The 47,138-nt window shown below is 67.8% G+C and carries 45 protein-coding genes and 3 pseudogenes; 15 read left to right on the forward strand and 33 right to left on the reverse strand.

The genetic code is table 11. From position 1 onward, the window contains the following. The 6 genes from ACG83_RS40435 to ACG83_RS40460 all read right to left on the reverse strand — a co-directional run. The coding region (locus ACG83_RS40435; protein WP_054571539.1) for a type II secretion system F family protein at nucleotides 1–589 on the reverse strand (589 nt) is incomplete at its 3' end. Then, nucleotides 583–1,911 (reverse strand): CpaF family protein, encoded by a 1,329-nt coding sequence (locus ACG83_RS40440; RefSeq protein ID WP_054571540.1) that lies wholly within the window; start codon nucleotides 1,909–1,911, stop codon nucleotides 583–585. The genes ACG83_RS40440 and ACG83_RS40435, both read right to left, overlap by 7 nt. Then, the gene (locus tag ACG83_RS45100; RefSeq protein ID WP_054571541.1) at nucleotides 1,908–2,831 is read right to left on the reverse strand and encodes a hypothetical protein; all 924 of its coding nucleotides are present in this window, start codon (nucleotides 2,829–2,831) and stop codon (nucleotides 1,908–1,910) included. The genes ACG83_RS40440 and ACG83_RS45100 overlap by 4 nt, the downstream gene beginning before the upstream one ends. After that, nucleotides 2,828–3,460, reverse strand: coding sequence for an SAF domain-containing protein (locus ACG83_RS40450; protein ID WP_063793379.1), 633 nt, complete (start codon nucleotides 3,458–3,460; stop codon nucleotides 2,828–2,830). Before ACG83_RS40450 ends, ACG83_RS45100 begins: the two co-directional genes overlap by 4 nt. Before the next feature lie 68 nt (nucleotides 3,461–3,528). Beyond that, nucleotides 3,529–4,083, reverse strand: a complete 555-nt coding sequence (locus ACG83_RS40455; protein WP_235498513.1) for a hypothetical protein — start codon at nucleotides 4,081–4,083, stop codon at nucleotides 3,529–3,531. 1,808 nt (nucleotides 4,084–5,891) lie between these two features. Further along, nucleotides 5,892–6,821 (reverse strand): endonuclease/exonuclease/phosphatase family protein, encoded by a 930-nt coding sequence (locus ACG83_RS40460; RefSeq protein ID WP_054571542.1) that lies wholly within the window; start codon nucleotides 6,819–6,821, stop codon nucleotides 5,892–5,894. Nucleotides 6,822–7,013: 192 nt separating this feature from the next. Here ACG83_RS40460 and ACG83_RS45690 point away from each other — a divergent pair, with 192 nt between their 5' ends. After that, on the forward strand, nucleotides 7,014–7,262 hold the full coding sequence (locus tag ACG83_RS45690; RefSeq protein WP_161934860.1) for a hypothetical protein: 249 nt from the start codon (nucleotides 7,014–7,016) through the stop codon (nucleotides 7,260–7,262). A gap of 523 nt (nucleotides 7,263–7,785) precedes the next feature. Here the strand turns inward: ACG83_RS45690 and ACG83_RS40470 are convergent. From ACG83_RS40470 to fxlM, 4 genes are all read right to left on the reverse strand, one after another. Next, nucleotides 7,786–8,298, reverse strand: coding sequence for a hypothetical protein (locus tag ACG83_RS40470; protein WP_131799644.1), 513 nt, complete (start codon nucleotides 8,296–8,298; stop codon nucleotides 7,786–7,788). 220 nt (nucleotides 8,299–8,518) lie between these two features. After that, nucleotides 8,519–9,088, reverse strand: coding sequence for a hypothetical protein (locus ACG83_RS40475; RefSeq protein WP_091286518.1), 570 nt, complete (start codon nucleotides 9,086–9,088; stop codon nucleotides 8,519–8,521). Between the two features lie 204 nt (nucleotides 9,089–9,292). After that, nucleotides 9,293–10,180, reverse strand: coding sequence for a methyltransferase domain-containing protein (locus ACG83_RS40480; protein WP_083473985.1), 888 nt, complete (start codon nucleotides 10,178–10,180; stop codon nucleotides 9,293–9,295). A gap of 3 nt (nucleotides 10,181–10,183) precedes the next feature. After that, nucleotides 10,184–11,386: a methyltransferase, FxLD system gene (gene fxlM, locus ACG83_RS40485; RefSeq protein WP_091286515.1), complete on the reverse strand. Its 1,203-nt coding sequence runs from the start codon at nucleotides 11,384–11,386 to the stop codon at nucleotides 10,184–10,186. A 711-nt stretch (nucleotides 11,387–12,097) separates the two neighbouring features. On the opposite strand from fxlM, the gene ACG83_RS40490 reads away from it, so the two are divergent. Beyond that, nucleotides 12,098–13,633 carry a helix-turn-helix transcriptional regulator gene (locus ACG83_RS40490; protein ID WP_083473986.1) on the forward strand — a complete coding sequence of 512 codons (1,536 nt, stop codon included), beginning with the start codon at nucleotides 12,098–12,100 and terminating at the stop codon, nucleotides 13,631–13,633. Nucleotides 13,634–13,676: 43 nt separating this feature from the next. Here the strand turns inward: ACG83_RS40490 and ACG83_RS40495 are convergent, their stop codons facing one another. The 7 genes from ACG83_RS40495 to ACG83_RS46360 form a co-directional block, all read right to left on the reverse strand. Continuing rightward, nucleotides 13,677–14,546: a dimethylarginine dimethylaminohydrolase family protein gene (locus ACG83_RS40495; RefSeq protein ID WP_054571547.1), complete on the reverse strand. Its 870-nt coding sequence runs from the start codon at nucleotides 14,544–14,546 to the stop codon at nucleotides 13,677–13,679. A 155-nt stretch (nucleotides 14,547–14,701) separates the two neighbouring features. After that, nucleotides 14,702–15,115: a GFA family protein gene (locus ACG83_RS40500; RefSeq protein ID WP_054571548.1), complete on the reverse strand. Its 414-nt coding sequence runs from the start codon at nucleotides 15,113–15,115 to the stop codon at nucleotides 14,702–14,704. Beyond that, the gene (locus ACG83_RS40505) at nucleotides 15,112–15,942 is read right to left on the reverse strand and encodes a DUF3865 domain-containing protein (RefSeq protein WP_054571549.1); all 831 of its coding nucleotides are present in this window, start codon (nucleotides 15,940–15,942) and stop codon (nucleotides 15,112–15,114) included. Before ACG83_RS40505 ends, ACG83_RS40500 begins: the two co-directional genes overlap by 4 nt. Continuing rightward, nucleotides 15,939–17,234, reverse strand: coding sequence for a JmjC domain-containing protein (locus ACG83_RS40510; protein WP_054571550.1), 1,296 nt, complete (start codon nucleotides 17,232–17,234; stop codon nucleotides 15,939–15,941). The genes ACG83_RS40505 and ACG83_RS40510 overlap by 4 nt, the downstream gene beginning before the upstream one ends. 93 nt (nucleotides 17,235–17,327) lie before the next feature. Further along, nucleotides 17,328–18,455, reverse strand: a complete 1,128-nt coding sequence (locus ACG83_RS40515) for a hypothetical protein (protein ID WP_054571551.1) — start codon at nucleotides 18,453–18,455, stop codon at nucleotides 17,328–17,330. A 79-nt stretch (nucleotides 18,456–18,534) separates the two neighbouring features. Next, nucleotides 18,535–19,644, reverse strand: coding sequence for a fatty acid desaturase (locus ACG83_RS40520; RefSeq protein WP_083473987.1), 1,110 nt, complete (start codon nucleotides 19,642–19,644; stop codon nucleotides 18,535–18,537). A gap of 138 nt (nucleotides 19,645–19,782) precedes the next feature. Further along, on the reverse strand, nucleotides 19,783–19,956 hold the full coding sequence (locus tag ACG83_RS46360; protein ID WP_165615951.1) for a hypothetical protein: 174 nt from the start codon (nucleotides 19,954–19,956) through the stop codon (nucleotides 19,783–19,785). A 481-nt stretch (nucleotides 19,957–20,437) separates the two neighbouring features. Here ACG83_RS46360 and ACG83_RS40525 point away from each other — a divergent pair, with 481 nt between their 5' ends. The 3 genes from ACG83_RS40525 to ACG83_RS40535 all read left to right on the forward strand — a co-directional run bounded on the left by ACG83_RS40525 (nucleotide 20,438) and on the right by ACG83_RS40535 (nucleotide 23,417). After that, complete coding sequence (locus tag ACG83_RS40525) at nucleotides 20,438–21,325, forward strand: amino acid--tRNA ligase-related protein (protein ID WP_200931474.1); 888 nt, start codon at nucleotides 20,438–20,440, stop codon at nucleotides 21,323–21,325. Nucleotides 21,326–21,364: 39 nt separating this feature from the next. Continuing rightward, the gene (locus ACG83_RS40530) at nucleotides 21,365–22,207 is read left to right on the forward strand and encodes a TauD/TfdA family dioxygenase (RefSeq protein ID WP_054571552.1); all 843 of its coding nucleotides are present in this window, start codon (nucleotides 21,365–21,367) and stop codon (nucleotides 22,205–22,207) included. An 82-nt stretch (nucleotides 22,208–22,289) separates the two neighbouring features. After that, the gene (locus ACG83_RS40535; protein ID WP_054571553.1) at nucleotides 22,290–23,417 is read left to right on the forward strand and encodes a hypothetical protein; all 1,128 of its coding nucleotides are present in this window, start codon (nucleotides 22,290–22,292) and stop codon (nucleotides 23,415–23,417) included. Here ACG83_RS40535 and ACG83_RS40540 read toward each other — a convergent pair. The 3 genes from ACG83_RS40540 to ACG83_RS40555 form a co-directional block, all read right to left on the reverse strand. Beyond that, nucleotides 23,414–24,733: a helix-turn-helix transcriptional regulator gene (locus ACG83_RS40540; RefSeq protein ID WP_200931475.1), complete on the reverse strand. Its 1,320-nt coding sequence runs from the start codon at nucleotides 24,731–24,733 to the stop codon at nucleotides 23,414–23,416. The two genes, ACG83_RS40535 and ACG83_RS40540, sit on opposite strands and share 4 nt — an antisense overlap. Before the next feature lie 1,108 nt (nucleotides 24,734–25,841). Next, nucleotides 25,842–26,177 (reverse strand): hypothetical protein, encoded by a 336-nt coding sequence (locus ACG83_RS40550; RefSeq protein ID WP_054571555.1) that lies wholly within the window; start codon nucleotides 26,175–26,177, stop codon nucleotides 25,842–25,844. Then, nucleotides 26,174–27,244 (reverse strand): anti-sigma regulatory factor, encoded by a 1,071-nt coding sequence (locus ACG83_RS40555; RefSeq protein WP_083473988.1) that lies wholly within the window; start codon nucleotides 27,242–27,244, stop codon nucleotides 26,174–26,176. Before ACG83_RS40555 ends, ACG83_RS40550 begins: the two co-directional genes overlap by 4 nt. A gap of 398 nt (nucleotides 27,245–27,642) precedes the next feature. On the opposite strand from ACG83_RS40555, the gene ACG83_RS40560 reads away from it, so the two are divergent. After that, nucleotides 27,643–28,305: a helix-turn-helix transcriptional regulator gene (locus ACG83_RS40560; protein WP_235498514.1), complete on the forward strand. Its 663-nt coding sequence runs from the start codon at nucleotides 27,643–27,645 to the stop codon at nucleotides 28,303–28,305. Nucleotides 28,306–28,318: 13 nt separating this feature from the next. Here the strand turns inward: ACG83_RS40560 and ACG83_RS40565 are convergent, their stop codons facing one another. Next, on the reverse strand, nucleotides 28,319–28,609 hold the full coding sequence (locus tag ACG83_RS40565) for a hypothetical protein (RefSeq protein ID WP_083473123.1): 291 nt from the start codon (nucleotides 28,607–28,609) through the stop codon (nucleotides 28,319–28,321). Between the two features lie 35 nt (nucleotides 28,610–28,644). Further along, entirely contained in the window at nucleotides 28,645–29,544 is a 900-nt protein-coding gene (locus tag ACG83_RS40570) for an IS5 family transposase (protein ID WP_054565812.1), read from the reverse strand. Nucleotides 29,545–29,608: 64 nt separating this feature from the next. Here ACG83_RS40570 and ACG83_RS46365 point away from each other — a divergent pair. Together ACG83_RS46365 and ACG83_RS40575 are read left to right on the forward strand one after the other, a co-directional pair. Then, nucleotides 29,609–29,824, forward strand: a pseudogene (locus tag ACG83_RS46365) (Scr1 family TA system antitoxin-like transcriptional regulator); the annotation flags it as partial. Next, nucleotides 29,821–30,045, forward strand: coding sequence for a DUF397 domain-containing protein (locus tag ACG83_RS40575; RefSeq protein ID WP_054571557.1), 225 nt, complete (start codon nucleotides 29,821–29,823; stop codon nucleotides 30,043–30,045). The pseudogene ACG83_RS46365 and the gene ACG83_RS40575, both read left to right, overlap by 4 nt. A gap of 72 nt (nucleotides 30,046–30,117) precedes the next feature. Here the strand turns inward: ACG83_RS40575 and ACG83_RS40580 are convergent, their stop codons facing one another. From ACG83_RS40580 to ACG83_RS40595, 4 genes are all read right to left on the reverse strand, one after another. Then, nucleotides 30,118–30,921, reverse strand: a complete 804-nt coding sequence (locus ACG83_RS40580; RefSeq protein WP_054571558.1) for a hypothetical protein — start codon at nucleotides 30,919–30,921, stop codon at nucleotides 30,118–30,120. 489 nt (nucleotides 30,922–31,410) lie between these two features. Beyond that, complete coding sequence (locus ACG83_RS40585) at nucleotides 31,411–31,752, reverse strand: Lsr2 family protein (protein WP_054571559.1); 342 nt, start codon at nucleotides 31,750–31,752, stop codon at nucleotides 31,411–31,413. Nucleotides 31,753–32,175: 423 nt separating this feature from the next. Next, nucleotides 32,176–32,694 (reverse strand): hypothetical protein, encoded by a 519-nt coding sequence (locus ACG83_RS40590; RefSeq protein WP_226931195.1) that lies wholly within the window; start codon nucleotides 32,692–32,694, stop codon nucleotides 32,176–32,178. Between the two features lie 160 nt (nucleotides 32,695–32,854). Then, complete coding sequence (locus ACG83_RS40595; RefSeq protein ID WP_226932687.1) at nucleotides 32,855–33,637, reverse strand: hypothetical protein; 783 nt, start codon at nucleotides 33,635–33,637, stop codon at nucleotides 32,855–32,857. A gap of 421 nt (nucleotides 33,638–34,058) precedes the next feature. Here ACG83_RS40595 and ACG83_RS45900 point away from each other — a divergent pair, with 421 nt between their 5' ends. The 4 genes from ACG83_RS45900 (at nucleotide 34,059) to ACG83_RS40615 (ending at nucleotide 37,710) form a co-directional block, all read left to right on the forward strand. Next, nucleotides 34,059–34,256 (forward strand): hypothetical protein, encoded by a 198-nt coding sequence (locus ACG83_RS45900; protein ID WP_054571562.1) that lies wholly within the window; start codon nucleotides 34,059–34,061, stop codon nucleotides 34,254–34,256. 498 nt (nucleotides 34,257–34,754) lie between these two features. Further along, nucleotides 34,755–36,218: a group II intron reverse transcriptase/maturase gene (gene ltrA / locus ACG83_RS40605; protein WP_054571505.1), complete on the forward strand. Its 1,464-nt coding sequence runs from the start codon at nucleotides 34,755–34,757 to the stop codon at nucleotides 36,216–36,218. Next, nucleotides 36,215–37,087, forward strand: a complete 873-nt coding sequence (locus ACG83_RS40610; RefSeq protein WP_226931196.1) for an SAM-dependent methyltransferase — start codon at nucleotides 36,215–36,217, stop codon at nucleotides 37,085–37,087. The genes ltrA and ACG83_RS40610 overlap by 4 nt, the downstream gene beginning before the upstream one ends. 269 nt (nucleotides 37,088–37,356) lie before the next feature. Beyond that, nucleotides 37,357–37,710, forward strand: a complete 354-nt coding sequence (locus ACG83_RS40615; RefSeq protein WP_369812960.1) for a hypothetical protein — start codon at nucleotides 37,357–37,359, stop codon at nucleotides 37,708–37,710. A gap of 149 nt (nucleotides 37,711–37,859) precedes the next feature. Here the strand turns inward: ACG83_RS40615 and ACG83_RS40620 are convergent, their stop codons facing one another. From ACG83_RS40620 to ACG83_RS45695, 3 genes are all read right to left on the reverse strand, one after another. Further along, on the reverse strand, nucleotides 37,860–38,333 hold the full coding sequence (locus ACG83_RS40620) for a hypothetical protein (RefSeq protein WP_054571564.1): 474 nt from the start codon (nucleotides 38,331–38,333) through the stop codon (nucleotides 37,860–37,862). Nucleotides 38,334–38,540: 207 nt separating this feature from the next. Further along, nucleotides 38,541–38,771, reverse strand: a complete 231-nt coding sequence (locus ACG83_RS40625) for a hypothetical protein (protein WP_152991668.1) — start codon at nucleotides 38,769–38,771, stop codon at nucleotides 38,541–38,543. Nucleotides 38,772–38,932: 161 nt separating this feature from the next. Next, nucleotides 38,933–39,103: a hypothetical protein gene (locus tag ACG83_RS45695; protein ID WP_161934861.1), complete on the reverse strand. Its 171-nt coding sequence runs from the start codon at nucleotides 39,101–39,103 to the stop codon at nucleotides 38,933–38,935. 371 nt (nucleotides 39,104–39,474) lie between these two features. On the opposite strand from ACG83_RS45695, the pseudogene ACG83_RS40630 reads away from it, so the two are divergent. Then, a pseudogene (locus ACG83_RS40630) lies at nucleotides 39,475–39,973 on the forward strand (non-canonical purine NTP pyrophosphatase). A gap of 10 nt (nucleotides 39,974–39,983) precedes the next feature. On the opposite strand, the gene ACG83_RS40635 reads toward ACG83_RS40630, so the two are convergent. Beyond that, on the reverse strand, nucleotides 39,984–41,051 hold the full coding sequence (locus tag ACG83_RS40635) for an IS110 family transposase (RefSeq protein ID WP_054571566.1): 1,068 nt from the start codon (nucleotides 41,049–41,051) through the stop codon (nucleotides 39,984–39,986). Nucleotides 41,052–41,361: 310 nt separating this feature from the next. On the opposite strand from ACG83_RS40635, the pseudogene ACG83_RS43580 reads away from it, so the two are divergent. Continuing rightward, nucleotides 41,362–41,496 (forward strand): annotated as a pseudogene (locus ACG83_RS43580) (DDE-type integrase/transposase/recombinase); the annotation flags it as partial. Nucleotides 41,497–41,752: 256 nt separating this feature from the next. Here the strand turns inward: ACG83_RS43580 and ACG83_RS48325 are convergent. Next, nucleotides 41,753–42,391 (reverse strand): MurR/RpiR family transcriptional regulator, encoded by a 639-nt coding sequence (locus tag ACG83_RS48325; RefSeq protein ID WP_083473990.1) that lies wholly within the window; start codon nucleotides 42,389–42,391, stop codon nucleotides 41,753–41,755. 108 nt (nucleotides 42,392–42,499) lie between these two features. Between ACG83_RS48325 and ACG83_RS40645 the strand changes: the two genes are divergently transcribed. Next, complete coding sequence (locus tag ACG83_RS40645; protein WP_226931200.1) at nucleotides 42,500–44,224, forward strand: IS1182 family transposase; 1,725 nt, start codon at nucleotides 42,500–42,502, stop codon at nucleotides 44,222–44,224. Here ACG83_RS40645 and ACG83_RS43590 read toward each other — a convergent pair. Further along, on the reverse strand, nucleotides 44,208–44,501 hold the full coding sequence (locus tag ACG83_RS43590) for a MurR/RpiR family transcriptional regulator (protein WP_091284043.1): 294 nt from the start codon (nucleotides 44,499–44,501) through the stop codon (nucleotides 44,208–44,210). The two genes, ACG83_RS40645 and ACG83_RS43590, sit on opposite strands and share 17 nt — an antisense overlap. Then, nucleotides 44,498–46,636, reverse strand: a complete 2,139-nt coding sequence (locus ACG83_RS40655; RefSeq protein ID WP_311984673.1) for a PQQ-binding-like beta-propeller repeat protein — start codon at nucleotides 46,634–46,636, stop codon at nucleotides 44,498–44,500. Before ACG83_RS40655 ends, ACG83_RS43590 begins: the two co-directional genes overlap by 4 nt. Nucleotides 46,637–47,138 lie beyond the last annotated feature (502 nt).

The raw sequence follows: 47,138 nt of genomic DNA on the forward strand, positions 1-47,138 counted from the left end.
GGCCCAGCAGGTCCGCGAGCTGGCGGGCCTGGCGGGACGCGGCCATCACCAGCGCGGCCACGACCAGATCCGCGGTCGGGTCGTCGAGCTCGTCCGCGAACACCACCAGCGCGTCCGGCAGCCGTGTCCCGTTGTCCAGGGAGGCGGCGAGGGTGAGGACCTCGACGCGGATCGGCAGCGGCGCGAGGGGGGCGGTGGCACGGATCGCCTGCTCGAGACCCGCGGCGCCGGCGAGGGTGTCGCGCAGCATCTCCGTCCAGACCGCGATCGCGGCGACCCGTGCGGTCTGTGTTTTCTCCGTCCGGCTCGCGGCGAGCAGGCCCGGCGCGAGCAGGACGGTGAGGGCGGCCAGCGAGGCGGCGACCGGCCAGCCGGTCAGCAGACCTACTCCGACCGCGGCGGCGACGGCCCCGGCGGTCCGGGCGTGCCGGGCCTGCGGGGACAACCCGTCGCCGATCCGGCGGGCCGCCGCACGGCGCAGCGCGCTCGCGGCCGGTGCGCTTCCGGTACCGGCCAGCCACAGGCCGACTCCGCAGGCCGCCCCGCACCCGAGGGCCAGGACCAGCCCGGCCGTGGTCGTGTTCACCATGACGGGACCGCCTCCCAACCACCGGTGCTGATCACGCCCGGTAGCGGGCGGTGGTCGTGGGCGGCGAGGAGCGCGGTGTTCTGCGGGCTTAGCGGCGCCCCGGGCACCGCGGCACCGTCCGGGCAGGGGCGCCACACCTCGTTCGTCGCTACCAGCAGCCCGTCGGCCCCGACGACCTCCCGGACGCTGGACACCACCCGGCGCCCGCCGGCGGTGCGGTCCAGGTGGATGACGAAGTGCACCGAAGCGGCGACGAGCAGCGCGGTCGCGTCCAACGGCAGCCGCTCCGCGGACTGCGCCGCGTAGGCGGCGAGTTTGAGGAATACCCCGGCGGAGGAGGAGGCGTGGATGGTGGCCATCGACCCGTCCACACCCATGGACATGGCGTTGAGCATCGGGATGACCTCGGCGCCGCGCACCTCCCCGACGATCACCCGGTCCGGGCTCATCCGTAGCGCCGCCCGTGCGAGGTCGGCCTGGCTGATCGCGCCTTCGCCTTCGATGTTGGGCTGGCGGGCCTGCAACGCGACGACGTCACCGTGCTGGCCGTCGCGGTCCAGACCGAGCTCGTAGGCGTCCTCGATCGTGATGATCCGCTCGGCGTACGGGACGTCGGCGGCCAGCGCCCGCAGGAACGTCGTCTTCCCGATCCCGGTCCCACCCGCGATCAGCACATTGCGTCGGGCCAGGACCAGCAGCTTCAGGAAGTGCCGCAGCTCGGGGCTGAGCATGCCCAGGTCGGTCAGCGCGTCGACCGTGACCCGCTGGTAGCGGTGGCGGCGGATCGACACGGCCGGACGGTGCGCGACCGCCATCAGCGCGTGCAGCCGGGACCCGTCCGGCAGCTGGCAGGACACCTCCGGCGACGCCCGGTCCCAGCGACGTTCCTCCACCCCGGCCCGTGCCACGACCGTGCGGACCAGCTCGACCAGCTCCGCGTCGGAACGCGCCACCGCCGGCATCCGTTCACGCGAGCCGTCGAACCGGCTGACCCACACCACATCGGCACCGTTCACCGAGATGTTCTCAACGGTGGGATCGTCGAGGAGATGCTGCAACCCAGCCAGCCCGAACAGGCCGTCGAGGACCGCCCGGGTGAGCCGCTCCTCGTCGTGGCGAGACGGCAGCTGACCGCCCGCGGCGAGCTGGGCGTGGGCATGCTCCGCGAGGACCTCCGCGATCAGTTCGGAGGCCAACGCCCGCTGATCATCCCGCCCCAGCGGCGGGAGGCCGCGCGCCTCGCGAATCTGCAGCCGCGCGGACAGCGCCGCGCCCACCTGGGCCCGAACCTGCGCCGCGAACGCGTCCAGGTCGCCGGTCATTGCCAGCCCTCCCGGTCAGGGGTCGTGGGAACCCAGCCAGACGCCGCCGCCTGCCCACCCGGCCGAGAGATCGTGAACGTCGCACCCGGCACCACCGGGAGACGACCACCCGCCCGCGGCAACGAGCCCGGCGGGACAGCGGGGAGCGGGGCGGCGGAAGGCAGCGCGGCGAGGGCCCGCGACGATCCGCCGCGCCGGCCGGCGAGGCGACGATCGAGATCGGCAGCGATGTCCGCGGCGGCACGCAGGAGTTGGGAACGGCGGGCGCCACGACCAAAGCGGCCCCCCGCCACCCCGGCCGCCGCCCGCGGATGATGCGGTATCACCCCCACGACCGGAAGACCCACCGCCTCCTCGACCCGCCCGGCCGACCATTCCGGTTCCCCGGCGAGGACCAGCACACAGTCCCGGCGGCCCGCGCCCGTCAGCTCCTCCACCCGGCCCGCGACCCGGGCCAGCTCGGCGGGGACCGGGCGCGCCAGCACGACCAGCACCCCGGCCGCCCCCGCGATCGGGAGCGCGACCGAGCCGGGATCAAGCCGGCCGCAGTCCGCCACGACCAGCCGGCCCGACGCGGCCCACGGCACCGACCCGGTCTGTGCCAGGACCGCGACCGCCCCACGGGCAGAGCCCGCCTCCACCGGCGCCGCGACCAGCCCCACACCCCCGGCGAGCGCCCACACATGCGCGTCCACCGCCGCCGCCCCGCCCCGTGCGGCAGCCGCCCAGGCCAGCAGGCCCGGATAGCCGAGCAGCCCGTACCAGCCAGCCACATCACCACCCGACGGATCCGCCTCCACCAGCAGCGGACCGGCATCCGCCGCGCCAGCCGGCCACACCGCCGCTAGCGCCAGCGCCGCCGTCGTCACCCCCGGCGAGCCCTTCAACGCGCCCACCGCGACCAGACCCACCCCGCTCACCGGGACACCGCCCGAACCACCAGCACGACCCGGCCCGCCGCCGCCGCCTCCGCCACCGGCGCGGCATCCCCGCCGGCCACCTGCAGCGACACGACCACCCCGCCGTCACCGGTCGGATCCGCCAGCCCGGCGCCGACACCCACGACCAGGCCCTCCACCGACCGCGCCCCCGACTCCGTGGACGGTGTGGACGGCGTAGACACGCTCCCGCTGACGGTCCCCGCCTGGGCCGACACCGCGGTGAGCAGGATCGACACCCTGTCGCCCCGCGCCAGCCCCGGAGGGAACTGGCCCGCCCGCAGCGACGCGCCGACCAGCGCCTGCCCCTCCGGCGGCACCCGCGACCCATCACCCACCGCCCCGGCCGGGAGCAGACTGCCCGCCAGCAACGGCACCACCGCCACCCGGCCCAGCACCGCGGCCACGCCGTCCGCGGCCACCACGTCCACCCCGCCAGCCGCTCCCACCGACACAGCGCGTAGATCCTGCGCGGTCAGCACCTGGCCCGCCGGCACGTCTCGCGCCACCAGCAGCAGATCGCGCCGCGCCTGACGCTCGTTCCCGACGGCGACGAACGCCGCGACCGACAGCGCGACCAGCACCACCCCGACCAGCGCCCGCCGTGCCATCCCACCCCGCGCACGGCTCTGCGCCCCCAGACGGGCGTCTTCATTGTGTCGAGGCCGCCTCGTGCCGCTCACCGGCCCGACCCCGACAGCACCAGCGCCTGTGACTCCCCGACGGCAACTGACGCCGTCGTCTGCGACGTCAGGCCGGCGGCCTCACCGGTCTGCCCCCCGCCCACCCAGCCGACCTGCCACGACACCGTGACCGTCAGCGGAAACCGACCCCCGGGCTCGCCCGCGGAGCCCCTCGTGAACCTGATCGCGCACTCCGACATCGCCGCGGGATCATCCACACCAGCCTGGAACGCCCGCCCGGGTCCCGCGCACCGCACCTGTCCGCCCGACCCGAAGTCCCACACCACTGACACCGGACGCGCCGTCGCGGTCACCGACACCCCCGGCACCGAGGCCGTCGCTGATACCGACATCCAGCTCGCCGCGTCGACCCACAGCCACACTGGCACCCCGACCAGCTGCACCGTCTCCACATCCGGGGACAACCCGAAAGCGGGGGCGGGCAACACCAGGCGGTTCACCGCCCGCTGCGCCATCACCTCCGGCGACGGAGGAACGACCGCGCCCATCTGCGCATCGGGCCGCCACACGATTCCGTAGCTGCTACTCACCCCGGGGCATTTGCGCTCATACCAGGAGCCGGGAATTCCCGGAGTGACTTCCGCAGCAAGGATCGCCGGAGGCGTGAAATCGGGCCGAGCCTTGTAATAGCAGCCATCACTGGCGAGTCGTCCCAGTTCTGGATCGACGCACGGCACCTTTCCTAGCACCGGAACATCGCATTCCTCTACGCTTCCTGAAGCGTCCGCTGGAGATAGTACTGGCGCGTGATTCTGATACACGTCGTCGGCGGGAGTTCCTTGGGTTCCGGCCCAGACGTCACAGGCTCGGTCGGCCTGTTGGCATCGAGCTCCGAACAGGACGTCGTCCGCTCGAGCTGCCGTCGCCTGGAGGAGCATCACGAGTGGGACCGCACCGGCGATCAGCGGGGAGAGTTTCAACACGTGCCTTTATTCTGAATGACCAGCTGATCAACTTTCCAGGTGCCGTCATGGAAGAGCACCAGTGCTTGGCTGCTACTTCGACCACCGGGGACATCGTCCTGAAGTACACCATCGGGCGTGTAGTTGAGCCACTTTGTGGTGTCCACACAGTCGGTAACAGTCACCCGATCCGGCCTGCCCGCAGGATCCGCTGCCGTGACGTGTGGGCTGAGCCCCGGCGTTCCCTTAGAAACGACCCCGTTCCGCCAGTTCGTGTAAACCGCACGGTAGGCAAGCGTCAGTGCGCTCCCGCTCGCATGTCGCGCCATCCTGAGACTCGCGTAGTCGGATGTCTCCGCGATGGCAACCCAGTCCTCCCACATCCCCCGATAGGCAGTGAGCGCGTCGCGTTCAGCGATCTCCGCCGGGGTCAACGACGCCGAGGGGCTGACGGCAGATGGAGAAGGCGCCGCCGACGCCGGCGGCGCCGGTGGGTCGCCAGGACTGTCGGCGCAGGCACCGGTCGCGAGCAGGACCAGCAGGGCCGCCGACCATCCGCGCCGCCTCACGTTCCGTTACCCATCTGACCCCTGCCTTATCACGTTGGTGACTCGCCGAAGTGCCAGAGAGTTAGACCACCAGCGGGAATGAATGACAAGGGAGGTGAACGTCACAGACGCATCCGCGGCGGCGCGAACTATTATGCGCGCGAGCAAAGGGAGTGGCTACACTCCGCGATCGCGCCTTCGGTGCTTTGGCGAACAGGAGGGCGCTCGCGACCCATCGGGGAGACATACCCGCTCGGCGCACTCAAGATCACAAAATGGCTGCGCGGGCCCGGAGGAAATCCTCTGGCCAAGGCATCGACACGGGTCGAGGGCTGTGACGCGCATCGTCGACTGTCCCAACGCCGGGATTCGGCCGAGACTCACCCCGGAAGGCCGACAGCTTCACTGCGGAGAGTGATGTCCAGGAGGGTCATCGTGCGGCATCGTGCCGTGCCAATGCAGGTGCATGGCATCTTCGGGACATTTCGCTGCCAGCAAAAAGCGGGGTGCGAGAGAGATCAACATCGGCCCATGTACCGGACAGTAACGACAGCGGCCCTCAGCGGGGCCGGCCGGCCCCGCCGCTGTCATCGGCTGGCGCCTGGTTAGGTCACGGTGAGGTAGGCGATGGAGGTTCCCAGGAGGAAGGGGGCGTCGGCGGGCGGTTGAGCGCCATGCGTCGGCGTAGCGGCGGGCGAAGGCGGTGCCGAGGACGCGGCTGATCGCCTGGTAGGCGGATTCTCCCGCCGGTCCCGTGGCGCGGAGCGCGGCGTCGGCCGCGGCTTCTCCGATGATGGGGGCGGTGACCGTTTCCTCCCCACACACCACTATCGGGGGATCATCTTCGCAGACCGTCCCGCCTCAACCGCTTGCGTTCGGCTGATTTCCTCACGAGGGAAGCTGCGGATTGCTGCGCTGTGCCTGCGTGCCGAGAGCCGTGGTCTCGTAGGTGACCGTGACGGGCAGGTGATCCGAGGCGCTGCGTGCCAGCTCGGTCCGGGTCACCTCGACCGCGCGCAGCGCCGGGGCGATCTCGGCGGTCACGCGGATCGCGTCGATCCGCCGGTCTCCGAAGGTGTTGCCGGGCCAGTGCCCGACGGTGGCCTCCCACGGCCGGTCCAACACGACCGCGGCGTCCGTGAGCCCGCCCGCGTACAGCACCTCACCGGGCTCCCGGTCCGCCCGGTGCCACCGGCGGCCGTGTTCGTCGTACCCCCACACGGTCTGGTAGATCAGGTCCGCGTACCAGTCACTGTCGGCATACGGGTCCGGGTCGTAGAACGTGCCGTCCGGCCGCCGGTCCGCGCTGACACAGTTCCAGTCCGCGCCGACCAGACCGGGCGGGCTGCCCTCGGGCCGGGTCATCACCGCCACGACCCGCTCCATCTGATCGGCCCGCATGTGCCGGCCGAACGGCGTCCCATGGTGGCTCGCGTACTGCACCCGCCGCCCGTCGATCTCCAATGTGATCTTCGCGAGGGCGTGCCAGAAGTCGGCCGCCCCGTACGTGCGGAACGATCCCGGGACCACCGTCAGGCCCGGCCGCCACAGCAGGCCGACGTGGAAACGCTGCCGGCCGGCGGCGATCGCGGGCCGGTCCGGCTCGTAGGCGCACTCCATCCCGGCGTCGTCGGCGAGGGCCCGCAGCCGGGCCGCGGCGACCTCGACGTTCGGGGCGATGATCTCCTGGACCGCGAGGACGTCCGCGTCCAGACCGCGGATGACCTCCACGACCCGCCCGTACCGCTCACGCTCCTCGGCGCTGTCGGACTCGAACAGGTTGAGCATGTTGTACGTCGCGAACCGAACCTCGGCCATCTGACGCCTTTCCTTCCGTGCGGGTCCGCGACGATGCGCCGCGGAAGGTCCGTGAGCGGCAGGACCGGCCGGCCAGCCGCTTTTCGCCGGCCGACAAGTCCCAATATTTGATCATGGCTGCTGTCGCACGGCCGGCGTCGGCGCGCGAGCATGGACAGGAGCGTCCGGAGGCGAGCAGGACGGGTGATGCCGATGAGGACCGAGAAGACACGGCGTCGCCGTGAACTCCGCGACGCCCAGTACCGAGCCGCTCTCGGCCTGCCAGCCGACGGCCCGCTGCCGGCGAGCCTGGGCGCGGTCGGCGGCTCCCGCGGCGGCGGTCACGCCGGCCGGATCAACCAGACGACCACCGGACGACCAGCCGGTTGGCGTCATCCCACCCGGTCGGCACGGAAACACCAGGGCAAGCACGGAGGTGAGCACCATGAGCAAGAGCGGTAGCAGGGCCGGTCGGAGTACGCCGAGCAGCGGAAGGTCGTCACGGTCGACGCCGATGACAGGGAAAGCATCGTCGAGAGTGCAGTCGTCCGCTGCCCGTAACCCCTCGGGCCGGTCGGCCCGGACCGGGTTCGCACCGCGAGCGCAGTCCGCAGCCGCACGGAACCCCGGCCCGGCCAAGCCCCAGTAGCCCACCCGGATCCGGTCGCGATGGCGATTTGATCGAGACTCTGGATCTCGCTCGATCACGCGGGTCCCGTCAGACACGCGTCCGCAACACGCTCACGATCCCGCAGCGTCACGGACTTGTCCGCTACGTGAATCCCCGCGGCGCAGGCATCGACGGCGGCTGCGGTCGGAAAACTGAAGCAGAACCACATCCGGCCGATGTGGGCCGAGACGGGCCCGCCAACGCGGGCCACCGGTCCTGCGGTGTGCCGACTCCGTCACTGAGGCCACCTCGGGGCAGGTTCTGCGTGTTGATCGTCAACATCATCGGAGTGCCCTCCTGCGTCGTGGGTCATGGTCACAGCGATGGCGCCAGCGTGATCGTGGCCGGATGCCGCCGCCCGGCGTAGTCGATGCTCACCGACCGGGCCAGCAGGCCGGAGAGTGGGCGCGACCGCCTGAACCACCACAGCCACGACATCGTCCAGCCCATGACAGCGCTGGCCACGACCGCTGCCGGCAGATCGACCTCGACAAGCAGCGGTTGCGCGCACGGGCCGAGGACCAGGCACTGCCCGACCCCGCCGGACGCCACCAGGCCGCATCCGGGGAAGGTTCGCAGAAGCGTCAGGCACCGCTCGAGGTCATCGCCACCACCCGAGTGGATAAGAACATCGGCAATTGCGAGGTCGTTAGGCCCCCATGTCCACGAGGCCGATTCCCGCCAACCGGGGGGCAGGGTCGCCCGAAAATGATGCCCCTCCAGCACCGAGGAGGGCTTCGCCTTGATCTCCAGGCCGTGCTCCACCACCCACAACACCACCGGACCATCGCTGCTCACATCGGCGAACACCGGCGCATCGCCGCTCACCTCCACGACCTTCGTGACAACGCCCGCAGTCACATGCGTCGCCCCATAGTTGTCAGGCCACCGAAGGCCACGGCCCGCGGCCGAGGTCATCTCCCGCTGACCCGCGTCGCGTCGGACGCCCCGGCCGGGCCGCTCACGCCAGCCCAGCCCCGCTGCAGACTCCTCGTCCGCGCACACCGTGCCTCTCCGCGCCCGCCTTGCCGCCCTGTATGTGCCGTGCTCACAGCGACGGGTCCAGCGTGAGAGTCACCGGGTAGCGCCGCCCCGCGTAGTCGATAACCACCGGCCGGGTCAGCATGTCGGCGAGGGGCCGTCGGCGCCGGGCCCAGTACCACGAGGCGATCCAGCCGTAGACCGCGCTAGCGACAGGTGGCGCTGGCAGATCAACCGCGACCCGTAGCGGCTGCGCGTAACGGGCGACCACCACGTAGTCCTCGACCTCGCCAGCGACGGTCACCTCACAGCCGGGGAAAGCGCGCAGCAGTCCTACGCAATGCGCGACAGCGTCCTCGCCGTCGCCGCCTGGGTAGACGAGAACGTCAGCGGACTGGAGCTCGGCGGGCCCGACCATCGGGTGGCTGAGCCCGGTACCGGGGTGGATGACCCGCAGGTGATGACCCTCCAACTGGAGAAAAGGATCCGCCATGATGTCCACGCTGTGATCGACTACAGCGATGATGACCGGCCCGTCACTGCTGACATCAGCGGTCTCTATGACGACCCCGGTGGTCACGACAGCCACGCCCTCGCCGTCTCCCCGCGCGGCGGTGCTCGCCTCAGGAGCGGTCATCCCCACGTAGCCAGTGCCGGGTCCAGTAGCCCGGCGGTGGCGCTCAGGCCAGCGTCCGCCGGAAGCACCCGCGTCACCCGCGCCCGGCCGCGTCATTCTGCATCACAGAATCCCCCTCCGGTTACCCACCGCATCATAGATCGCCATGTTGGGGGCTGATCCACGTTGGGAGACGAGAGCTGCGGGGCCGACCATGGCGGGCCGTCACGTGGCGGATTCCGGTTTGGTCATGGTGAGGTAGGCGATGGGGGTTTGCAGGAGAAGGGGGCGTCGGCGGGCGGTCGAGCGCCATGCTTCGGCGTAGCGGTGGGCGAAGGCCGCGCCGAGGACGCGGCTGATCGCCTGGTAGGCGGACTCTCCCGCCGGGCCCACGGCGCGCAGCGCCGTGTCGGCCGCGGCGACTCCGATGATGGGGGCGGTGACCGTCTCCTGGGTGTGTTCGACCGGGAGGAGGCCGGCGAGGCGGGCGTTGCCGATCGCGTGTGCCGCGGTGAAGGTGTGGGCGGCGGGGCGGACGCCGGCGAGAACCCGTTCGGCCTGGGCGATCTCGCGGGCGCTGAGACCGTCGAGGGCGATAGGTCCGCTCTGCCCGAGCAGGGGCTCACACAGGGACAGCCATCCTCCCGGTTTGAGGACACGGGCGATGTCGATCAGCATCCGGCGGGGGTACAGGAGCGGGCCGAGGAGACTGCGGCCGATGACCGCGTCCACGCTGGCGTCCGGCAGGGGTACGGGGTTTTCGGTGAGGTCCCAGACCGATCCCCAGGTGTGGCCGTTCTCCGGGGTCGGCCGGATCCGCTGCAGCGCTTCCGCGGTCGGGGTCAGGGTGGTGACGCTGCCGCCGGGGAGAACAGCCCAGAGCGCGGCGCTGGTCAGGGTCGATGCCTGGCTGAGGTCGACCAGGTCCTGCCCGGGACGGACCCGTGCCCCAGCGAGGACCGTGGTCTCGGCCGGTGACAGGCGGCGCCGGACCTCGAGATGCTTCTGGTGACGGTGCACGATCAGAAGATCCGCGTCGGCGGGTCCCGCGGCGGAGCGGCTGATGGGCCGGCCGCCCCGCCCGGTTTTCGACGAGGAACGTGACGAAGCCATGGTTCAGCCCCAGCTGATCAGGACCTGCGCGGACGGCAGGTCGAAGCGCCGGCCGGGTGGCGGGGACTTCTCGACGACGCCGCGGGGGTAGACGTGGATCGTGGGGAGCTCGCCGCGGTGCTCCGTGTTCCAGACACGGACATCGTGAGCGAGCTGGTCCGCGAGCCGGGTCCGGTCCGGCCCGTAGGCGATCACGCCGATTTCCAGTCCGTCCCCGGTGGTGTGTCCGAGGGCGAGGAAGGCGAGCGTGGCGTCGGTCCAGATCGCCGGCGCTCCGGGCGGGATGGTCTCTGTGACCGGGCCCGTCTGATAGGTGGGGGTGTCGGTGTGGAGCCGGCCCAAGGTCGGTTGGGCTGTGGCCAGCCACAGGTCCAGGCTCGACAGCAGCAGGGTGTCGTCGGGAGCGACGATCACACCGGTTCCCACGGTGTGACGTGGCCCGGCGAGCGCGGCGCACAGCGCGTCGACGTCGACGTCCTGGTCAGGGCCGACGTCAAGCCGTGCCCCGCCTGCCAGGGTCACCGTGGTCCGCCGGGGGACACCGAATCCTTGCATCGGTCCGAACGCGAACGGTCGGATCGCGTCGGAGGTCAGGATCCCACCGACCTTGGCGAATGCGACGGTGTGGGTGAGGCCGCGGAGGTGCAGGGGGATGATGATCCTGCCGCCTTCGACAAGCTGGTCGAACCAGTCCTGTGGCACGTCCGGCGTGTCGAACGTGACGACGATCCGGTCATAGGGGGCACGGAGCCCGAACCCGAAGCGCCCATTGGAGACCAGCGCCGTGATCCCGGTGTAGCCGGCCGTGCCCAGGCATTCGTGGGTGCGGCGGACCACGGTCTCCTCGAGGTCGAGGCTCACCACCGAACCTGTCCGCCCTGTCAGCCTCGCCAACAGGGCGGCCTCGTAGCCCCCGGATCCCAGCTCGAGGATCCGCTGGCCGGGTTCGACCCGCAGCGCTTCCAGCATCGCCGCGACCACCGACGGCTGCGACACCGAGCCCACAGGGTTCTTGTAGATGTCACGTTTGGTGACGACGGCCTGGTCCTGGTAGGCCGCCTCGGGCGGCAGGTCCGGCAGGAACAGCTCCCGCGGCACGGTGCGCATCGCCGCCTCGACCGGCGCCGACACCGGCTCGGCGGCCAGGATCCGCTCGACCATCGCCTCCCGCAGTCGCGCGACCGAGACATCCGCGATGGAGGTCACGGCGCCACCGCCGAGAGCGCGCCGTGGCCCTCACCGTTCTCTGTCGCGCGCGTGATGGCGATGGCCTCATGTACCGCGGGAGGGAACTGGAGGAGCTGCCGCCCTCGCGGAATGGCCGGAGCGGCGGGGAATGTGAACACGGCTTCCTCAGACAGGAGACGGCTGGCGATGGAACCCGCCAAGCCCGGACCGCACACCCGATGTCGATCCGAACCCGGCGGGGGACGACGCAGGTCCCCGGGTGCCAGGCGCCCGATCACACGAAGGCATCACGCCCCGGCCAGCCGCGAAACGTTCGTGGCTGGCCGGGCATCGTTTTCCTCGTACGACCGGCGTCCGGCACCGCCTCGGAGCGCTGCTGCTCTGATGGAACCGTGGCGTAGCGCAGGTGCACAGACCGAAACCCTGGCCTTCTACTGGCCTTTCACTGGCCTTGTTCGCGGCCGGTTTGGGCGCCCCGAGCGGCTCACCCCGCCGCTACACCTGGCAGGGCCGCGACCCACCAGGTCGTCCGCATGGAGGAGCTGACGCCCAGGGACCTCTGGAAGAGTCAGACCAGAGCAAGCGGCTTTGACTTCCCGGCCTGATGGGGTCACGGGTAAGCGGCCCGCGCAGGGCACCCTGACTTTTTGTGGTCGCGTTCGGGCCTCGCCGGGCCCCGAGTGTTTACGCTGTAGCCGATCCGAGCTCGCTGTGTGACGGGGAGGTGGAGTGACAGCTCATACGCGCGCGGACCTGCTCACGCAGTACCGCACCTGGTATCAGCTCACCCAGCCCGAACTCGCCGAGAAGATCGCAGAGCGAGGGCAACGCGAGGACCCCAACTCCACTCGGCCAGCGGTGACGGCCAGCCTTGTCTCGCGGTGGGAACGAGGTGCGAGCCAACCCAGCCCCCGCTATCTGCGTCTCCTGTGCGCGGTACTCCAGGCCACCCCGGCCGAGCTCGGGCTACGTCCGCCCATGCCCGGCGAACGCATCACCCACCCCTGGAACCAGTCCAGCCCCGACCAGCCGAAACCGATAACTCCCGCACGCCCATCCCAGCCGCGGACCAGCGAAGACCTGAGCCCGACAGCACGAATCGCCGCGCGTTCCGGAGCGAGCCACGGGATTGGCCACGAGAGGGAGCCCTGGGACGTTCCTGGCTTGGTGTATCGATCCTCGTTGGGGCATACGCTTGTCACCGTTGATGAGATCGGGAGGGCAGACGTGCGCCGTCGGGACCTGCTACTGCGATCATCGTTCGTTCTGGGGGCGCTCGCCGGACCCTCCCGGGACTGGCTCCTCGCCAGCCTGGAGGCCGTCGACGCCGGAGGCCCCCGCCGCGCGGACATGGACACGATCTCCTCGATCCGAACGATGTTCGGGGTCTTCCAGGAGATGGACGTCATCCAGGGCGGTGGAGAAGTCGCCCGCCGCACGGTCGCCCAGTACCTGACCGACCACGTACTCCCGCTCCTCACAGAGTCCCAGCCCTCGCATGTCCGCAAGGCGCTGGCCGAGGTCGCCGCCGAACAGACCTACCTCGCGGGATGGATGGCGTTCGACGCCGGGCAACAAGGCGTCGCCCAGCGTTATCTCATCCAGTCGCTGCGCCTCGCCGAGACATCCGGGAACCGGATGCTCGGAGCCCATGTACTGGCCGGCCTGGCAGACCAGGCAACGATGCTCGGTCACCCCGACGAAGGCCTACGCCTCGCCCGTACCGGCCGTCACGGACTCGGCAACCTCAACGCCCCCGCCGTCCTCACCGACCTCTGGGTGCTGGAGGCACGCGCCCTGGCGGTCATGGGCCGGCGAAGCGAGTCCGCGGTCGCGATCGGTCACGCGGAGAGGAAGTTCGACCTAGTCGACGTCGCAGACGAACCCGAGTGGGCGAGGTTTATCGACGAGCCCTACATCGCAGGAGAGATCGCAAACAGTCTGCGTGACGCGGGGGACCCCGCAGAGGCGCAGCGCTACGCCCACCGATCCGTCGAGGGCGCCCGCCGGCAGAACCGCAGTCGGCGCGCGGCGCTGTCCCAAACCGTGATCGCGGTCGGACACGCCCAACGCAACGACATCGAGGCCGCCGTCGCAGCCACGCACACCGCGATGGACATCGCCATGGGCGTTCCGATCTCCGCCCGGTATGCCACCGCTATCACAGACCTGCGGGACCGCCTCATCCCCCACCAGCGCGAAGCCGCAGCCCACGACGTCATCGCGCGCATCAACCGCACAGCACTGGCCCCCGCCAACATTTAGCAACGGCCCAGAAGGTCCTGTAAAAGCAACAGTTTGACGCTGATTAGATTCGTAGGAGCGGGAGGGTGGTACAGCGCAGTGAACCGGGTATTTGGGTCACGGCCGAGTAGTCGACGGTGAGCACCTCGATGCCCTCGGCTGCCAGCGCGCGGCAAATACGGTCGCTCCCGGTAGCCGCAACAACTACTCCTGGGGAAATCGCGAGCATATTCGCCTGCACCGCACATGCTTCATCATCCGTGACTTCGATGAGGCGGTCAAAGTGCTCCTCGAACCAGAGAATCTGATCTGGGGGGAACACTGCCCGATGAACAAGGGCAATTCTGGGTGCGACGATATTGAAATGATCGTCCAGGTGCACGATGCCGGGAACCGCGAAGCGGATGGGGATCACCTCACGGTCGACGCCGAGAGCATTGAGGATGGCCTGCAGGCCCGCGACACCGGACAGAGATGTCTCTTCGCTGAGGCCTACTAGCACGCATCCGTCGTGGAGCATGACGTCTCCGCCCTCGATTGTGCCACGCGGAAGGTATGCGACCCGCGGCATTCCCGCCGTGAGAGCGGCCAGAGCAGATGCTTCAGGTCTCCGATGTTCGGAGTTCAGGCGGGCCATTACGAAGACGTTGTCGATGACGAAGCCGAGGTCGCGCGGGTAGTGCTGGCACGAGCATCCGGGAGCAGGGTCGAGTATGACGATCTCCGCACCACGGTCCCGCAATAGATCCATAAAAGCATCCTGCTGGGCGCGAACCTTCGTGCTGTCGTAGGGCGACCAATTGCTGGTCGTCATCTGGCGAGCGAGGACAGGGTGGACATCGGGGCCGTCGAGGTCTCGGGTAAAGTCGCCGGCGTAACGCATCGCTACGCGACGTAGATTGTCGAACTCGTTTACTACATGCGGAGGAAGCATGACAGGTGGGCCTCCGATGCAGCGCCAGGGCGAGGGGACTGAATGGCCGCGCACTTCGGAAAGCGCACGGCAAAGAGGCCGGCGCTTGCCATTCCGGCCACCGGGGTGGTGAGTCCTCTACGTCTCCTCACCACCCGAGTCGTTGGCGGTAAGCGTCAGCCGACCACGCTGTGCCGGGTGTCGGACACCTGCGGCAGCCAGGTGACCGCGTCGCCGCGGAAGGACTGGTTGACCGGGATGAGGTCGGTGGCCTCATCCAGCGCACTGAGCGTGATCGCGATGGTGTCGCCGCCGTCGTCGAGAGCACACAGCTGGCTGCCGCAGCTGGGACAAAAGCCGCGCTTGGTCTCACCCTCGAAGGTGTAGTACCAGGATGGTGTGCCGCTCGCGCCGGTCCAGACGAGTCCGACCAAGGGGAAGGACACCCACGACATCATCGGGCCGCCAGAAAGCTTCTGGCAGTGGGGGCAGCTGCAGGTATGCGGGTAATCCGGCTCGCCAACGACCGTGAACTTGATCTTTCCGCACAGGCAGCCGCCAGAGCGAAGCTCAGTGCCTGAGGTGCTCATCCGATTCTCCTTGCTCGGGTAGCCAGTTCGCTCCACCAGTGTGCCATCGCCTCGAAGATCTGCAGGAAGCCGTCCGTTGACTGTGACAGGTCGAGATGGAACAGATCATTCTGCCTAATGAACCGCGCTAGCCCTTCGATGTGGGAAGCTTCGACACTCAAGCCCTCGATCTGCGCGGCATCGTGCTCGTCGTCCAAATGCAGCTCGTAGTAGTGGTGCAGCGCCTTGAGCTCCTTGCCGCTGGCCCGGACCGTCAGCTCGCCGTAGCGGTTCGTGATGTCTCGCAGGAGTGCGGTTTCAGCGATCGCGACGGCCTCCGTTGCGTAGTAGCCTCCCGCTATCAAGCTGGGCATGTGCGAGCCGACCATCACTTGGTGGAGAAGGACCAGTTTGGCCGTCTCGTCGGCCGGGACATGCCCGTTGACGAGAAGACCGAGGTCGCTGAGCAGGGCGTTGGAGTACAGCACGTAGTGCGCGGGGACCTTGCCGCGCTCGCCGCCCTCCTCCAGGTGGTTGCGCCGCAGTTCGTGAGCGAGCTCCGGGCAGAATCCCTCCACGGCGGTGGCAGCAGCCTTGAGGAACTGAGCATTGTAGCGAGCGAACACCGAGAGCTCCTCGATGTACATGCGGGCCTGGGCTGCGGTGAGCGTGTCCGGACCAACCACGTTCCGGATCTCCTCGAACACCCAGGCGACCATCGGTGCAAAGTGCTTGTCGACCAGGTCGTCACCCGAGTCACAGGTTCCCAGAAGGGCAGCGTTGATGTACCTGCGCGTATCGGCGTGAGACTCGCAGTAGGCCTGCACGAGAGAGTTTTCGGGGGTCATGCCGCGATGTCCTTCATGTGGATGGAGCGAGTGGTGACGTGGAGGCCGCCGGTCGCGCCTAGCGCACGGATCGCGGCGAGTACGTTCTCGTCCTCGGGGAGGGTGATGCTGGTCCCAGCGCTGAGGTCTGCGGCCACCTTCGGGGGCAACACGCTGGCGTCGATGGCGATCTCATAGCCGCGCAGGAAGATCCGTTGACCGCTGACGAGCATCCGGTACGGCTCAATGACTGAGACCGACGCGCCGGGCACGACCTCCTCTACGTTGAACGCGGCGGCGGCCTCGGACCGGGCGAGGTCTCCGTCCACCAGTTCCCAGCCGCCGTTACTGAGGATGGTGTTCCATCTCTGGCTTGCATGCTGCTCGACGGCGGCAGCGAGCCCCTCAAGCGCGGTGGCGAGTGTCGGGCGGGCGAGGTCGGTCAGGCGCTGCGCTACCGGGCCACTTCCCGCGGCCAAAGCCGCCATCGGCGAAGGATGGCTGAGCTCGTGGTCGGGTCCGCGATCGGCGAGAAGGGACGCGAACAGTTCGGGGAACAGGACCTCGCGAAGGAGGCCTGCGTCGGGGTAGGTGTACAGCGGCACAGCCACTGAGACGCTGAACTCATCCTGGGTCCCAACGTGGAATACGCGACGGGGCAGGAACAGGATGTCGCCAGCTTCCAGGACGAAATGCTCGCCATGTTCCAGCAGCCACGAGTAGTCGCCATAAAGAGGATTCTTGCTGCCGGTGAGCTTCTCAAACGCCTCAGCGGACCACGTATAGAAGTTCTTCGGATTCGGCCCGAGGTGGACAAGGAAGGCGTCCTCGAATCCCTCGTGGACACCGAACGCCGTGCCCGCGTAGTTCCCGACGAACGCGACCAGCTCAGCGCCACCGAGAGGCACGCCCCATCCGTCAAGGAGGGACGCAAGGAATGCTCCTAGCCCTGCGGCCAGCCGCGGGCTTACGGTCTCCAGATTGTTGATTACCAGGCTAAAGCGCTCGGCGACAGTCAGGGTCTGCAACCATTGGACGAAGCCTCCCTCGTCCCACCCCGGTGCACTCAGCACCCCAGGCAGGAGGTCGTCCCGCCGGTCCTCTCCAACATAGACACGAGCGTGCGCTGCGATATCAGTTCCGGCAACGTGTGTCCTACGGATTGCTGCGAATCCGGCAAGGACGTCGTCAGGTCGCGCCGCGGCCGCTGGAATCACGTTCTTGAACAGGAAGGGCGCCGTCCCGACACTGGTGCGCGAGAGGAACTCGTCGGTCCAGAAACTGCGGTCGAGGGGCCGGGCATAGATAGTCATTCGCTGTCCAGACGATCAGGCGGCCGCTATAGGTGTGCGATCCGCGGCGTCGTGAGATGGAGAGGAAGGGCGACCGGGGGCGCAGCGGGGTCGCTAGCCGAGGTAATCTTCACAACCTCCTGCGCGGACGGTGTCGAGAGTGAAACAATGGAAGCCTCCCCCGAAGAGTCGGCGGTGCCGATGGCGAACCGGAACAACCGTGAAGCCACGCCCCTCGAGCACGCTAATCAGTTCAGGGTAGTGAGAATTGACGACGACGGTCTCCTCGTCGATCGATAGCACATTGATGTCGATGTAGCGGCTGGCGATGGGGATAACGAAGCCGAAGTCGTCATACTTGGGAAAAGTGGACTCGTCCGTCTCCGGGGGGTAGATAACATCCCACGCTTGCATTTCCTTAGGTAGGAACGCCAAATATTTTGGCGAACGCAGAAGCATCAAACCAGGCCGCAGTGGCACCACAACACTGTCGATGTGGTTGTCTGCTATTCCGTCGAGTCGATGGAAGCGCATATGGGGGAAGTTGACGGTGAGCCAGCGCAGCGCCAGCTCATGATTGCGGTTGGCCACGTTCACTAGGACATCGCGACCTAGCCGCATGCACTGTGCGCCGTCGAAAACCAGCTCCAGGCCCAAGCCGTCGATGCCCAGGGCCGTCTCACCTTCGGTGGCACGAGAGACATCGATGCCAAGGCGGCGGAAATAGGCGTCATCCAGGGAATCCCGCCCCAGCGCGGGTCGTGGCATGCTCAGCCAGTTCGACCCGCCCTCGAAGTAGGAATAGAAGAGCGGTTTGAGAAGATCGTTTTCGAAGATTCTCGAGCGCACGTGTGGCGCGGTCTCCACGATCGTGTTCCCGAGAACTATCGTCTGGTCTCTGACATTGAGGGGAGGTGTTGCTCGGGCATTCCAGAGTGGGGAGCATATGTCGACATTCTTGCCCGGAGTCGCGGGCCGTAGAACGCTCACTCCGCACCCGGTCAGGGCGTCGACGAGGCCAGCAATGTCCTCGTTCAGCTCGTCGACCAGTTGCTCAGGGATCGCCAGGAGAGGATCTGCGCCACCCTCATTTCCTAGGGTGGGAGCCACATTGTCGAAGAAGAACAGCCGCCACGAAGTGTCGAGGTCGTGGGCGGTGTAATACTCGGCGCGACCGACGATGACTTGGCTGAGCCGCGTCCATTCGTCAAAGCTGTTCGCACCACTGGCGGGGTCGGTCATGGCGTGCAGTCTCCTTGGCGGGGGAAGCGCAGTTCTCTTCGGATGTACTGGGCGCAGGCGTCCAGCGCATCCGTGACAATCACCAGCCGGTCGGCAACGACTCTGGGTAGTGCAGGGGTAATACGGCCGCTTCACTGATGCCAGTGCCGACCTCAGTAGAGTTCGCACTCAGGCAACGGATGATGTCCTCGATCACGCACGGCTGATCTGGGGTGGATCTGCGGCGGAAGAAGTAGCCCGAGCACCACGGGACTTCGCCCCATCGCTCCAGACTCTGCGCGGCTGAAGCCTTGGCTTCAGGTAGACGCCGCCAGGGTATCTGCGGACACCAGTGGTGGAGCGGGTGGTACATGTCATCGAGATGACCACCGAGGAGATGACGGGTCAGCCAATGGGAAGACCAGCCGCGCGTCTGCCGGAGCGGGTCAGCGTTCTCAATGAGGCCTGCGTGATTACCGAGGTCTGTGATCCACGTGACGACCGGTCTGACAAAAAGGAGCGGGACCAGCCAATATAGGAGGAACGACAGCACTGCGTTGAAGGGCAAGCATGCTACAACGATGCCCGCCCACAGAGCGCTTCGCGCGGCTGGCGCCCGCCAGGACTCATCCGGACTCTTTGTGACCAGTGTTAGGGCGGCGGTCTTGGGTAGCCGCCAGAGGGCGCCTCGCACGATGATCCGAATGACGAAGGTGCGTCGGCTAGGTGTCACACCGGCGACATTAATGTTGCCTGCCCGGTAGGATCGGAACATCGGATCGTCATCCGAACCGAGCCTAGCGTGGTGCATGAGATGGCTGCTGCGGTATGGCTGGAAACCCTCCCCGAGCAGACCGGTCAGCAGGTACCCGATGATGCGGTTCTCCCGCCGCGTTGCCATCAACTTGGAGTGGACGCACTCATGAGCAAGGTTCGACAGGTGCCGCTGCCGGACGCCGATGTAGCACACGGCTAGCAGGGGTCCGACGAGGTGGCCGATGAGGTGGCCGACAGCCGCGGCGACAGCGATCGACGCGACGTCCAGGCAGACATCGGACCGCCCGATGGTCGGTGGGCCGCAGAGCCGCTCGAGCGAGGCGACGAGATCCGCTCCGAGTGCCTTACGGACAGGCCCCGACGCGCCGGTCCCGTTGCGAGTCCTGCCTCGTGGCGCCGGCTTCCGCACCATGCTTCTGGCAGGACTACCCATCAGATCCTCCTGACGTCGCGGCATTCGGGTCGCGTTTCATGAACAAGCACGGCCCGCTCGCCGCCCCGGCGCACCAACCGCCGGATGACGCCGGTGCTGGCATGGGTGGCGCGCCGGAGCGCAACGAGCGGCGAAGCTTCAGGCTGCGACGGCGTCGGGACGCATCCCGACCTTCAATGCACTCGCATCGGGACGCATCCCGATCTTGAGGCCGGCGTCAGGACGCATCCCGAGCTTGAGACTGGCGTCGGGACGCATCCCGACCTTCAGCGCACTCGCATCGGGACGCATCCCGGTCGTTGGAGCGGACACTGTGAGCTCTCCCTTCGGTCGCCTGGATCCCGCGAATCCGCGGTGATCAGGGTGTGCTTTTCTTCGAGCCGCAGCGGATAGACGAGTCGAATCCGACAACTCGGCCAGCGGCCAGGCGTGCGCGCGCCACGAGAATGCAACACTTGGAAGGACCTTCCCCAAGCAGAACACCACGGTAGCGGACGCCTAGCGCGTGCCCCCACACGTTATGACTCCCCCCATGGTGGGCACAATGCCTGCGAACTTGCGTCCGATGCACGGACCGTTGCACATCCTTTGCACGCCAGCGCCCTCTGAGCTGCTGGTATGTGCCACAGGGCCCGCTGAAGCGACCATAGTCGGCCACGAACTGCTCCTCGATGCGCGACGGCGGGTTCCCACTTGGGACAGATGCGACTAGTTTTGTGAGTCAGCCAATGACTTGGCGCGCTCGCGGTCGTGCCCAGCCGGCCTGGCAGGAGGCCCAAATGAGGAGAGCCACATGACTGCGGTGTTCGACCCGATCGGTCTGAAGTCCGAGATCCTATTTAGTCTGCGCGACACCTTGCGCGCTGAATCCTTTGTCGAACTGATCACTCCAGTCGCTCGACGCACCGATCTCGGCCCGCGGCGACGGGCTCGAATCGATCTCGATGGTGGCCGGTTCCTGCGGACGATGATCGGTCCAGCCCTGCGCATAAATCTCGAATACCATCCACGAGTCTTCGAGATCGGCCCGTGCTTCCGCCACGAACCATCGGACGAGCTCCACTCGAGCGAGTTCACCATGCTCGACCTCTACGCAACTGGGGAGAGCTTCGACTGGCTCTACGACATGGCTGTGCGTCTGGTCGCCCCGCACATCGCCTACAAGCCGGTGCGGATCTCAGTCGCGGACTACATCTTCGATCTGTTCGGCGTCAACCTGCGGCGCGAGCCTCTCGGCGATCTACCCATGCGGATCGCCGATCGCATGCGTCTGAGCGCAACGACACCGTTCAGGACCGTGCTCGGGCAATTTGTGGAGCACGAGCTTGAGACGAAGAGCAGGGCCGCGGCGGTGTTCCTGACCGACTACCCGCTGGGCGGCGACGAGCCATGCGCCCGCCTCACCCCGGGTACACCCGCCGTGATCAACAGATTCGAGCTCGTCATCGACGGCATCGAGGTAGTCCATGGCTATGAGGACGAGGTCGACGGCGTCGCATTCGCCCAGCGGGCCCGCGAGGCGGACCTGTACGACGACGAGCAGGGTCTGGTCTGGCGCGCGATCGACGCGGGTCAGGTGCCGGGCAGCAGCGTCGGCCTTGGTATCGGCGTCGAGCGCCTGTGCATGGCAGCGTCGGGGGTCAAGGATATAAGCCACTTTCGGCAGTCCCCTCAGTACTGAGCGCGGCCGATGTTCACCCCATTCGCCAGGAGGATTCGCATGGCCCTATCGTCGCATCCGATGGCGGGAGGCTTCGGCGCAGTCGTCGACTTCGACCTCAGCCAGCATGCACGCCTGAGGCATTCTGCGGATTTGGCTGAGGCCCTTCAGCAGCACAGGCTCCTCATCTTCCCCGACCAGCACCTTAACCACGCTGACATCCTCGCTGTCAGTGAACACTTCGGCACCGTGGACACCGACGTCGACTCCCAGTATGCCGTCAGCGGATTCCCCGGCATCACGGTCATCAGCAATCTAGTCGAGAACGGTGTCCGCGTCGGGATCTACGATGGGGATAACGAGGAGGAGTGGCACGCCGACAACAGTTTCAAGCCTCTCCTGAGCCGGGCGACAGTGCTCTATTCGGTGATCACTCCCGAACAGGGCGGACAGACCCGATTCTCCGACACGACCCAAGCCTACGCTGACCTGCCCGCGGAGCTGAAGGAGCGCCTCGAAGGTCTGCGCGCGGTCCACTCGGTCCAGCGGCTGTGCGCGCTCCAAGGCCAGGCCAACGGCGGCCACTCATCGGCAGCGGTGGGCAGCCTCGCCACCCACCCCGAGGTCGAACACCCGCTCGTCCTAGAACACCCGGTTACCGGTGCACGGTCACTCCTGCTCGGCTCGATGGTCATCAGCAGGATCGACGGCCTGGACAACCAGAACTGCAGGAGCCTCCTCGCTGACCTGCTGGGGCGGGCGACCAGCGGCCAGTACGTCTACACCCACCGATGGCGTCAGGGCGACTTCGTCGTCTGGGACAATTTCGCCGTCCTCCACACCGCGTCCCCGTGCGACAGCTCGCGGCACCACCGCCTGCTTTATCGCACCTCGGTGCGATAGCCTGCTCGCGCCGACTCGGCACTCCGCATTGCGCACAGTAGGCTCCCCTCGGCCGGTGCCCCGTCGTCGCTAGGGTTTACACATGACGACCGCGAAGGTTCCCCTCAAAGAGCAGGCGTTGCATGCTGATCGCGTCGCCCGGATCGGCAGGGAGGTGCAGGCTGTCCTCCCCGGCTTCGATGCGGAAGGGTTCGTCCGCGAGGTGGTTGCTGACCTGCCTAGATTGGAACTGAAAGCCCGCATTGCCCGAATCAGTCAAGCTCTGCGGGACTACCTCCCAGTAACCGGCCGCCAGGCGCTCGACGTGCTTCTGCAGTCTTTGCCACCCACCCCGGAGGCCGCTGGGGCAACCTCGGATTTCGGCCTGCATATCTACTCTCCCCACTCCGACTTCATTGCCCGCTTTTGCCGCACCAGCGAAGACCTGCGCTTCGCCCTCGAAGCGCTCCGGCGCCTGACCCCCTATTTCTCTGCCGAGGACGCCGTTCGTTACTTCCTCAACGACTTTCCCAGCGAGACCATGGCGGCGATCGGCAAGTGGGCGAAAGATTCCGACCATCGAGTGCGCCGATTGGCCAGCGAGTCCACACGCCCCAAGCTCCCGTGGTCCCCCCGCATCGCCCTGCCCATTGATGCCGCGCTGCCCGTGCTCGACCAGTTGTACACCGACTCCAGTCGGTACGTGACCCGCTCCGTGGCGAATCATCTGCATGACATCGCTTCCGAGAATCCTGACCTCGTCCTCGGCGTCCTCCAGCGCTGGAAAAGTTCCGGGGCGACCCAGAGCAAGGAGTTCGACTTCATCGCACGCGAGGCGCTTCGCACTCGGCTCAAGTCGGGCTGGCTAGCAGCATACGAGTTCTTCGGCTACGCGATCGACGCGCCGGTCGAACTCTCTCCGGTCCATCTTGAACATGCTGAACTCAAGGACGGCGATACCCTCCTATTCGCTGCGGAAATATCAACCAGGGCTCCGGTTCCACTGCACGTGACATACGTGATCTCCTCAACCACGCAGCGAGGGGCGCGTCGCGAGAAAGTCTATTTTCTCGCGAGAGCCATGGCCAAACCCGGCCATCCTCTTACGCTCACCAAAAGGCACACTCTACGCACGACGGCAAATACGAAGATCACGCCGGGAGCGTACGCAGTCGAAATCCAGGTCAACGGACGGCGCTTTCCCGCGGTAGGATTCCAGGTCATCGACTAGAAGTCATCGAGCGGCTGACCGGAGACGAGCAGTTTGACTCGAGCCGCCAGGCGGCGACTCATCAGCGGTCGCGATGCATCCTCAGCGCGCTTTGCTAGTGAAGCGTGCTCGGCAAGGTCACCTCGAAGGCGCGCCAGTTCGGCGGCAGTGATGAGCAACTCCACATTGGCGCGTCTATGGTCGCTCGGCACGTTCAGAGCCTCATGCAGCGCATCCATTCCCGGCACGGACAAGCCGGCAACTGCCAGCGCCCATGCCGCTTGCCGCTCGAGCTCAGACCGGTCGAGCCACGAAAGCCAGCCCGGGTCCGTGGAACCCGCACGGTTGAGGGCATCTCGGGCTCGGGCCACTGCGGCAGAAGTCTGGCTGGGCTGCCCGTTGAACGCCCATGCGCGGGCCTCGGTGACAGCGGCATAAGCCTTGACGAGCGGTGGCGCCCCGGCCGACGCAAGAACCGCACTTCGGGCGTGGGTTAGCGCACACTTGCGCTCACCGTGAGCTGCGGCCAGCCGGGCATGATGGATGTGTGCGCGTGTGATGCGGGAGCGGTCGCCGATCGCCTGGGCCAGTCTCATCGCTTGCAGGTCGTACCGCTGAGCAAGACCGGGCAGCTGATCGTCGTAGGCCATGCTCGCCATCGTGAGTACCGCGTCCGCCACGCTGCCGTATAGTTTCCGCCCTAGCTGCGTAGAGAATGACCCATGGAGGAGCTCAGTGGTGTGAGCATCCATGAAACCTGCGAACACGCTACGGAATTTCCCGCTGCCGTGCAGCGCATCCAATTTTCCGTACAGGTGGGTGTGGTGTTTCAAGAGCTCTACGTCAGCAGTCGAGACCTTGCGGTGGCCATGTCCCGAAAGGTCCAGATCGGGAGGCATGACGAGCGCTTCACGGGAGGCGGAGTCAAAGGTAACAGCGAAGAACATCCTCTGGATATTGTTGTGCTTGCATAGAAAGTCAAGCTCCCAGAGCTTGCCCAGAATCCGCACGGCGTGAGCTAGTCCACTGTATTCCAGGGATTCGGCCGCAATATCTTCTGAGGCCGCCGACCAGCCTAAGCTCTCCGGCGTCACAATTTGGTGCAGGGCGGATGAAAGAACGTGACAGGCTGCAGCACATAGCTCGGGGCCGGGCACCGTCTTCCCCCTGCACCACCGCGAAACAGTACTCGGGCTGACGGTATTCGATAGCCCTATCACCTGGCAGCGCTGATGCACCCGTCGCGCGAAGCCGCTGATCGACCAATTTAGCTGCTTTAAATATATCTGCAACGCATTACTTTGGCTGCCATTCAAATTCGGCGCGACTTCCAGCATTACACCTCCTTCCCTACTGGGGGTGACGGTGCGGCCGGGGGGCATCGAAATCAGCCGACACCGAGAAGGAAGCCGTCATTCGGCACTGAGGCCCCCGTAGATGCCCATTCCACCTGATGTAGCCATCCTGGTCGAATCGGTAGGCGAGAAGGAACGATGCCTGCACGGGTCGCGGACGGAGTGTGTCGAGCGAGAGCGATGCAGGGCGCTGCGCCGTGGGCATCGGCGCGCACTCGAGCGCCCGGCTCCGGCGCACCCTCACAGGCATGGCGGTCGCCCCGCAGAGCGGGTCGACGACCACCCTCACAACCTCCGGGCCGGCGAGCACTTGGTCTTCGGCGAGGTGCGCCGTCACCAGCTCTTCCGTAGTGGCGACCACCGAGTGCCCGCTGGTCATCCGACGGTCCATAGTCATCGGCCGAGCCCCCCCGAGCGGCACCGATTCCCTGGCAGGCCAGGATCTGTGCTCCATTATGGCAGAAGCAGAGTGAAGAAGATGGACGCGATCCGTCCGCCAAGCGCTGATGTGCTTTTCGACCTGCACGCGAAGGGACCGTTAGCTGGACGGCGGAGGGTCGCGATCTCAGGAAATGCGACCGCAACGATTGCTTCGGTGCTATGGTGGCCGAGGCTGCATGGTTCGGGCTGGCGGTGTCCGGGGTTTCTTGGCTCCACCGCTGGCGAGGGAATCCATCGGCCATCGTTCTGTCAGGTTCTTCGCCTACCGTGGATCGGGTCCAGGCGGGCTGGATACCGTCCCAGATGGGGCCAGGGTCTGCGTCGGGAGGGGCAGGGGCGGGGCCTCGGCGCGCTAGACGAGGTGGAGCGCGCATCCCCACGGTGGAGGGATTCCTCGTCGGTCGTGAAGATGCTGCGAATGGCCTGTCCTTGTCCACGACGATAACTTGATCGTCGCGCTGTAGGTTCCGCAGGGCACGGCGCCTTTCAGGGTGGAGATGTCCTGGTGTGACATGGCGACCGCCGAGGGGCGAGTCGGGTGATGAATCATTCAAGGAATTCCGGGGATGCCATGGGCGACTCAAAGGCGACCTGATGAGTTCCGGCGCCGGGCCGTCGCCCGTGCCAGCCGTCGGGTCGCTGCCGGTCGTCATACGCGGCGTTCCGTGGGCGGTGTCCGCTGGGTCGGTGTGCGGCACGATCCGGCAGTGCCGGGGTCTGTCGGGTAGGCGAGCAGGGTCTCCGCGGCAATGATGATCTGCTGGCGGGCGGCGTCCAAGCGGACTGGGTCCTGCGCGTCGTCGTAGTGGTCGAGGGCGGCGCGCAGCGCGGCCCATTCCGGTGAGGTCGGGTCGATGGGTGGGGTGAACATGGCGAGCATCCGTGCGATGTCCGCGGGCGGTGTGACCTCGGGCAGGGCTGCCATGCGCGCGATGAGGACGACCGGGCGCAGGATCACGGGAACGGGAGAAACGCGGGAGTTCATGCGGTCTGCTCGGCCAGCAGCGTCCAGCAGACTTCGGTGCGGAGGTTGGTGGTGATCGACGCGGGCAGGACTATCCGGTCCTCCGCGGCCAGCGGGGGCTTCCCAGAGCGGGCTGCCTCAGTGCCGGGTAGGTACCAGTCGTCAAGAGCCCGCAGTCCGTCGGCAACCCGGCGCAGGAGCGCCGGATCGTGCTCGAAGGCAACTGGCCTCACAGGATCCGGCACCGGTCCGGCCGTACGCTGTATCAGCTGCACGGCCGACCCGTCGTCCTGCAGATCCATCGTATCTGCCGGCATTTCTGCCCAGACGACCTTTCCGCCGGATTTCGCCCGACGCCAGGACCATCGGCGGCTCAACGCGTTGACGAGGAACAGGCCGCGCCCGTCCTCTCCGTCGTAAGCCGGATCCCGCAGGACGGGTGGGGCGACGGTGCTGTCCCAGACCTCGATGAGAAGGCTGCTGCCACTGGCCGTGAGCCGCACCGCGACGATGCCATCGGCCGGACTTGCTTTCGCGGCATTCGCGGTGAGCTCGGAGACGATCAACTCGGCAGTGTTCAGCGTTTCGGCGGTCAGCCGCCATCCCTGCAGTGTACGGAGGGCGGCAGCGCGGGCAGCGGGAACGGAGCTGAGGAGGGCGGGGAACCGTTCGACTGTCACACGGATGGTCGGTGACGCTGTCGGGTTCCGGCCGACCCCTCGGGATCCTGGCTGATGTTGCTGGTCTGTTGGGGCGGCCTGTGTGGGGACCCGGGACGGCGATGCGAGGGGAACGATCGCGCTGCCGAGCGCGGTCACCTCTTCCTCGAGGAAACGGCGCGCGTGCTGGGCGCAGGGGAGATGGGTCATGTCGGGGACCAGCATGACGGCCCGGTCGGACCGTCCGACCGCTTCGAGGAGGGTCGTCAAGCCGGGTCGAGCGGCGTCGGTCGACCGGCCTTCCTGGTCGACATAGATGGCTACCAGGCTCATCCCCTCGGCGGCAGCATATGAGCGGATCATGTCGCGTAGACGGTGTAGCTCGTCGTCCCTCGCACTCGAGACCCGTACGTATCCGAACGCCCGCATCACACGCCACCACCCGTGATCCCTGCGGAGCTCACCCTCCGTGTCCGTGGCCGACGATTGTCGTGCTTCCTTCGCGCGCCGATCGGCACCGTTAGCATCCGCACCACCCAGCTCCGGTCCGCGCACATGACACGGACGCGCTTCCCGTCCCGGGCGGGGCGAAGCGCGCGCAAGCGGCTTCACCGTGACCGGACGTGGCTATCCCCCCCGCCACTCGCGATCCCCGGAGGCAGATCGTGGCGAGGTGGTGACAAGAACAGAATGCCTGCATTGCACGCTCCGTGCAATGCACGGCAGCTACCATGCGTAGAAATTTTTGTGCCGTTGGCTCCCCTTGCAGGGTGGTGCATGTGAAGGTGACAGACTCGAGCCGGGTTGACCTTGACGAGGAGGCGGTCGTGGCTGGGGAAGCAACCCCGACGATGCGACGCCGGCAGGTCGGCGCGGAGCTGCGGCGGCTACGGGAAGCGGCCGACACCACGATCGACCAGGCCGCAGCACATCTGCAGTGCTCGGCATCGAAGATCAGCCGGATGGAGACGGGCACGGGGATACAGCGGACCCGTGACGTCACAGCGCTGCTCGACCTTTACGGTGTGACTGGCGAGCAGCTACGCGACGAACTGCTGGGTATGGTGCGTTCCGCCCGCCAGCAAGACTGGTGGCACAGCTACACCGACGCGGTGCCTCGCTGGTTCGAGCGGTTCATGGCGGCCGAGAGCAGCGCGGTGAGCGTCGAGGAGTTCGAGAATCAGCTCGTTCCTGGGCTGTTGCAGACACCGGGGTACGCGCGTGCGGTGCTTCGGGCTGCGAACACCAGCCTCGACGACGACGAGATCGACCGCCGGGTGACGGTCCGGATGGAACGGCAGAAGCGGCTGGCCGGTGACGATCCGCTCTCGCTCTGGGTCGTGCTCGACGAGTCCGTGCTCCATCGCCATGTCGGGGGTTCCGAGGTCATGCGTGTCCAGCTCGCTCACCTCGCCGACCGTGCCGCCCAGCCGAACATCACCGTGCAGGTCCTGCCCTACGCGCTAGGGCCTGTTTTGGAAGTGGGTTGAGCTGGTCGGCGGGTTAGCGGCTGGTCATCCAGGCTGTGAGGTCGCCGGCGATGGCCGCGGGGTTGGTCGTGTGGGTCTTGTTGTGTTCACCGGTGCGGTGGTCGTGGCGTTCGACTTCGTAGGTGAGGGAGTCGAGCAGGACGGCGGAGGTGAACCAGGGCGGGTCGTCGGTGTCGGGCTGGATCACGACGAAGGTGTTGCCGGCCAGGTCCAGGGACGCGATCAGCCTGGTCAGGACCCGTGCGGAAGGGTCATCGACATGGTCGCCGTTCTCGCTGTCGGCGCAGTAGTGTTCGGCGGCCACGGCCCTGCCCTTCTGTTCCGCTGGCGGTTGCGGGTTCAGCATGACAGTCCGGTCCCGGCCGCCGGACGGAGCCATTCGCCGATCACGGCGAGGTGGAGGGTGGCCTCGTAGCGGACCGCGAGTTTGTCGAACCTGGTCGCTACGGCCCGGTGGCGTTTGAGCCGGTTGATCCCGCACTCGACGGCGTGGCGGGCCTTGTAGTCCTCCCGGTCGAACCGGGGTGGGCGTCCACCGGCGGAGCCGCGTCGTTTCCGGTTCGCGATCTGGTCGGCGGGCTCGGGGATCGTCGCGGCGATCCCGTGACGGCGTAGCCAGGTCCGGTTCGCGCGGGAGGAGTAGGCCTTGTCCGCGCGGACCCGCACGGGCCGGGTCCGGGGACGTCCCCGACCTGGGCGTGGTACCCGGATCCGGTCGAGGACGACGGTGAACTGGGGGCTGTCCCCGCGTTGCCCGGCGGTGACCAGCACCGATAGGGGTTTCTGTCCTTGTTCGACCACCAGGTGGATCTTGGTGGTCAGTCCGCCGCGGGACCGGCCGAGCCCGTGGTCGGCCGGTTCGACGGTCACGCCGCCGGGTGGTTCCTTCTGGGTGTCGCCGTCGCGGCGGGCGCCGGCGGCGTGCTGGTGGGCGCGGCAGACCGTGGAGTCGACGTTGACCTCCCAGACGATCAGACCGGCCGCGTCCGCGCGGGTCTGTAACCGGGTCACGATCCGCGCCCAGACGCCTTCCCGTTGCCAGCGGCGGAACAGGCCGTAGACCGTCTGCCAGGGCCCGTACCGGACGGGGAGATCCCGCCATGGTGCGCCTGTCCGGACCCGCCATCGGATCCCGTCGATCAGCCTGCGCTGATACCTCGCTGGACGTCCCCGTCCCGCCACCGGAAGCAACGGCTCCAGCGCTGCCCACTGCTCATCCGAAAGATCCCCACGACCCACAGCGGATCATCACCACGGTGAAGATCCGCCACGAACCGGGGTTCCAAAACAGGCCCTAGGGGCGTACGCCGCGTTCGGCTATCCCTTCACGATCCTTGCCTTCTCCGCCCCGCCGGGCGGAGAGGTCGTCCACATGGATCAGCTCCACAGCGGCCTGTACTTGGAACGGGACGCCGACCTGCGCCGGTATAAACTCGCCATGAACCGCCTACGAGCAGCCGCGATGGACCCAGAACGGTCAAACAGGCTGATCATCGAGGCCGCGGAGGAGATGGGATGAACAGCACCCCACCCGGCCCGACCAACCCCCCGGCGGGGTTGACCTGGCGCAAGAGCAGCTACAGCGGCGGCAACGGCGGGAACTGCGTCGAGGTCGCCGAGCTACCTGACGGCGGACGCGCCGTCAGGCACTCCAAGCACCCCGACGGCGGCGTCCTGTCTTTCAGCGCAGCCGAATGGGACGCGTTCCTCGCCGGCGCCCGCGACGGAGAATTCAACTAGCGTGCGGCACCGGCCACCGCTGGCAACGTGTCGATGATGGTCCGGTAAGCGGCTTCCGCGAGCTGGACGCTGTCACGTAGCGCGGTAGAGCGCCCACGCACCTGCCGCCGAGGCCGTTCGTGAGGTCCACTCATCCCCGCTGGCCTGCGCGATTTCGGCCCACAGACGTGCGTTCGCCTTCGCGTATGCGGCGACAGCATCGGCGGGTGCGGCCTGCCAGGATGGGATCTGTTCCGCCCACGCTTCGGCCTGGGTGGCAGTGTGCCTGCCTTCGGCCATGAGCCAGATCAGCCAGCCCGCAGGGTCCAGCCATGCCGCGCCCCGGGTCGCCCACGCCCAGTCGACCAGGTAGGCACGGTCGCTGATCAGGAGGTTCGCGCTGTTCCAGTCGGTGTGCAACAGCGAGCTGCCTGCGAACATCTCGGCTTCGGCCGGCTCGGTGACGTAGCCGCTTAGCCGCTGATCAGCTTGTTTGAGGGGGATGTCCGGGCAGGCGACCTGCTGAAGCCGTCGCAGGCACTCGGCGATCAGGGGAAGGTCGTCGGAGTCCGGCCGGTAGTCCGCGTGCCGGCCGTCGATGTGCTCGAAGCCGGACAGATCCCATCCGTCCACCTCGACATGCCACAGCAGCCGGGGAGACAGTCCGACCACGTGGGGGTTGATCTCGCGTTCGCGACGTTGCGTGACGATCTGCCGGTGACTCGCCGGGAGGCCCTTGCAGAACACCGTCCCGGAGCGTGTCCGCAGGGTCGCGGCGATCGCCGAGTTGAAGCCACCTGACGCCGTCGAGGCGGCCGTGACAGGCCCCGTGTGGGCCTCCACCGCCCGCCGGACGTCCGCGGGCAGGTCGTCCCAGTTCATCCGAGGCAGGGACACACAGATCCTTCCTGCGGGAGCGGAGCAGAGCCCTGCCCGGATTCGCGCGCTACCAGCCCCGCTTCCGAAACCAAACCCGATCACGGCCACAAGGCCGTCACACGACGCGGCCCGGGTGCGACGCCGCCTCGGCTGTGCGGCCCGGACATCCCACGCACCGGGGGCGACAGAGTGCCGGCAGCGCTGGCTCGGCACCCACCATGGCGCCGGGTCCGTTCGGTATCGCCGTGCTGCCGCGTGTCCACGGTCTCCGCCTCGGTCACGAGGCCATCGTGCCCGTCTCACCGCCACGCCGGGCCGACGGGGCCGCCCAGGCCACAGGGAGCCAAACGCCAACGGTCACCCATCCCACGGCCCCGCACCGCGCCCGGCGGTGCTCGAACCGGGAGGGGCCCCTTCGCGACGGGTCGACTTGTAACCCCTCGTTTCGAGGTCCGGGCGCCCGGCGCGCCCCGTGACGACGCACGCCATGGCCCCGGGCTGGTGCGGCTAGTGGGCCTTCTCGAACGCCTCGACGATGTTCGACGCGATACGGCCCCGGTCGCTCACCGTGTAGCCGTTGCTCCGCGCCCACTCCCGGATATCCGCGGTACGGTCCGCGGCCACGGCGCGCGGTGAAGCGGCACGCTGTCCGCGCCGCCCACCGGCCGCGCGGCCACCGGAACGGCGTCCCGCGGTCACGAACGAGGCCAGCGCCTCCCGTAGCTTCGTGGCGTTCGCTTCGGACAGGTCGATCTCGTACTGGGCGCCGTCCAGTCCGAACCGGATCGTCTCGTCGGCGGTTTCACCGTTGAGGTCATCGATCAGCGAAACGATCGTCTTCTGTGCCATGGATATTCCCCACTCCTACCCGCGGACCGTGTATCCGCGACGTATTCCCTACCGTATCGCGTGACTGCCTGGACCGGCCGCCCCGCCCTGAACATGACGGAAAGTCTTCCCGCTCGGAGCACCACATAGGGACTATCGAGAACGCGGAGGAACCTTATGACACCGGACCGAGCACCGGGAACCGGCGGAGGCCGGAAGGTGGCGTTCACCGAGCCGCCGACCAGCCCATACGGGTGGAGCGGTCGGACTTCTCCGAGCACACGACTGACAGAAGGGATCCGGCGGCCGGAGGGTTCCGGAAGAACATGTCACGCAGAACCCCGGCATGCCGTGGACGAGGGCGCCTACCGGGAATGACTCCGATCTCCCGGATCGGCGACAACTCCGAGGTAGCGCATCACAGGCAGGACAGGATGCTGATGGTCACAGGCGGCTTTCCTTCCCGAGGGCTGCGAACTCGGCTTTCTGCTCGTCGGTGAGGGAGGTGCGCAGCGCGGTCCAGCAGTGGTCGTCGCGCGGCAGCCCGGCCCTGTGGTCGATCCACCAGGCGGCGTCGGTGCGCTCGCAGATCCTGTCGAGCAGCCAGTCAAGATGGTCCCCGGTCGCGCCCGGCATCGTCGCCAGCGACGGCGCTCTTTTGATCGTGTTGTCCCGCAGGACCAGCGCCCAGGCCACCTGCCGGTCGGTGCCCGTGAGGGTCGGTAGTCCGTCGAGGTCTGCTTGTCCCGCCGCCTGGTGCGCCGCTTGTTCGGCCTCGACGGCACGCCGCTGGCGTGCGCATGCCTGGCAGGGCCGCATCTCTGTCCGGTTCGCTCTGGCCTGCCGGGTGTCGCTCGGCCCGTAGACCTGGATGCGTTCGACGGCGCCGCAGCAGTCGCGTCTGATCGTGTACCAGGCCATCTGATCCCCCTCGGTGATCGCCCGCGGTTCGTCGATGCGCAAGGCCGGAACACGGCGCCGCAACCCGCCGTCCCGCCGGGCGGGCGACACGGTCAGGCGGACGCGGCGTCCGGCTTCGCCGCGTGCTCGTCCGGTCGACCGCCGGGGCAGAGGCACAGATCGCGACGCACCGCCCAGACCAGGCCTGATGCCGCGGTGCCCGTCAGACCGACCGCAGCACCGGCCGCGGCGCGGGGCCCGCCGTCGCCCGCCAGAACGAGGTCCGGGACCGCTGCGGCCACACGATCCGGGTGCCGCGCGGCTGCGCCCGTGCCCGTTCCAACACCTCACCCGGCCGGTCCCGGCCGATCACCCGACCTGCGGGATCGACCAGAGCGGACACCAGCGGCCACACCTGCGCCACGACCAGGCCAGCCATCTCCACGCTGGCCGCGAGCCGTGGATCATCCGCCCGTGCTCCTTCGACCAGGCCGGCGGCGACGTTCGCGGTCATCACCCGGGCCGCAGCCTGGAACGACCAGCGCACCGTCGGCTGGTCCAGATGCACGGGAACGGCGTGCAACCCCTCCCACGTCCCGTCGGTGTCCATCAGCAGCCGCAGCTCGGCGCCCCCGGTCGCCGCGTCCCACTCGGTGTGTGCGAAGAACCCGCGAGGCCAGTAGACCCCGGTGGTCGTCTCCGGGCGCTCGGGCAGCGGGACGTACGGGCACCAGGCCGGCAGGCCCGCCAGGAGCCTTTCGCGGTCGATCCGGATGTCCTGCCCGACCGCCGGAAGATGCCGGACCGCCAGGTCCTCGTCGATCTCGATCACCGCACGGTCCAGCCACCAGGTGGCCAGCGCGGCGAGACGGCCGATGTCGTCCGGGCGGGGGCTGTCCTGCGGCCGGCGGGGACCCGCGCCCGCCACCGCCGCCATCGGTAGCCAGCACCAGTCCGGCCAGTCCGGCCACGGCGCCATCCCACGCCGGCCTGCCACGTCGCGCATCCAGGACAGCGCCGGAGCGTACCGGCTACGGCACTCATCGAGATGTCGATCAGGGGCAGCGGCCACGCGGAAAGCGTACCCAGCCCCAACGACACACCCGCATACAGCGCCACCCCGACCGGCGCCCCGCGCGAGGACACGTGCGGGCCCGGCGCTGGGTGGCTCCCGGTCTCTTCGTCCCAGGCCGCGCGCCGAACCCGCGACCGTGCCGGTTTTGTCGACGACGGTGCGAGGGCGGGACCTGAACCATGTAAATACCCCTTCGAGGTCCGACGGCGCTCGCGCCCGCGCGGCCTGCGTTCGGCAGGCGCGGGGTGGGTCTGTCACCGCCGACCATGGTCTGCCGGGTCCTGCGGGGAGGGAGCCGGCTGCCCGTTAGGGTGATCCCAGAGGATTACGCCGGATCTGGGGGTTGTGTACGGTGACCGATGCCGAGGCCGGCGCGTCCAGTCCGAAGTCGTGGCTCGCCTGGAGGCGAGAGGAGATCAGCTCGGTTGATCTGAAGACGGACGTTCCGCACACCGCCCGCATGTACGACTACTACCTGCTGCGCCACGAGGCGCCGCGTCACCGAGCAGGGGTGGGAGACCCTCGCCATTGGGCCGTCGCAGCGGCCTGATTGAAGATGGGGGCAGTCTGATCCGGGGAGCGCCGGGGAGGACGGGAAGCGGCCCCGACAACGCCGGGACGGTCCAGCACTGCCAGATGGGCCGGGTTCGGCAATCGAGATCAGAAGGTGCAGCGTAAGCGAATCAGTGGTTGACGCTCCGTAAGAGTCGTGCCGGCTCAAATCTGGTGGATAAGGGCCGGTGTGCAGCGCGTGGCCGTCTGGTAGGTGGAGGCGGTCAACTCTGAAGCCGGGTCAGCTAGCCGGTGAGGAGGTCACGGTGAATGTCTGCGGCGTAGCCGTGGCGAGGCTGTCGGGGTACAGCTGGGCGCCTACCTGGTCGATCGGTGATGTGGTGAACGTGGGAACCGTCCGTGGTCGCCCCCATGTGGGGCAGGCTCGCTGCCGGCTGGTGGCCAGGGGCGGGGCGGAGGTCCCGTAGTACTCCGAGCACGCGAGAGGCGTGTACATGGGGAAGGGGACCAGCAGGCTGGTAGGGAGGATGCTGGAATGCCAGGAGCCGCGCTGGTGAATATCGGCGGGCCGGAGCTTGATGACGCCTTCGTGGAGGCGGAGCGCCGGGTACTGGAGATCCAGGCCAAACTACACCGTTGGGCTCGGGACGAGCCTCGTCGTCGGTTCGACGATGTTTTCAACCTCGTCCACGACCCCGCGTTTCTGTTGGTGGCGTGGGTTCGTGTGCGGAGTAACAAGGGTGCCAGGTCGGCGGGGGTGGACGGCGTTTCGGCGCACGCCATCCAGGCCAGGGGCGTCGGGAAGTTCCTCGACGGGTTGCGGGCCTCGCTAAGAGACCGTAGCTTCCGCCCGTTGCCGGCGCGGGAGCGGATGATTCCCAAGACCGGCGGCAAGGTGCGCCGTCTGGGGATCGCGACCGTTGCCGACCGGGTGGTCCAGGCATCTTTGAAGCTGGTGTTGGAACCTGTCTTCGAGGCGGATTTCTTGCCGTGTTCGTATGGGTTCCGCCCGGGCCGTCGGGCTCAGGACGCGGTGGCCGAGGTGCGTTTTCTCAGCTCACGCCCCCGTTGTTACGAGTGGGTCGTGGAGGGCGACATCAAAGCCTGCTTCGACGAGATCTCGCATCCCGCTCTTATGGAGCGGGTGCGGGCTCGGATCGGGGATAAACGTGTGCTGGCCTTGGTGAAGGCGTTCCTGAAAGCAGGTGTCCTCACCGAGGACGGCGCGCTGCGGGGCACAGACGCTGGCACTCCGCAAGGGTCGATCTTGTCCCCGTTGTTGGCTAATGTGGCCCTGTCGGTACTGGACGAGCATATCGCCCAGATGCCGGGAGGCCCGTTGACCGGCGAGTGGGAGCGGCGGAAACGCCGTGGCCAGGGTCTACCGAATTTCCGTCTGGTCCGTTACGCGGATGATTGGTGCCTGATGGTGAAGGGCACCCAGGCGGACGCGGAAGCCCTGCGAGAGGAGATCGCCGGGGTTCTCGCCGGGATTGGGCTACGACTGTCCCCGGAGAAGACCCTGGTAACCCATATTGACGAGGGCCTTGACTTCCTTGGATGGCGCATCCAGCGTCACCAGAAGCGTGGCGAAGACCGGCACTACGTCTACACCTACCCGGCGAAAAAGGCGCTGCGCGCCATCTGCCAGAGGGTCAAGGACGTGTGCCGGGGCACGAACGTCGACCAACCGCTGTCGGCTCTGCTGCACCGGCTCAATCCGGTGCTGCGGGGCTGGTGCACCTACTTCCGGCAGGGTGTGTCCAGTAAGACCTTCGGTTTCCTCGCCTCCGTCGTCTGGCGGCAGGTGTGGGCCTGGGTAGGCAGGAAACACTGCAAGACGGGCTGGAAGGCCCTCCGACGCCGCTACAGCGGCAACGGATGGAAATGGTGGCCAGCTGACGGCGAGACCACGCTGCTCCACCCCGGGTCGATCAGCACAACTCGATACCGGTACCGGGGAGCGGCGATCCCCTCGCCATGGGTGGTCGCGGGATGACGAGAACACGAGCCATAAATACGGGGCCTGTGCAGAGCCCGTTGCTCAGTAATGGGCACGGCGGGTTCGGGAAGCGGCCCGAGGAAACGGACCGGCCGAAATGCCGGCACCGCGCCTCGGGCCGACTTCGCGGTGGTAAGGACAACTTTCCCGCCGACCGGCAGGCGGCCGAGCAGGCGCTCGCGGTGTTTCCGCACGGCCGGGTCACCGCCCGGCAGAACCGTGCGTTCCTGCACCGGGTGACCCGGTTCCTCGCCCAGGAAGCGGGGATCCGCCAGTTCCTGGACGTGGGCACGGGTATTCCGACCTCGCCGAACCTGCACGAGGTCGCCCAGGGCATCGACCCGGGCTGCCGGGTGGTCTATGCCGATAACGACCCGATCGTGCTCTCTCACGCGCGTGCTCTGCTCACCGGCACCGGTGAGGGTCGTACGGCCTATCTGGATGCCGACCTGCGGGAACCCGAGAAGATCCTCGAGTCGGCCGAGCTTCGCGACACCCTGGACCTGACCCGCCCCGTCGCGTTGTCCGTCATCGCTCTGCTGCACTTCATCCCGGACACCGACGACCCGTACGGCATCCTCCGCCGCTATCTCGACGCGCTTCCGGCCGGGAGCTACCTGGCGCTCACCCACGTCACTCCCGACTTCGCACCTGACGAGGTCGGGCGGGTCGTCGAGATCTACCGGGGCCAGGGCATCCCCGCCACGGTCCGGACCCGCGGCGAGGTCGAGCGTTTCTTCGACGGCCTCGACGTCATCGAACCCGGGGTACAGCCCGTGCACCGCTGGCGGCCCGACGACACCAGCCTGGACGGCCCGACCGACGCCGAAGTCAACGTGTACGGAGCCCTCGCCCGCATCCCCTGAGCGCGGTCCCCGTCATGGCCTTCACCCCCGACGGGTCGAGCACCTTCACCACGGCGTCGATGATCGGCCTGGGCCAGGGCTGTGGGGCGTGCGGGAAAGAGGTCGCCGACCAACAATCGATTCGACCAGCCGCTATCTCCCGCCCCCTGGACCCGGCTGAGATGGATTATTGATGGGTGGGACGTCGAGGACGCGGCGACACGGAGAGGGCTCACGAAGGCCGCCTGACCGGTCGCGACGAGAGGAGCGGACCAGACACCATGAGTCCGGTGAACGGCGATGATCGTTATCGTTCCTGTCCGTCCTGGTGCCAGGAGCCGGCCGGGCACCTGAGGCCCGAGCCCAACGGCCCCGGCGGCTATCACACGGCCGAGATCGCCCTCATCGATCTTCCCGAAAGAGACGGAATACGAGGGGACCCCCTGGAGCTTGTGGTGAGGATCGAACAATACGTGACTCATACCACCGCGGACCCTCCTGTGATCACTTTGGGAAGCAGCGACATTGACGAGCCCGATCGTGAAGGCCTCACCGCCGACGAGACGGAGGACCTCGTGGGAGCCCTCCAGCGGGCGATCGCGACGTTGCGGGCCGGATCGTCCGGGGCCGGTTTCGTCGTCTGACGGCGTCTAACCCCGACGCATTCGTCAACGCCGCCCGTTCACGCAGAAGGGCGGCCGCGAACGCGTTGGTGCCTTCGGACGGTTCGGCGCAAGGGTGCGTCCGCGGGACCTGGCAGATCGCCACGAGGACGGCCAGCAGACCCGAAGGGCTACGCGTGGCGGCTGAACTGCTCGGCCACAAGCAGCCGCCACGCTGTCGCCTGGACGTCCTCGGCCCAACGGCGCGCCAAGCTCACCTCATCGACATCAAAGTTGAAGTTCAGCCAGGTGCGCACCATCCGGCCCAGCACGGCGAGCACGCCGTCCGGGAGACCGTCGACGGCGTAGTACGCAACGCCGGAGAACTCGCGGGTGTCGATGTCACCCCCCGCCGGATCGTTACCGCTCCGCACCGCCACGGCATACCACGAGGCCAGACGCCACAGCGCGGCACGGGCCTGATCACCCTCGGGCTCGGGCGTGACCTCGCCTCGTTCGAGCCCGGCCACCCAGGCGGCTGTCGGGCCGTTCCACTGTCGCTCGTCTTCGGTGTTCGCGAAACGCAGGCCGGATCTGTCGGAGCCAGGCTCGCCGGCCCACGCGACGAGAGAGACGAGCCGAAGAAGCCTCTGGCGATCATCCATTTCCCGTGGCTATCACCGCACGGGACTGCCCGCCGCCGCTTCGCGCGAGCTGTGCGGCCGCCTGCCAGATGCGGGTGGAACATCCGCCCGGGTGCGGGCCGCGATCGGGTCATGCTGCGCTCGCCGCCTACGCGGGCCGCTACCGCGGCGATCCCGGTGCAACCATGTAGTTCGCGTTTCCTGCAGCGGGTGGCGACGGCCGGCCCGTTACTCCCCGATGTGCACGAGGCGGACCGACCGCCAGTTCACCAGTACCCGCCGCCCGTCGGCGAGGTGGAGCTGCTCAACCTCACAGCGGAACAGCGCCTGGGCGATCCGTGCCCGTTCGGCTTCAAGATCGACGTAGGCGCCGGACGGGTCGTATCGCTCGCCGTCGATCGTCAGCCACACACCCACCAGAATCGCACAGAGGTTCGACCATGAGGTCTTGGTAGCCACCTTGACCTGCACAGATGGGCCAGCGTGCGCCGGGTTGTGCCCCCACCGGCCGCTGGCAACCCGGCGCACGCGCTCACGATAGGTCGATCGACGAAGCCACGGTGTAGACCCTCCGTGCCCTGATCAGCCCGGCCGCGGTCAGATCCACCGGGCCGACGCGATCACTCGTCGTCATCGTCCCAGATCGGCCCGTCGTCGCCCTCGTTGCTGTCCGCCGCATCGCGCGCACGGCCATCCCAGCCGGTCAGGGCGGTGGCGGAGTTCGGGTTGTTCACCGCGGCCCGGCTGATCCGGTCGGCGGCCTCGCGGTCCATCGGAGTCGACTTGCCCATGACACATCTCCTGGAGATTCCGATCTCAGGCCTCGGTGTCGCCACGAGGCAGGCGGGTCGGGCCGCGATCGGCGCGGCCCGACTGATGCCCAGGGGTGCGGTGCCAGATCGTGGTCATCGATCACCGCGCTGGTACCGCGAGTGGGCTCCGGGTTGAGCACGACCTCGGAACGAGCCCACTGTGGGAAGCGTCTTCACCGTAGCGCGGCCGTCCAGGCAACGCCGCTTCGGCACGCGGGCCCGGCACTTGCCGACCGCGGCCTCCCACGACACGAGCGCACGTCCGCCGAGACCAGCCGGACGGTGGGCCATCCGTAGGCCCGCCACCGCCGCGCCACAGTATGCCGAGACCACGCCGAAGCGAGGAACACATGATCGACCGTGTCACGCTCATCACCGGGAATCCAGGCAAGGCCCGCGAGTACTCCACCATCCTGGGCATCGAGGTCACCGCGACCAGACTGGACCTCGTCGAGATCCAGTCGCTCGACGTCGCGACGGTGGTGGAACGCAAAGCCACGGACGCCTACGCGAAGCTGCACCGTCCGGTACTCGTCGACGACACCGGTCTGGCACTCGATGCCTGGAACGGCCTCCCCGGCGCCCTCGTCGCATGGTTCCTGGACACCGTCGGCACCCAGGGCCACGACCGCTCTCGGCTATGCCGACGCGACCGGCGTCCGGGTCTTCATCGGCACCGTTCACGGGACACTGACCACCGAGCCTCGCGGCAGCGGCGGCTTCGGCTACGACACCATCTTCGTACCCAGCGGCAGCACCCTGACCTTCGCGGAAATGCCGAGCGAGGAGAAGAACGCGACCTCAAACCGGCGCCTGGCGGCCGACGCCCTCCGCGAGAAAATAAAGTGACCGGTGCGCCTCAGGTGACCCCGATCGGTTCGAAGCGGATGGTGAGGCCGAGGCTGTTGGCTTGCTTGATCATGCGGCGCATGGCGCGTTCGGGATCTCGTTTGGCGAAGTGATCGGCGCCCAGGTCGCGGTAGGGGACCCTGTCGTGCAGGACGTGCCAGATGGCGATGGTGAGTTTGTGCATGACGGCGACCTGGGCGTGTCGGCCGCCCCGGCGGGCGGCGAGCCGGCGGTAGAAAGCGCCCAGGTAGGAGTCCTTCTTCTTGATCGCCACCATCGCGGCGATCCCGAGCAGGCGTTTGAGGTTGCGATTGTCGGTCCGGATGTGGCCGGACTTGTTCACCCCGGCGGACTCGTTCTGGCCTGGGCAGACCCCGATCCAGGAGGCGAGGTGATGGGCGCTGGGGAACTGGGCCATGTCACCCCCGGTCTCCGCGATGATGATCTCGGCCGCGAGGCGGCCGATGCCGGGGATCGAGGCCAGGAGATCCAGGTCCTGCATCTGGCCGGTGAGCATGGCCGCGATCCGCTCGTCGAACCCGGCGATGACCGCCTTCCAGCGGTCGATCTCGTCGAGGTAGTGGCGGACCATGGAGGCGTGGTGGTCGGTGAACTCGCCGTCCAGCGCCTCGATGAGTGCCGGGATCTTGGCGCGGGCCCGGCCGGTGGCGAAGTCGGCGAGCAGGTGGGGGTCGCGCTCGCCGGTGACGAGGGCTTCGAGGATCTTCCGGCCGGTGACACCGACCAGGTTGGTGAGGACCGCGGCGAGTTTCATCCCGGTGTCCTCGAGCTCCTTCTCCAGCCGCTGAGCCTCCCAGCTTGCGGCGCGCACCAGTTCGGTCCGCCGGCGGGTCAGGTCCCGCAGTTCCCGGATCTTCCGTGCCGGGACGAAGGACGCCATCACCATGCCCGACGCGCCGGCCCGTGCCAGGAACGCCGCGTCACTGGGATCGGTCTTGCGACCCCGGATTCCCTTGAGATGAGAGGGGTTGACCAGCATCAGGTTCAGATCCGGCTGCAACACGTAATAGACCGCCCGCCAGTCGTCGGAGGTGGCCTCCAGCACCACGACCTCCACCCGGCGTTCCAGTAGCCAGGCCCGCAACCGCTGTAAACCGGCATGGGTCCGCCTCATGGCCATGGGGCAGAGAAAGACACTCGTCACCTGCCGCCCCTGCCACGAGGCCATCCACGCCGGCCGGCGACCACGTAACCCACGACATAACCACTGGAAAGCCCGTTGCAGTTAACGCCGCCCGGCGGGTTCGGCGGGGCCGACGGAAAAGGACCCAACCAGGGCACGTCGCCGGCGGCCTACCCGACTCGGCGGGCGGGCCGAGGAAACGGATCAGCCGAAAGACTGGCACCGCGCCTCGGCCCGACCCAACACCTACGTGATGGTCTCCGGCCGGTGGACCTACGTGTACCGGGCTGTTGACCAGCATGGTCAGGTCATCGACGTCCTGGCCAGCGAACGGCGCGACCAGGCCGCCGCCCGGCACTTCTTCGCCGCCGCGTTCACCGAACTCGCCGCCGCCGTCTGACCGGCAGACGCCCCGGCCACTGGCATGCCCCGCCTTCGCCAAACGCAATAGCGCCGTGACCCGCAGCCTGGACCCCACCGGGGCCGGCCGCGCCCGGTGGATGGTCCGCTGGAAACCCGTGATCGACGCCTTTGCGATCACTTACCGTGACCGTTGGCTGTCCGTCGAGTCCTACTGATTAAATCTGCCGGAAACCGTTGGCGACACAGTCCCCACCTGAAGGTTAAGCGACAAGTTAGATGCGGTGTTCGGCGAGGACTTCGGCGGTGAGTTGCTGGGTGGTTTGCGCTCGTTCTGGGTTGGCGAGGCAGACGGCGACGTAGAGGGCGTCGAGAATGGTGGAGTGGATGATGCGGCTACTCATGGCTTCGATGCGAAATTTCGTTTCGCGGCTTCCGGCAACGAGGCAGGTTTCGACGATTTTGGCGAGTGGTGACCGGTAGAAGCTGGTGAGGGCGATGGTTTCGGCGCCGGCTTGTTTGGCGGCGGCGGCGCTGGCGAGGGTTTCTTGGGTCTGCCCGGTGTGGCTGATCGCAAGGCAGGCAGTTCCGGGGTGGAGCAGGCGTGCGGTGACGTGCTGGATGTGTGGGTCGAGGGGTGCTTCCGTGGTCAGCCCGACGGTGCGGAATCGGTACGCGGCGTCCTGCGCGAGGGGGGAGGAGGTGCCGACACCGAGTATGAGTAGCCGCTCGACGTGGGCGAGGGTTTGAACGGCCCGGGCGAAACTGTCGTGGTCGACCGTGCCGGACGCTTCGGTAATTGCTTGGGCGGTGCTGTTCAGGATCTTGTCCAGGACGGTTGCGGGCTCGTCGGCCGCGGCGACGTCTTCGTGCAGGCCGCGTTCGGCAGGGATGGATTCGGCGGCGAGACGGATTTTGAGGTCTGCGAAGACCCTGCTGGCTTATTCGGGTTGTGGGGGTGTCTCTCAACCCGTGCGCAACACCCGGGACGGCACGCTGGCCGTGGGTGTCGGGTCGGGATGATGCTGGTCGTGTCCCTGCAACCGAGACCCTGGCCCGAGGTCCCGCCACTGACCGCGCAGGTCGCGCGTGCCGCGTTCCCGAAGGGGAACCTGGCGATGCGTATCCGTGACGAGCTCGGCGTGGTCTACGAGGACGGCCGGTTCACCGGCGCGTTCGGGGTGCGGGGCCGGCCGGGGATCTCCCCGGCGCAGCTGATGATGGCCACGGTCCTGCAGTTCGCCGAGAACCTCACCGACCGGCAGGCCGCGGACGCGGTCCGGGACCGGATGTCGTGGAAGTACGCGCTCGGTCTCGATCTCGACGATCCCGGGTTCGACGCCAGCGTGTTCACGGAGTTCCGGACCCGGCTGGTCGCGGGGGATCTCGCGACCCACGCCCTCGACGCGCTTCTGGCGCGTCTGGTCGCGCAGGGGCTGCTCACCGCGGGCGGGCGGGCGCGTACCGATTCCACCCATGTGCTCGGCGCGATCCGGCAGCTGTGCCGGCTGGAACTGGCCGGGGAGACCGTGCGCGCCGCGCTCGAGGCGCTTGCCAGCGCCGCCCCGGCCTGGCTGGGCGGGGTGATCGACGACTCCTGGCAGCGGCGGTACGGGGCGCGGGTCGACACCTGGCGTCTTCCCGCGTCGGAGACGAAGCGTAAGGCCCTCATGGTCGAGTACGGCCGTGACGGCTACCACCTGCTCGCGGCCGTCCACGCCCGCGACGCGCCGGTCTGGCTGCGCCAGATCCCCGCCGTCGACGTTTTACGGCGGGTCTGGGTGCAGCAGTTCTACCGGTACACCACGGGCAGCGGGACGGAGGTGGTACGACGGCGGGAGAACACCTCCGAAGGCGGAGACGGTCTCCCGCCTGGCAGAGACCGCCTGATCTCGCCCTACGACCTCGACACCCGGCACAGCCTCAAACGTGACCAGAGCTGGGACGGGTACAAGGTCCATCTCACCGAGACCTGCACCCCACCCGACCCCGCACCAGCACCCGACACGACCGGGCGTGGGGACGTCCCGAACCTGATCATCGGGGTGCTGACCACCCCGGCGACCACCCCCGACGCGGCCGCCCTGGATGACATCCACACCGAACTCGACCGCAACGGGCTGGCCCCCGACGAGCACCTGCTCGACTCCGGCTACCCCAGCGCCAACCAGATCATCCACTCCGCCCGGGCTTATGGGATCCGCCTGGTCACCCCGATCCTGCTCGACCACTCCCACCAGGCGAAAGCCCGGGCGGGCTACGACAAGGCGAGTTTCTCCTTCGACTTCGACCGCCGCCGCGGCACCTGCCCGCAGGGCCGGACCAGCTCGACGTGGAACCCGTCCCGCCAGCGCGCCGCCGAGGTGATCGTGGTGACCTGGACGAAAGCGACCTGCGGTCCCTGCCCGGCCCGGGAACAGTGCACGAAAGGCAAACAGCGCCACATCACCCTCCGGGACCGTGAGCTCCACGAAGCCACCGTCACCGCACGGGCCGCACAGACGACCGACGAATGGAAACGCCGCTACGCAGCCCGGTCCGGGATCGAGGGCACCATCCGCCAGACCACCCACGTCACGGGTATCCGGACCGCCCGCTACCGCGGCCTGTCCAAGACCAGCCTGGAACACACCATCGCCGCGACCGCGATCAACATGATCCGGCTCGATGCCTACTGGACCGGCAAGCCCCTCGACCGCACCCGCACCACCCACCTCACCCGGCTCGACCTCACCCACGCAGCCTGAATAAACCAGCAGGGTCTGCGAAGCCTTTGAGGCTGATGTCCTGGCAGAATCGGACGATGGTGGCGACCGAGGTCTCGGTGCGTTCGGCGAGGTCGGTGACGGTCATGTGGATGATGTCGCGGGGTTCGGCGAGGATGGCCTGGCCGATCCGTTGACCACTGGGGGTCAAGGTGGGCATGCAGGCGCGGAGTTGTGCGGTGATGGTGCCACCATTGGCAACAACGTCTGCGATGTGTTGACTGGTGTTGGGTCGGCGGTTGTGGGTGGCGCTGGTCATGATGCCTGCCACGATGCCAGACCGGCGAGCGTGGGGCGGGTTACAGGGGCGTTGATGTCGAGCAGGTGAACGACCGCGTCAGTGCTGAGTACGACGAGGGTGTTCAATCCGAGTGAAACAGGCTGGGTGGTGACGGGCGACGCGATGTCGCCGACGAGGAGCGGACCGTCGGGGCAGCCCAGTTGCCAGATGCTGCCATCGAGCAGCACGATCATCGGTCCGAGGGGGGTATGGACGGGAGTGGTGGGCGCGCCTGTTCCGGTGGACCGGTAGGGACCATAGGCGGGGCGCAGCCCGTGCAGGTGCTGGCGGTCGAAGATGTCGCCGTGATCCGGGTCGAGCCGGTGAGCGATGCCGTCGCCGGTGACGAGCAGGATCGCCTCGTCGGTGACCAGGGGAGCGGCCGTGGAGAAGCGGCCGGTCACGGTGGTGCGCCACCGAATCTGGCCGGTGGACAGGTCCAGTCGCTCGAGGGTGGGTCCTGCGGTGCGGAGTAATAGCGCATCGGTCCCGTCAATGGCAACCAGCGAGGTGGAGGGCGGTGGTGTGCCGGGTGGGTCGGTCCAGGCGAGGGTGCCGTCGCGCAGGTTCAAAGCGGTCAGGCCCGGGGTGGGGCCGCCGAGGGGCAGCACGGCCAAGCGGTCGGTGGCCAGACCGGTTCCGTAGGTGAGCAGAGTGTCAACCTGGCCGAGCTGGTCGCGGTGCCAGACTGTATCCCCGGTGTCGATGTTCAGGCAGGTGATGCCGCCGACGTCACCGACGATCAGCCGGCCCGTCGCGGTGAGGATGGGGGTGGCTAGCAGCCGGCGTTGCTGCCAGTGTGGGAGGTGCCGGGTCCAGTGGGTTGCGCCGGTGGCTGGGTCGAGCGCGGTGAGGGTGCCGGCATGGCTGCACGCCAGGATCTGGTCATGGCTGGCGAGAACGCCGGTGACAGGTTCGTCCGCGACGCGCATCGTCCACAACACGTCGACTCGGCCGTCGCTACCGTCGCTACCGTCGGTGTTAGAGGTGTGTAGGCGGGTCAGGTGTCCTGCGCCGTGGGTGTCGGCGCTCGGTGCGATGACGGTGCCGGCGAGGGTTGCGAGGGTGCCAAGATGTTGATGGTCGCCGATCGAGTGGCTGGTGGTGCGGGGCGAGGTCGGGGCGTCGACGCGAGACGTGGTCGGTGACCGTGGCGGTTTCGGTAGCGCTGGGATCGTGTTGTGCCGTAGATCCGTAGTTCTCAGGCAGGATGTGAGGGTGATGAGGCGGAGTTGCGGTGGTGACCAGTCCAGTCCGCCGAAGCTGGCTGCGGGCGTGCTGAGCAGGTGACAGCCGCCGACATTGCGCTGTGCGTCGGCATGCCAATGTCCTGACAGCACGGCGAGGAGGCCGTCGGGTGCGGCATTGCAGCGGATCAATGCGAGTGTGTCGTGGTCGGGCTGGTTGTGGGCGAGCACGACGACCGGCAGTCCGGGGGCTCGGGTGGCGAGATCTGCGATCACGAAGCGTTGCTGGTCTGTGTCGTCGATGCCGCACCAGGCGCTGAACCAGTCCAGGGCGAGCAGGTGCACGCCGCCTAGGTCGGCTGACCACCAGCGTGGGCCCATGGCCTGCTCGTAGCGGGTAAGTGTTGCCGCGCCGAGAAACCCGCCACCGTGGGGGGTGTCGCCGGGGTGGGGTTGGTGTCGGTGGCCGTAGTGGTCGTGGTTGCCCGGCACGATCTCTACCGGCAGCGGCGCGGCGGCGAGGGAGTCGAGCACGCGCCGGAACTCTTCGGGTGTGCCGTGGTCGGTGAGGTCACCGGTGATCACGGCGAATGCCGCGCCGTGATCGGCTGCGGCCTCCAGCGCGTAGCGCAGGCCGCTGGTGGTGTCCGTCTGGTCGCCGTAGCGGGCGGCGAGCTCGACCGCCTGGGACGGGTCACCGTCGATCGCGCTGACATGCGTGTCCGTGATGTGCGCGAATCGCAGCTCCCCTGAGGGTGGGTGTGGATCGCCACCGGCGCGGCTCGGGTGAAGCTGAAACAGTAGCGGCTCCCCCGCCGCCGCGTGCTGCCACCAGCGGCCCGTCCAGCCGTTGGGGCGCCGGCCCAGACCGGGCGCCCCGGCACGGTGCGGAGGCTGAACGAGCCGTCGTCGCGAGTGAACGTCCAGGTCCGCCCGTCACTTACCGCGATCCCTGCGAGCGCGTTGCCGTGGATGGTGAGCACGGCGCCGGTGATCTGCATGCCTCAGTCTAGCCATCGACGAAAGATCGTTTACAATCCTTCGGGTCGCGATGTATGAAAATTCCTTACAGAAGAAAGGTAAAGTTCAGACAAAATTTCCCTTGACTCGTCAGTGTCACCGCCATGGCCCCACCCGGCCTCGCGCCGCCACCGTGGCCACAGGGGGACGGCCTCGACGCGGCTGTCCGGGTGGCCGGTGCTGTCGGGAACCGCCCGTACCGCTTAGTACTGAGTCGAAAATGACTCAGGGTGAGGCTGTCAGGGTGACCTGGTGGCCGAGCTGTTGGAGCTGGTGGACGAGCTGAGTCGAAAATGACTCAGGGTGAGGCTGTCAGGGTGACCTGGTGGCCGAGCTGTTGGAGCTGGTGGACGAGCTTGCGGGTTTGACGTTCGGGGTCCTGGCGGCGTTGGTAGTAGTCGGGGCCGAG

This window comes from Frankia sp. R43 (genome assembly GCF_001306465.1).
Classification (GTDB): domain Bacteria; phylum Actinomycetota; class Actinomycetes; order Frankiales; family Frankiaceae; genus Parafrankia; species Parafrankia irregularis.

What these genes read in the sequence shown, in the direction of transcription:
- ACG83_RS40530 (WP_054571552.1), top strand. Translation starts at nt 21,365, where the DNA reads ATGGCCCTATCGTCGCATCCGATGGCGGGAGGCTTCGGCGCAGTCGTC.
- ACG83_RS40500 (WP_054571548.1), bottom strand. Translation starts at nt 15,115, where the DNA reads ATGAGCACCTCAGGCACTGAGCTTCGCTCTGGCGGCTGCCTGTGCGGA.
- ACG83_RS40595 (WP_226932687.1), bottom strand. Translation starts at nt 33,637, where the DNA reads ATGCGCGACGTGGCAGGCCGGCGTGGGATGGCGCCGTGGCCGGACTGG.
- ACG83_RS40510 (WP_054571550.1), bottom strand. Translation starts at nt 17,234, where the DNA reads ATGACTATCTATGCCCGGCCCCTCGACCGCAGTTTCTGGACCGACGAG.
- ACG83_RS40475 (WP_091286518.1), bottom strand. Translation starts at nt 9,088, where the DNA reads ATGACCGCTCCTGAGGCGAGCACCGCCGCGCGGGGAGACGGCGAGGGC.
- ACG83_RS40620 (WP_054571564.1), bottom strand. Translation starts at nt 38,333, where the DNA reads ATGGATGATCGCCAGAGGCTTCTTCGGCTCGTCTCTCTCGTCGCGTGG.
- ACG83_RS40555 (WP_083473988.1), bottom strand. Translation starts at nt 27,244, where the DNA reads ATGCGGGCGTTCGGATACGTACGGGTCTCGAGTGCGAGGGACGACGAG.
- ACG83_RS40645 (WP_226931200.1), top strand. Translation starts at nt 42,500, where the DNA reads ATGCTGGTCGTGTCCCTGCAACCGAGACCCTGGCCCGAGGTCCCGCCA.
- ACG83_RS40540 (WP_200931475.1), bottom strand. Translation starts at nt 24,733, where the DNA reads ATGCTGGAAGTCGCGCCGAATTTGAATGGCAGCCAAAGTAATGCGTTG.
- ACG83_RS40440 (WP_054571540.1), bottom strand. Translation starts at nt 1,911, where the DNA reads ATGACCGGCGACCTGGACGCGTTCGCGGCGCAGGTTCGGGCCCAGGTG.
- ltrA (WP_054571505.1), top strand. Translation starts at nt 34,755, where the DNA reads ATGCCAGGAGCCGCGCTGGTGAATATCGGCGGGCCGGAGCTTGATGAC.
- ACG83_RS40515 (WP_054571551.1), bottom strand. Translation starts at nt 18,455, where the DNA reads ATGACCGACCCCGCCAGTGGTGCGAACAGCTTTGACGAATGGACGCGG.
- ACG83_RS40495 (WP_054571547.1), bottom strand. Translation starts at nt 14,546, where the DNA reads ATGCTTCCTCCGCATGTAGTAAACGAGTTCGACAATCTACGTCGCGTA.
- ACG83_RS40585 (WP_054571559.1), bottom strand. Translation starts at nt 31,752, where the DNA reads ATGGCACAGAAGACGATCGTTTCGCTGATCGATGACCTCAACGGTGAA.
- ACG83_RS45690 (WP_161934860.1), top strand. Translation starts at nt 7,014, where the DNA reads ATGAGGACCGAGAAGACACGGCGTCGCCGTGAACTCCGCGACGCCCAG.
- ACG83_RS40450 (WP_063793379.1), bottom strand. Translation starts at nt 3,460, where the DNA reads ATGGCACGGCGGGCGCTGGTCGGGGTGGTGCTGGTCGCGCTGTCGGTC.
- ACG83_RS40505 (WP_054571549.1), bottom strand. Translation starts at nt 15,942, where the DNA reads ATGACCCCCGAAAACTCTCTCGTGCAGGCCTACTGCGAGTCTCACGCC.
- ACG83_RS40520 (WP_083473987.1), bottom strand. Translation starts at nt 19,644, where the DNA reads ATGGGTAGTCCTGCCAGAAGCATGGTGCGGAAGCCGGCGCCACGAGGC.
- ACG83_RS40460 (WP_054571542.1), bottom strand. Translation starts at nt 6,821, where the DNA reads ATGGCCGAGGTTCGGTTCGCGACGTACAACATGCTCAACCTGTTCGAG.
- ACG83_RS43590 (WP_091284043.1), bottom strand. Translation starts at nt 44,501, where the DNA reads ATGACCAGCGCCACCCACAACCGCCGACCCAACACCAGTCAACACATC.
- ACG83_RS40480 (WP_083473985.1), bottom strand. Translation starts at nt 10,180, where the DNA reads ATGGCTTCGTCACGTTCCTCGTCGAAAACCGGGCGGGGCGGCCGGCCC.
- ACG83_RS40610 (WP_226931196.1), top strand. Translation starts at nt 36,215, where the DNA reads ATGACGAGAACACGAGCCATAAATACGGGGCCTGTGCAGAGCCCGTTG.
- ACG83_RS40550 (WP_054571555.1), bottom strand. Translation starts at nt 26,177, where the DNA reads ATGAACTCCCGCGTTTCTCCCGTTCCCGTGATCCTGCGCCCGGTCGTC.
- ACG83_RS45695 (WP_161934861.1), bottom strand. Translation starts at nt 39,103, where the DNA reads ATGGGCAAGTCGACTCCGATGGACCGCGAGGCCGCCGACCGGATCAGC.
- ACG83_RS40525 (WP_200931474.1), top strand. Translation starts at nt 20,438, where the DNA reads ATGACTGCGGTGTTCGACCCGATCGGTCTGAAGTCCGAGATCCTATTT.
- ACG83_RS40575 (WP_054571557.1), top strand. Translation starts at nt 29,821, where the DNA reads ATGAACAGCACCCCACCCGGCCCGACCAACCCCCCGGCGGGGTTGACC.
- ACG83_RS40535 (WP_054571553.1), top strand. Translation starts at nt 22,290, where the DNA reads ATGACGACCGCGAAGGTTCCCCTCAAAGAGCAGGCGTTGCATGCTGAT.